Annotated in this window: 58 protein-coding genes (1 of these 58 only partly in view); 49 read left to right on the top strand and 9 right to left on the bottom strand. The window is 64.9% G+C overall.

The genetic code is table 11. The features are described from left to right. Window positions 1-768: the end of a glycoside hydrolase family 3 protein gene (locus tag HMPREF1136_RS06935; RefSeq protein ID WP_009648596.1), read on the top strand. The gene continues 1,692 nt to the left of window position 1, outside the view; only the last 768 of its 2,460 coding nucleotides appear in the window; the start codon falls outside the window, past its left edge; the stop codon is at window positions 766-768. A gap of 349 nt (window positions 769-1,117) precedes the next feature. Then, on the top strand, window positions 1,118-2,128 hold the full coding sequence (locus HMPREF1136_RS06930; protein ID WP_009648578.1) for a glycosyltransferase family 2 protein: 1,011 nt from the start codon (window positions 1,118-1,120) through the stop codon (window positions 2,126-2,128). 9 nt (window positions 2,129-2,137) lie between these two features. On the opposite strand, the gene HMPREF1136_RS06925 is transcribed toward HMPREF1136_RS06930, so the two are convergent. Further along, the gene (locus HMPREF1136_RS06925) at window positions 2,138-2,656 is read right to left on the bottom strand and encodes a GNAT family N-acetyltransferase (RefSeq protein ID WP_009648588.1); all 519 of its coding nucleotides are present in this window, start codon (window positions 2,654-2,656) and stop codon (window positions 2,138-2,140) included. A 348-nt stretch (window positions 2,657-3,004) separates the two neighbouring features. Between HMPREF1136_RS06925 and glf the strand changes: the two genes are divergently transcribed. The 5 genes from glf to HMPREF1136_RS06905 all read left to right on the top strand — a co-directional run bounded on the left by glf (window position 3,005) and on the right by HMPREF1136_RS06905 (window position 7,779). Next, a complete protein-coding gene (gene glf, locus HMPREF1136_RS06920; RefSeq protein ID WP_009648639.1) occupies window positions 3,005-4,147 on the top strand; it encodes a UDP-galactopyranose mutase in 1,143 nt (380 codons plus the stop codon). Window positions 4,148-4,163: 16 nt separating this feature from the next. Beyond that, window positions 4,164-5,102 carry an AEC family transporter gene (locus tag HMPREF1136_RS06915; RefSeq protein ID WP_009648616.1) on the top strand — a complete coding sequence of 313 codons (939 nt, stop codon included), beginning with the start codon at window positions 4,164-4,166 and terminating at the stop codon, window positions 5,100-5,102. Between the two features lie 175 nt (window positions 5,103-5,277). Next, complete coding sequence (locus HMPREF1136_RS06910) at window positions 5,278-6,864, top strand: sodium-dependent transporter (RefSeq protein WP_009648615.1); 1,587 nt, start codon at window positions 5,278-5,280, stop codon at window positions 6,862-6,864. Further along, the gene (locus HMPREF1136_RS10700) at window positions 6,861-7,022 is read left to right on the top strand and encodes a methionine/alanine import family NSS transporter small subunit (RefSeq protein ID WP_009648582.1); all 162 of its coding nucleotides are present in this window, start codon (window positions 6,861-6,863) and stop codon (window positions 7,020-7,022) included. The genes HMPREF1136_RS06910 and HMPREF1136_RS10700 overlap by 4 nt, the downstream gene beginning before the upstream one ends. Window positions 7,023-7,032: 10 nt before the next feature. Then, on the top strand, window positions 7,033-7,779 hold the full coding sequence (locus HMPREF1136_RS06905; protein ID WP_009648612.1) for an HAD-IIB family hydrolase: 747 nt from the start codon (window positions 7,033-7,035) through the stop codon (window positions 7,777-7,779). A gap of 86 nt (window positions 7,780-7,865) precedes the next feature. On the opposite strand, the gene HMPREF1136_RS06900 is transcribed toward HMPREF1136_RS06905, so the two are convergent. From HMPREF1136_RS06900 to HMPREF1136_RS06885, 4 genes are all read right to left on the bottom strand, one after another. Continuing rightward, window positions 7,866-8,735, bottom strand: a complete 870-nt coding sequence (locus HMPREF1136_RS06900; RefSeq protein WP_009648585.1) for a TrmH family RNA methyltransferase — start codon at window positions 8,733-8,735, stop codon at window positions 7,866-7,868. A gap of 8 nt (window positions 8,736-8,743) precedes the next feature. Further along, window positions 8,744-9,808, bottom strand: a complete 1,065-nt coding sequence (locus tag HMPREF1136_RS06895; protein ID WP_009648643.1) for a quinone-dependent dihydroorotate dehydrogenase — start codon at window positions 9,806-9,808, stop codon at window positions 8,744-8,746. Window positions 9,809-9,826: 18 nt separating this feature from the next. After that, entirely contained in the window at window positions 9,827-10,555 is a 729-nt protein-coding gene (locus HMPREF1136_RS06890) for a hypothetical protein (protein WP_009648618.1), read from the bottom strand. Window positions 10,556-10,748: 193 nt separating this feature from the next. Further along, window positions 10,749-11,369, bottom strand: a complete 621-nt coding sequence (locus HMPREF1136_RS06885; RefSeq protein WP_009648621.1) for a DUF3043 domain-containing protein — start codon at window positions 11,367-11,369, stop codon at window positions 10,749-10,751. A gap of 58 nt (window positions 11,370-11,427) precedes the next feature. On the opposite strand from HMPREF1136_RS06885, the gene HMPREF1136_RS06880 reads away from it, so the two are divergent. The 6 genes from HMPREF1136_RS06880 (at window position 11,428) to trpD (ending at window position 16,800) form a co-directional block, all read left to right on the top strand. Next, a complete protein-coding gene (locus HMPREF1136_RS06880; RefSeq protein WP_051023534.1) occupies window positions 11,428-12,801 on the top strand; it encodes a M20/M25/M40 family metallo-hydrolase in 1,374 nt (457 codons plus the stop codon). After that, entirely contained in the window at window positions 12,798-13,760 is a 963-nt protein-coding gene (locus HMPREF1136_RS06875) for a glycerate kinase (RefSeq protein ID WP_009648636.1), read from the top strand. Before HMPREF1136_RS06880 ends, HMPREF1136_RS06875 begins: the two co-directional genes overlap by 4 nt. A gap of 85 nt (window positions 13,761-13,845) precedes the next feature. Beyond that, entirely contained in the window at window positions 13,846-14,199 is a 354-nt protein-coding gene (gene erpA / locus HMPREF1136_RS06870) for an iron-sulfur cluster insertion protein ErpA (RefSeq protein ID WP_009648609.1), read from the top strand. A gap of 20 nt (window positions 14,200-14,219) precedes the next feature. After that, window positions 14,220-15,233 carry an FKBP-type peptidyl-prolyl cis-trans isomerase gene (locus tag HMPREF1136_RS06865; RefSeq protein WP_009648586.1) on the top strand — a complete coding sequence of 338 codons (1,014 nt, stop codon included), beginning with the start codon at window positions 14,220-14,222 and terminating at the stop codon, window positions 15,231-15,233. Between the two features lie 119 nt (window positions 15,234-15,352). After that, the gene (locus tag HMPREF1136_RS06860) at window positions 15,353-15,748 is read left to right on the top strand and encodes a response regulator transcription factor (protein WP_009648606.1); all 396 of its coding nucleotides are present in this window, start codon (window positions 15,353-15,355) and stop codon (window positions 15,746-15,748) included. Beyond that, a complete protein-coding gene (trpD, locus tag HMPREF1136_RS06855) occupies window positions 15,745-16,800 on the top strand; it encodes an anthranilate phosphoribosyltransferase (RefSeq protein WP_009648625.1) in 1,056 nt (351 codons plus the stop codon). Before HMPREF1136_RS06860 ends, trpD begins: the two co-directional genes overlap by 4 nt. A gap of 14 nt (window positions 16,801-16,814) precedes the next feature. Here trpD and HMPREF1136_RS06850 read toward each other — a convergent pair whose 3' ends face one another. Then, entirely contained in the window at window positions 16,815-18,548 is a 1,734-nt protein-coding gene (locus HMPREF1136_RS06850; RefSeq protein WP_083836264.1) for an exonuclease domain-containing protein, read from the bottom strand. Between the two features lie 58 nt (window positions 18,549-18,606). On the opposite strand from HMPREF1136_RS06850, the gene HMPREF1136_RS06845 reads away from it, so the two are divergent. From HMPREF1136_RS06845 to HMPREF1136_RS06835, 3 genes are all read left to right on the top strand, one after another. Continuing rightward, window positions 18,607-19,422 (top strand): lysophospholipid acyltransferase family protein, encoded by an 816-nt coding sequence (locus HMPREF1136_RS06845; protein WP_009648614.1) that lies wholly within the window; start codon window positions 18,607-18,609, stop codon window positions 19,420-19,422. Between the two features lie 201 nt (window positions 19,423-19,623). Next, entirely contained in the window at window positions 19,624-20,841 is a 1,218-nt protein-coding gene (locus tag HMPREF1136_RS06840) for a pyrophosphate--fructose-6-phosphate 1-phosphotransferase (protein WP_009648598.1), read from the top strand. 10 nt (window positions 20,842-20,851) lie between these two features. After that, window positions 20,852-22,291: a class II 3-deoxy-7-phosphoheptulonate synthase gene (locus HMPREF1136_RS06835; protein WP_009648607.1), complete on the top strand. Its 1,440-nt coding sequence runs from the start codon at window positions 20,852-20,854 to the stop codon at window positions 22,289-22,291. 131 nt (window positions 22,292-22,422) lie between these two features. On the opposite strand, the gene pknB is transcribed toward HMPREF1136_RS06835, so the two are convergent. After that, window positions 22,423-24,405, bottom strand: a complete 1,983-nt coding sequence (gene pknB / locus HMPREF1136_RS06830; protein ID WP_009648602.1) for a Stk1 family PASTA domain-containing Ser/Thr kinase — start codon at window positions 24,403-24,405, stop codon at window positions 22,423-22,425. An 83-nt stretch (window positions 24,406-24,488) separates the two neighbouring features. Between pknB and HMPREF1136_RS06825 the strand changes: the two genes are divergently transcribed. Continuing rightward, window positions 24,489-24,842, top strand: a complete 354-nt coding sequence (locus HMPREF1136_RS06825) for an Rv2175c family DNA-binding protein (protein WP_034505267.1) — start codon at window positions 24,489-24,491, stop codon at window positions 24,840-24,842. A gap of 20 nt (window positions 24,843-24,862) precedes the next feature. On the opposite strand, the gene HMPREF1136_RS06820 is transcribed toward HMPREF1136_RS06825, so the two are convergent. Continuing rightward, on the bottom strand, window positions 24,863-25,966 hold the full coding sequence (locus HMPREF1136_RS06820; RefSeq protein WP_034505265.1) for a polyprenyl synthetase family protein: 1,104 nt from the start codon (window positions 25,964-25,966) through the stop codon (window positions 24,863-24,865). 145 nt (window positions 25,967-26,111) lie between these two features. On the opposite strand from HMPREF1136_RS06820, the gene HMPREF1136_RS06815 reads away from it, so the two are divergent. The 17 genes from HMPREF1136_RS06815 (at window position 26,112) to HMPREF1136_RS06735 (ending at window position 41,700) form a co-directional block, all read left to right on the top strand. Beyond that, window positions 26,112-27,602 (top strand): RNA polymerase sigma factor, encoded by a 1,491-nt coding sequence (locus tag HMPREF1136_RS06815; protein WP_034505263.1) that lies wholly within the window; start codon window positions 26,112-26,114, stop codon window positions 27,600-27,602. 126 nt (window positions 27,603-27,728) lie between these two features. Further along, window positions 27,729-28,124, top strand: a complete 396-nt coding sequence (locus HMPREF1136_RS06810) for a hypothetical protein (RefSeq protein WP_009648577.1) — start codon at window positions 27,729-27,731, stop codon at window positions 28,122-28,124. 57 nt (window positions 28,125-28,181) lie between these two features. Further along, complete coding sequence (gene ftsY / locus HMPREF1136_RS06805) at window positions 28,182-29,411, top strand: signal recognition particle-docking protein FtsY (RefSeq protein ID WP_009648600.1); 1,230 nt, start codon at window positions 28,182-28,184, stop codon at window positions 29,409-29,411. 100 nt (window positions 29,412-29,511) lie between these two features. Continuing rightward, window positions 29,512-31,095: a signal recognition particle protein gene (gene ffh, locus HMPREF1136_RS06800; RefSeq protein ID WP_009648593.1), complete on the top strand. Its 1,584-nt coding sequence runs from the start codon at window positions 29,512-29,514 to the stop codon at window positions 31,093-31,095. A gap of 3 nt (window positions 31,096-31,098) precedes the next feature. Then, window positions 31,099-32,205 (top strand): amidohydrolase family protein, encoded by a 1,107-nt coding sequence (locus HMPREF1136_RS06795; protein ID WP_009648605.1) that lies wholly within the window; start codon window positions 31,099-31,101, stop codon window positions 32,203-32,205. Between the two features lie 224 nt (window positions 32,206-32,429). After that, entirely contained in the window at window positions 32,430-32,888 is a 459-nt protein-coding gene (gene rpsP, locus HMPREF1136_RS06790; RefSeq protein WP_009648590.1) for a 30S ribosomal protein S16, read from the top strand. Between the two features lie 2 nt (window positions 32,889-32,890). Beyond that, window positions 32,891-33,130, top strand: a complete 240-nt coding sequence (locus HMPREF1136_RS06785) for an RNA-binding protein (protein WP_003792828.1) — start codon at window positions 32,891-32,893, stop codon at window positions 33,128-33,130. Between the two features lie 89 nt (window positions 33,131-33,219). Continuing rightward, window positions 33,220-33,732 (top strand): ribosome maturation factor RimM, encoded by a 513-nt coding sequence (gene rimM / locus HMPREF1136_RS06780; protein WP_009648587.1) that lies wholly within the window; start codon window positions 33,220-33,222, stop codon window positions 33,730-33,732. Between the two features lies 1 nt (window position 33,733). Then, window positions 33,734-35,107 carry a tRNA (guanosine(37)-N1)-methyltransferase TrmD gene (trmD, locus tag HMPREF1136_RS06775; protein ID WP_009648595.1) on the top strand — a complete coding sequence of 458 codons (1,374 nt, stop codon included), beginning with the start codon at window positions 33,734-33,736 and terminating at the stop codon, window positions 35,105-35,107. Between the two features lie 154 nt (window positions 35,108-35,261). Then, entirely contained in the window at window positions 35,262-35,618 is a 357-nt protein-coding gene (gene rplS, locus HMPREF1136_RS06770) for a 50S ribosomal protein L19 (RefSeq protein ID WP_009648633.1), read from the top strand. A gap of 111 nt (window positions 35,619-35,729) precedes the next feature. Continuing rightward, window positions 35,730-36,476, top strand: coding sequence for a signal peptidase I (lepB, locus tag HMPREF1136_RS06765; protein WP_009648583.1), 747 nt, complete (start codon window positions 35,730-35,732; stop codon window positions 36,474-36,476). After that, the gene (locus tag HMPREF1136_RS06760) at window positions 36,473-37,144 is read left to right on the top strand and encodes a ribonuclease HII (RefSeq protein WP_034505261.1); all 672 of its coding nucleotides are present in this window, start codon (window positions 36,473-36,475) and stop codon (window positions 37,142-37,144) included. The genes lepB and HMPREF1136_RS06760 overlap by 4 nt, the downstream gene beginning before the upstream one ends. Window positions 37,145-37,199: 55 nt before the next feature. Further along, window positions 37,200-37,499: a DUF2469 domain-containing protein gene (locus HMPREF1136_RS06755; protein WP_021611788.1), complete on the top strand. Its 300-nt coding sequence runs from the start codon at window positions 37,200-37,202 to the stop codon at window positions 37,497-37,499. A 141-nt stretch (window positions 37,500-37,640) separates the two neighbouring features. After that, a complete protein-coding gene (locus tag HMPREF1136_RS06750) occupies window positions 37,641-38,081 on the top strand; it encodes a YraN family protein (RefSeq protein ID WP_034505259.1) in 441 nt (146 codons plus the stop codon). Then, window positions 38,078-39,625 carry a YifB family Mg chelatase-like AAA ATPase gene (locus HMPREF1136_RS06745; protein ID WP_009648592.1) on the top strand — a complete coding sequence of 516 codons (1,548 nt, stop codon included), beginning with the start codon at window positions 38,078-38,080 and terminating at the stop codon, window positions 39,623-39,625. The genes HMPREF1136_RS06750 and HMPREF1136_RS06745 overlap by 4 nt, the downstream gene beginning before the upstream one ends. Continuing rightward, window positions 39,615-40,784: a DNA-processing protein DprA gene (gene dprA, locus HMPREF1136_RS06740; RefSeq protein ID WP_009648631.1), complete on the top strand. Its 1,170-nt coding sequence runs from the start codon at window positions 39,615-39,617 to the stop codon at window positions 40,782-40,784. The genes HMPREF1136_RS06745 and dprA overlap by 11 nt, the downstream gene beginning before the upstream one ends. Window positions 40,785-40,788: 4 nt before the next feature. Continuing rightward, window positions 40,789-41,700 (top strand): tyrosine recombinase XerC, encoded by a 912-nt coding sequence (locus HMPREF1136_RS06735; protein ID WP_009648628.1) that lies wholly within the window; start codon window positions 40,789-40,791, stop codon window positions 41,698-41,700. Between the two features lie 185 nt (window positions 41,701-41,885). Here the strand turns inward: HMPREF1136_RS06735 and HMPREF1136_RS11245 are convergent, their stop codons facing one another. After that, window positions 41,886-42,326 (bottom strand): M23 family metallopeptidase, encoded by a 441-nt coding sequence (locus HMPREF1136_RS11245; protein WP_269528462.1) that lies wholly within the window; start codon window positions 42,324-42,326, stop codon window positions 41,886-41,888. A gap of 498 nt (window positions 42,327-42,824) precedes the next feature. Here HMPREF1136_RS11245 and rpsB point away from each other — a divergent pair, with 498 nt between their 5' ends. The 15 genes from rpsB (at window position 42,825) to def (ending at window position 56,539) form a co-directional block, all read left to right on the top strand. Beyond that, the gene (rpsB, locus tag HMPREF1136_RS06725; protein ID WP_009648601.1) at window positions 42,825-43,652 is read left to right on the top strand and encodes a 30S ribosomal protein S2; all 828 of its coding nucleotides are present in this window, start codon (window positions 42,825-42,827) and stop codon (window positions 43,650-43,652) included. Window positions 43,653-43,678: 26 nt separating this feature from the next. Beyond that, window positions 43,679-44,506 carry a translation elongation factor Ts gene (gene tsf, locus HMPREF1136_RS06720; protein WP_009648644.1) on the top strand — a complete coding sequence of 276 codons (828 nt, stop codon included), beginning with the start codon at window positions 43,679-43,681 and terminating at the stop codon, window positions 44,504-44,506. A gap of 130 nt (window positions 44,507-44,636) precedes the next feature. Then, window positions 44,637-45,347, top strand: coding sequence for a UMP kinase (gene pyrH / locus HMPREF1136_RS06715; protein WP_009648591.1), 711 nt, complete (start codon window positions 44,637-44,639; stop codon window positions 45,345-45,347). 38 nt (window positions 45,348-45,385) lie between these two features. Continuing rightward, the gene (frr, locus tag HMPREF1136_RS06710) at window positions 45,386-45,943 is read left to right on the top strand and encodes a ribosome recycling factor (protein WP_009648630.1); all 558 of its coding nucleotides are present in this window, start codon (window positions 45,386-45,388) and stop codon (window positions 45,941-45,943) included. After that, window positions 45,943-46,854 (top strand): phosphatidate cytidylyltransferase, encoded by a 912-nt coding sequence (locus tag HMPREF1136_RS06705; RefSeq protein WP_009648619.1) that lies wholly within the window; start codon window positions 45,943-45,945, stop codon window positions 46,852-46,854. Before frr ends, HMPREF1136_RS06705 begins: the two co-directional genes overlap by 1 nt. A gap of 53 nt (window positions 46,855-46,907) precedes the next feature. After that, window positions 46,908-48,131, top strand: coding sequence for a 23S rRNA (adenine(2503)-C(2))-methyltransferase RlmN (gene rlmN, locus HMPREF1136_RS06700; protein WP_009648579.1), 1,224 nt, complete (start codon window positions 46,908-46,910; stop codon window positions 48,129-48,131). Then, entirely contained in the window at window positions 48,128-48,748 is a 621-nt protein-coding gene (locus HMPREF1136_RS10695) for a hypothetical protein (protein WP_009648608.1), read from the top strand. Before rlmN ends, HMPREF1136_RS10695 begins: the two co-directional genes overlap by 4 nt. Next, complete coding sequence (locus HMPREF1136_RS06690) at window positions 48,748-49,296, top strand: DivIVA domain-containing protein (RefSeq protein ID WP_009648589.1); 549 nt, start codon at window positions 48,748-48,750, stop codon at window positions 49,294-49,296. The genes HMPREF1136_RS10695 and HMPREF1136_RS06690 overlap by 1 nt, the downstream gene beginning before the upstream one ends. Then, the gene (dxr, locus tag HMPREF1136_RS06685) at window positions 49,296-50,567 is read left to right on the top strand and encodes a 1-deoxy-D-xylulose-5-phosphate reductoisomerase (RefSeq protein ID WP_009648640.1); all 1,272 of its coding nucleotides are present in this window, start codon (window positions 49,296-49,298) and stop codon (window positions 50,565-50,567) included. Before HMPREF1136_RS06690 ends, dxr begins: the two co-directional genes overlap by 1 nt. 2 nt (window positions 50,568-50,569) lie before the next feature. Beyond that, window positions 50,570-51,811 carry a M50 family metallopeptidase gene (locus HMPREF1136_RS06680; RefSeq protein ID WP_009648584.1) on the top strand — a complete coding sequence of 414 codons (1,242 nt, stop codon included), beginning with the start codon at window positions 50,570-50,572 and terminating at the stop codon, window positions 51,809-51,811. A gap of 135 nt (window positions 51,812-51,946) precedes the next feature. Then, complete coding sequence (ispG, locus tag HMPREF1136_RS06675) at window positions 51,947-53,113, top strand: flavodoxin-dependent (E)-4-hydroxy-3-methylbut-2-enyl-diphosphate synthase (RefSeq protein ID WP_051023533.1); 1,167 nt, start codon at window positions 51,947-51,949, stop codon at window positions 53,111-53,113. 18 nt (window positions 53,114-53,131) lie between these two features. After that, entirely contained in the window at window positions 53,132-53,635 is a 504-nt protein-coding gene (locus tag HMPREF1136_RS06670; protein WP_009648641.1) for a hypothetical protein, read from the top strand. 109 nt (window positions 53,636-53,744) lie between these two features. Further along, a complete protein-coding gene (locus HMPREF1136_RS06665) occupies window positions 53,745-54,161 on the top strand; it encodes a hypothetical protein (protein WP_009648617.1) in 417 nt (138 codons plus the stop codon). Window positions 54,162-54,237: 76 nt separating this feature from the next. Continuing rightward, entirely contained in the window at window positions 54,238-56,046 is a 1,809-nt protein-coding gene (locus HMPREF1136_RS06660) for a proline--tRNA ligase (protein ID WP_009648610.1), read from the top strand. A 1-nt stretch (window position 56,047) separates the two neighbouring features. Then, window positions 56,048-56,539 carry a peptide deformylase gene (gene def, locus HMPREF1136_RS06655; protein WP_009648613.1) on the top strand — a complete coding sequence of 164 codons (492 nt, stop codon included), beginning with the start codon at window positions 56,048-56,050 and terminating at the stop codon, window positions 56,537-56,539. Window positions 56,540-56,571: the final 32 nt, after the last annotated feature.

Raw genomic sequence — 56,571 nt, 5'->3', positions numbered from 1 at the left:
TACTCCGATCTTGCTGTCGATCAGGATGGGGCGACCCTGACGGTCGCCAACACCTCAATGCGTGACGGTACCGAGGTCGTTCAGCTCTATGTAAGCGCCCCGGGCGGCGTCTTCGGCCCTGCGCGCGAACTTAAGGGGTTCACCAAGGTTGTCGTTCCAGCCGGTGAATCTGTGCGCGTCACCATCCCCTTTGATCGCTACACCTTCCGCCACTGGGAGACCTCACGTGGAGCGTGGGAGACCGAGGCTGGAACCTGGACGATCCATGTGGGGCGCAACGTGGAGGACACGCCGCTGAGCGCCACCCTTGAAGTCGAGGGGACCACGCCCTCGCCAATCGACCCGGCCCTCGGACACTACCTGAACGCCGACGTCGCGGGCATTACCAACGGAGAGTTCGCGGTCCTGCTGGGTCGCACCATTCCTACCGCTCACCCGAGGGAAGACATCACGGCGTTCGACCTGATGACGGATCTGATCCGTGCCAAGAGCTGGCTTGCCCGATTGGCGGGCCGCAAGCTACACGCCGACAAAGCGAAGGCTGACGCTAAGGGCATCCCGGACCTCAACGTTCACTTCGCGCTCAACATGCCGCTGAGGTCGCTCACCAAGTTTTCGAACGGTTCTGTGAGCACAGGCATGATCGACGCGGTCGTGGAGGTCATTAACGGCCACTTCTGGCGAGGTATCACGCGTCTAGCGATCCGTTATTGCGCCAACGCGCGTGCCAACAAGGCTACCCAGCGTGAACTTGACCAGACCCGATGACGAGGCCTCGGCCTCGGCCTCGTCCTTGTCAGGCAACGCCGTACAAGAATACTGATCCAGGCAGCGAAGCACTGATGGTGCGCCTGAAGGATTGCACACCGCGACCGCACAGGCCAGCACCTTCAATGCTCACCGTCAGGTCACCGTCACATCGAACTCCTTGGTCAGGAAGATAGCATTCTAGTACGCGAGTGCGTGCGTTTTGTCCACCATGCCCACCGCTGTAGCCATGTCCTTGTGGGGTGTTTTCTTACTCGTCACAGCGATTTTCGCACAGGAAGATCTCAAGGAGAGCGCGCAGGTGAATCAGGCACAGTAGACTACTGCCAGACCTGCGAGAGGAGAACCCATGAGCACGCCCCTTCTGACCGTGATCGTGCCCGCCTACAACTCCGAGGACTACATTGACCGGGCGTTAACCACGCTCGTCGGATACGGCGACGAACTCGAGGCGATCATCGTGAACGACGGCTCGAAGGACCGAACCGCACAGATCGCCGACGAGTGGGCCGCTCGTTACCCCTCCGTCAAGGTCATTCACCAGGAGAACAAGGGGCACGGCGGTGCCGTCAACGCCGGCCTCGCTGCCGCTACCGGCACGCACGTGCGCGTTGTCGACTCCGACGATTGGCTGGACCGTCGCGCCACGAACGCGGTGCTCGACCTCCTGCGCCAGGAGCGCGAAGCCGGGCGTCACCTCGACTTGCTCGTCACCAACTACGTCTACGACAAGCAGGGAAAGGCCCACAAGGCCGTCATCCGTTACCGCAACGTCCTGCCGCGCGGACGCACCTTCGGCTGGGCGGACCTGCGGCGGTGCCGCTACGACCAGTACCTGATGATGCACGCCTTGACCATGCGCACCGAAGTCGTGCGAGCCTCCGGCCTGGTCATGCCCGAACACACGTTCTACGTGGACTACCTCTACTCGTTCGTGCCACTGCCCTACATTTCCACGATCCGCTACCTGGACGTGGACCTCTACCACTACTTCATCGGGCGCGACGACCAGTCCGTCAACGAGAAGGTCATGATCACGCGCCTGGATCAGCTCGCGCGGGTGAACGAGGCCATGACCCGTGCGCTGCCTCCGCGCGCCGAGGTCGAGGATAAGCTGTGGCGCTACATGGTCCACTACCTGCGCATCAACGCCGTCGTCTGCTCCGTCATGGCTCAGCTGTCGGGCACACCTGAGCACCTGGCCCTCAAGGAACAGATCTGGGAGACCATGGACCAGATCAACCCCGAAGCCACGGAGCGTCTGCGCAAGGATCTGCTCGCCGGCCTCGTGCGCCACGCTTCCCCGATGGTCGTGCGCGGCGGCTACAAGGTCGCGGCTGCGGTCCTCGGCTTCAACTAACGAGCGCCGTCAGTGCGCGGCGAGCGCCAGCTCGGTGCAGTGGACGGTGAGGTGCTTACCGATGAGCGGGTATTCCACGCCCTCCTCGCGGCTTCGCCACGTAAAGCCGAGCTTTTCTGAGACGCGTCGCGACGCATCGTTTCCGTCGAAGTACTTCAAGATGATTGTCTCGACGCCCAGTTCCCTCGCGCGCTCGATGATGGCGCGCCCCGCCTCGCTCGCGTAGCCGTTACCCCAGTAGGGCGCGCCGATCCAGTATCCGATGTCAGCGACGGTCGCTTCGGGGGAGTCTGTGTCAATGCGCAGTGCGATTGAGCCGACCAGTTCACCGGTTGATGACAGCGTCACCGCGTAGCTGTCGGGTGCCGCCAGGAAAGTCGACAGTGCCTCGTGTGCATCGTCGATGCGCTCGTAGGGCTTCCATCCGCACAGCATCCCGATGCGGGGATCGCGGGCCAGCTCAAAGAGCGCGGGAGCGTCCGCGTCGCTCCAGGGGCGCAAGCACAGGCGCTGAGTGTGAATGATCATTGGTCGTTCTTTCCCGTTGACAGTGACGGCAGGTAGGAGACGATGACAGCAGGATCGTCGGAACCAATCAGTGGCGGGCGACATCCGGCCTCTCCAGGACTTCAACGTACACGCTCACATGACCCTCTGTCCCGCACCTCAACCCGCTTACCGGAACGTAGGCGGGGTCGCCCACGTCCTGGACAGCGGGTTAGCGTGCGGAGCCACCCGACATGTCAGCAGATGGAACAAGAATAGGTGAGCGTCACCTCTCTGTTTGAGCGTGTCCGCGCCCCGGCCTCGTCCCCGTTCCAGCACGCCCCGGCCTGGGCGGATACGATGGTGTTAATCAAGTGAAAGGGGAGCGGCGTGGATCTGCTCGTTGTTGGATCGGGCTTTTTCGGCCTGACGTTCGCCCGCGAGGCCGCGGAGCGATTCGGTATGAACGTGACGGTCATCGAGCGCCGCGACCACATCGGAGGCAACGCCTACTCGTCCATCGACGAGGCCACGGGCGTCGAGGTGCACCGCTACGGCACCCACTTGTTCCACACGTCGAACGAACGCGTGTGGTCCTACGTCAACCGCTTCACAGCATTCAACGACTACCGCCACCGCGTCTACGCCAACTACCGGGGCGTCGTCTACCCGCTGCCCATCAACCTGGGTACGATCAACCAGTTCTTCGGCGCCGCCTACTCGCCGACCGAGGCCCGCGCGCTCATCGAGCAGCAGGCCGCCGAAATCACGGGCGAACCCGACAACCTTGAGGAGAAAGCGATCAGCCTGATCGGTCGCCCGCTCTACGACGCATTCATCGCCGGATACACGGCCAAGCAGTGGCAGACCGACCCGCGCGAGCTGGCCGCCTCCATCATCACGCGCCTGCCCGTGCGTTTCACCTACGAGAATCGCTACTTCCAGGACCGCTACGAGGGTCTGCCCCTGAACGGTTACGGAGCGTGGATCGCGAACATGGTTGACCACCCGCGCATCAGCGTGCACACGGGCGTGGACTTCTTCGACGGCGCCTCGCCCTTCTCGAAGGCCGCGACGGTTGGCCAGGTGCCTGTCGTCTACACGGGCGCGATCGACCGCTACTTCGACTACGAGGCCGGCGAACTCGGCTGGCGCACTCTCGATTTTGAGACCGAGGTCGTGGACGTTCCCGACTACCAGGGTTGCTCGGTCATGAACTACTCGGACCGCGACGTCCCCTTCACGCGCATCCACGAGTTCGCCCACCTGCACCCCGAGAGGGATCGACGCGGTGCGACCAATACGATCATTCAGCGCGAGTACTCGCGATTCGCGCGCCCCGGCGACGAACCCTACTACCCGATCGCCTCGCCGTCGGATCGCTCGACGCTCGCGGCCTACCGGGAGATGAGCGCGGGGGAGAAGGACGTTCTCTTCGGCGGGCGCCTGGGCTCCTACCAGTACCTGGACATGCACATGGCGATCGCATCGGCCCTGACGAAGGTCGACGAGGCCGTGGCCGCCTGGCGCTGACGGGTTTCCCACTCGCATGGTATCGATCGTCTGGTCGGTCCTGGCGATCGCTCTCATCATCGGCGTCGGCTGGATCGCTCGCCGAGGGGGTGCACTCGGCCCTGATGCCGCTGGCTCCCTCGCATCGGCAACGTATTGGGTGGCCAGCCCAGCGATGCTGTTCCACGCGATTGTCTCGACCGGCACGTCCGGAGTTTTTGGCGCTCCGCTCGCTGTGGCCGCCGCGTCGGGCGTGGGCACCGCACTGCTCTTCGTGCTTGTCGCACGCCTGTTTCTGCGCCTGTCGCGCGGGGAAACCACCTTGGGGGCCATGGCCTCGTCCCTGAACAACGGGGCCTACATCGGCATCCCGATCGCCGTCTACGTCTTGAACGACGCCTCCGCTGTTGTTCCCATCCTGGTGTTTCAGCTGGGTTTCTTCACCCCGATGTTTTTCGTCCTGGCCGATCTAGTGGGGTCGGGGCAGCGCCCGTCGGTGCTCGGTGTTGCGAAGGTCGTGGCGCGCAATCCCATGGTCATTGCAGCGGCGTGTGGCTTCCTGTTCTCCGCCGCGGGGTGGCCGATGCCGACGCTCCTCGACGTATCGACCTCGATGCTGGGGTCAGCAGCGCCCCCGATGATCCTCTTATCCTTTGGGGCGTCCCTCGTGGATCGTCGTTCGGCGTCCGGGGATTCCGGTATTGCGGCGACCACCTGCGCTATCGCCTGCAAACTCGCCCTCCAGCCCGCTATCGCGTGCGGCGTCGGAGTGCTGCTTGGGCTGACCGGTCCGGCCCTCATGTCGGTGACCATCATGGCTGCCCTGCCAGCCGCGCAGAACGCCTACATCGCGGCCACTCGGGCGAAGGCGGGGGAGCGCATCGCGCAGGGAACCGTCCTCGTGACGACCTTCGCCTCCCTGCCCGTTGTCGTCGGTATTGCCGCGCTTTTCCACGGCCTCGGACTGGTGGCTTGACCCGCCCGACGGTGCCCGGCGCAATCCGGCGCTGACCCACAAACCAGCCATGGCCTCGTCAAAAAGAGGTCAAAAGCACGGTCTATATCGTGGACTGTAGCTGACATCCTCGTGTAACGGCCATAGTCTGACTGAGCATTATCCCAAAATCAAACGAATCCAAGGAACACGATTCATGTCATCCTCCGCATCCCGCCCCGCGCCCCGCGCGCGCGACTCGTGGAGCGGCCAGACAGGCTTCCTCCTGGCAGCCATCGGCTCGGCCATCGGCCTGGGCAACATCTGGCGTTTCCCCGGCGTCTCCTACTCCAACGGCGGCGGCGCCTTCCTGGTCCCGTACCTGGTTGCCCTGATCTTCGTCGGTATCCCCATGCTGTGGCTCGACTACGCGGTCGGCCACAAGTTCCGCGGTTCACCGCCGTGGGCACTGCGTAAGATCATTGGAGGCGGCGAGTTCATCGGCTGGTTCCAGACCTTCGTGTGCTTCGTCATCATGGTCTACTACGGCGCCGTCCTCGCGTGGGGCGTGCAGTACACGATCTACTCCGTGAACGAGGCCTGGGGTGCCGATCCGACGACGTTCTTCCTGGAGTCCTTCCTTGAGAAGGTTCCTGGCGACACCTTCTCGTGGGCCCCTGCATGGGCCGTCATGATCCCGCTTGCTCTCGTGTGGGTTCTCGTGCTCTTCGTCATCGGTCGCGGCCTGTCCAAGGGCGTCGAGGCTGCGAACAAGGTCTTCCTGCCGCTCCTCGTCATCCTCTTCCTTGCGCTCGTCGTTCGAGCAATCTTTCTGCCGGGCGCCATTGAAGGCCTCAACGCCTTCTTCACCCCGAACTGGGGCGCGCTGGCCGACCCCAACGTGTGGCTGGCCGCCTTCGCGCAGATCTTCTACTCGCTGTCCGTGGGCTTCGGCATCATGCTGACCTACGCCTCCTACCTCCAGCGTAAGTCGAACCTGACGGGCACCGCTCTGGTCGCTGGCTTTGCGAACTCCTCTTTCGAGATCCTCGCTGGCATTGGCGTCTTCAGCGCTATCGGCTTCATGGCACACCAGGGTGGCGTGAGCGTCTCCGAGGTTGAGGGCCTGACCGGCCCGATCCTCTCCTTCGTGACCTTCCCGAAGATCATTTCGATGATGCCCGGTGGGCCCCTCTTCGGCGTGCTCTTCTTCTCGTCCCTCGTTCTGGCCGGTGTCACCTCTCTGCTCTCCCTGCTTCAGGTCGTCTCCGGTGGCCTGCAGGACAAGTTCGGCTGGTCGCCCGCTCGCTCGGCTCTTGTTCTTGGCGTTCCCGCCACCGCCATCTCGCTGGTGCTCTTCGGCACCCGATCGGGCCTGAACAACCTCGACATCGTCGACAACTTCATCAACTCGGTTGGCGTCGTGTCCTCGGCGATCCTGTTCGCCGTGCTGTGCGCAGTCGCCGGCCCCCGCCTTGGGGTGCTCCGTGCACACCTCAATTCGGTGTCCAGCGTGAAGGTCCCCAAGCTCTGGGAGCCCCTCGTTGGCATCGTCATCCCGGTCGTCCTCTTTGTCATGATGGCGATGTCGATCGTGAAGGTCCTGAAGGATGGCTACGAGGGCTACCCCAGCAGCTACGTGCTGATCTTCGGCTGGGGTTCTGTGGCGGTCGCGGTCATCGCGTCTCTGATTTTCACCCTCATCCCGTGGAAGCACCGCCCGGTGGATACCCACGCGACGGTCGCTCAGATCCTCGCGGAAGACGCCGAGGAGACCGCTTCGACCGAAGGAGGCGCCAAGTGACCGCTCCCGCTATCGCCCTGATGATTCTGACGATCCTGCTCGTGTGGGGTGGCCTCGTCGCTTCCGTCGTCATGCTGCAGATCCTCCCCGTCCCCACGGACGAGGAAACTGAGGCTGCCCAGCGCGCTATCGATGCCGACCAGGCCGCCAGCCGGTAGGGTGTCAATCGTGAAGCTCGTTGCCTTTGATCTCGATGACACGCTGGCCCCCTCGAAGTCGCCGCTGCCCGCACGCATGGACGTCGCGCTGCGGTCCCTGCTGGACCATGTGGAGGTGTGCATCATCTCCGGTGGCCAGATGGGGCAGTTCCGTACGCAGGTACTCGACAACCTGAACGCCTCCGACGAGGAACTCTCGCGTCTGCACCTGATGCCGACCTGCGGCACTCGCTACTACCGCTTCGAGGGCGGGCAGTGGGTCGAGCGTTACGCGCACGACCTGGACCCTGAGGTGGCCGCCCGCGTCATCGAATCCCTGGAGCGCCATGCCCGCGAGCTTGGCCTGTGGGAGGAGAACCCATGGGGCAACATCATCGAGGACCGTGGCTCTCAGATCACCTTCTCGGCGCTCGGGCAGGAGGCACCCCTCGACGCGAAGCGCGCGTGGGACCCGGATGGGACCAAGAAGGCTGCTCTGCGTGATGCGGTGCAGCCCGATGTGCCGGAGCTGGATGTGCGCGGCGGTGGCTCGACTTCGGTCGACATTACGACGCGTGGCATCGACAAGGCCTACGGCATGGGCAAGCTCGTCGAGGAGACGGGGATTCCGGCCTCCGAGATGCTCTTCATCGGCGACCGCTTGGATCCCGAGGGCAACGACTACCCCGTCAAGGCCGCCGGCTACGCGACGCGCGGCGTGTCGGGTTGGGAAGAGTGCGTCGAGGTTATCCGCGAACTCGTTGACTCCCTGAGCTGACGCAGAGACGACTACGGTACGAGGCCGGGGCTGGGTATCCAGCTCCGGCCTCGTTTCGTTGTACGTCGCTCAGCGAGTGCGGTTGCCTAGGCTCCGATCCCGCGAGTCGCCCAGAAGACGACGGCGGAGGCAGCCGCGACGTTGAGGGAGTCGACCCCGTGGTCCATGGGGATCTTGACGGTGTAGTCGGAGGCGGCGATAGTGCGCCTGCCGAGGCCGTCGCCCTCGGTTCCCATGACCATCGCAAGGCGCGCGCCCGGCCTTTGGAGGGCGGGCAGCGCTGCGAAGTCGTCGAGAGAGACGGAATCATCCGACAGAGCGAGGGACGCGACGGTGAAGCCAGCCTCTTGCAGCGCCTTGATATCGCCGGGCCAGGATTCCAGGCGAGTCCACGGCACCTGGAAAACGGTGCCCATCGAGACGCGCACGGATCGCCGATAGAGCGGGTCCGCGCACTGCGGGGTCACGAGGACTGCGTCCACGCCGAGCGCCGCTGCGCTGCGGAAGGCTGCGCCCACGTTCGTGTGGTCGACTAGGTTTTCCAGGACGACGACGCGCCGTGCGGGCGCGCCGTCTCGGGCGGTGGCCAGCAGCTCGCCAAGGGAGGGCAGGAGGGGGCGTTGCATGGCGGCCAGAGCGCCGCGGTGCAGATGGAAGCCCGTCATGTGCTCCAGCACGTCCTCCTCGGCCACAAAGACCGGGACGTCAGCGCCGTCGCCGGATCCCGTGGCGCGCTTAATGAGTGGCGTCAGGGATTCCAGCCACCGTGCCGACATCAGGAAGGATCGGGGCCGGTGCCCCGCCCGGATGGCCCGTTCGATGACGTTGGCGGATTCGGCCATGTACAGTCCGCGTTCCGGCTCGATCTTCGACCGTAGCTTGACGTCTTTGAGGCGCGTGTAGTCGTCCAGGTGTGGATCCGCAGACAGATCGGCGCTGGTCAGTTCGATGATCACGTTATTCCTCAGGCGCGCTGGAGGGCGCGAGAGACCTCGCCCGGCCAGGACGGACCCTCGAAGATGAAGGCGGAGAAGGCCTCGACCAGGTCGGCACCCGCGCCGATCATGCGCAGCGCGTCCTCGGGGGAGGAGATGCCGCCCGTCCCGATGAGGATCTGTTCGTCGTCGAGGTGGCGTGCCACCAGGGACACCACTTCGAGCGCGCGGGGCAGCAGGGGAGCGCCGGAGACACCGCCCTCACCCAGGTCGTGGTTGATCGTCGTGTTCGTGGCCACAACGCCCGCCAAGCCCAGTTCCTTTGTCAGCTCGACGACGGCGACGATGTCCTCGTCGGCCAGATCGGGCGCGATCTTGACGAAGAGGGGCATGACGCGGTCCGGTGCGCCGGCCTCGCAGCCGCGTCGTGCGGCCTGGAGAATCGGGCGCAGGTGGTCGACCGACTGCAGGTCACGCAGGCCGGGAGTGTTGGGGGAAGAGACGTTGACGACGACGAAGTCGACCCAGTGGGCGAGCGTCTTCGCGCAGTATTCGTAGTCGGCGGGGGCCTCGGCCTCGGGGGTCACTTTGTTCTTGCCGATGTTCGCACCCACGATGGCGGCGCGGCCCGCGTGGGTGGAGCGCAGCTCGCGCAACTTCTCGGCGGCCGCGTCCGCGCCCGCGTTGTTGAATCCCATGCGGTTGCGCAGGCCTCGGTCCTCCATGAGGCGCCATAGGCGTGGCGCCTCGTTGCCCGGCTGCGGGCGCGGTGTCACGGTGCCGATCTCGACGAAGGCGTAGCCCAGGGCGCTCATACCCAGGACTGCTTCGGCGTCCTTGTCCATGCCGGCGGCGAGGCCGAGGCGCGAGGGCAGCTCGCGGTGACCCAGCATGAGCGGGACCTCGACACCGCCGACGATGCGGGTCGGTCGACGCAGGGGATCCATGTAGCCCAGGGTGGCCCGCATGAGTCCCCGCGTGAGAGCGCAGCGCCCTGCGAGGGAGATCGCACCCAGGCCCAGGTGGTGTGCCTGCTCCGGGTCAGAACGCGAAATGAAGTGTCGGAAGGTCCAGTTGTACGCGCGTCGGATCATAGCTCCAAGGGTAGTTGATTAGTCCCACCATGCCCACCACCAGCGCGCGGATGATGCGTCTCGCACGAGGAATCGCATCTCGTCGGGAGGGACGGCGTCTGCTCCCAGCCCGAGGACCTGAGCGAGGGTCAGCCAGTGTTCGTACGACGGACAGGAGGCGTCGTCAATGGGGCGTCCGGTGTGTGCGATGATCGCGGACTCGGGGACGCATACGGTGTCGATGCTGACGCGCTCGTCCCAGCGGGGAGCGCGGATGACATATCCTTCGAGCGTGAGACCGTCAATTCGGGTGGCAGCACGCAGCAGGTCGGAGATACGCGGCGCGTTGTTCTGTCGGTCATCGCGTGCGAGCGGAGGCAGGAGCGTGCGCAGCCTGCGCGCCTCTTCGCCCGACAGATCAGCGAAGCGCGCGTAGTCGCCCGTGTCCCATCCTTCGCAGATGTAGGGAGCGAGCAACGCCGTCACGTGGCGGTCGTCGAGCCAGTGCATGGGTCCGTACATACCCTCGCGCACCGGCCCCTCCTCGGTGGGGTCCTCATACGGAGATTCGACGCCGGGTTCCGTTTGCGCCGAGGCTGTGGTGTCCTGCGTGGAGTCGGGGACCCAATCGGTCGGGTTGTCTGCGGGGATGGGAACGGTCGAGGCCGTGGTGGCCTCGCCGGTGGGGGTGGCACGGAGCGTCACCGATGTGTCCTCGTCATCGATGTGGACCTGTGAGGTGGCGGTGAGCGTGAGTGAGACGCGCATGGCGGTGTCCTTCCGGTAGGGGCGGCGTTGGTGCCGCATGTATGTCAGGATCGCGCCCTGGACTCGCTCAACTCCAGCCGCGTGCGCCACCCTGTGGATAGCGGGGCAACACGAGGCAGGCCTGTGGAAACAACAGCCGCGGCCCCACACCCTGTGGATGGGTGCGGGGCCGTGAGTGAGAATGCCGTGGGGGTTACTTGGGGAACTCTCCGCGTGCTACCTGGGGGCGCGGGGAGCGCCAGCGGCGCGGCATGATCATGCGCGAGAAGGTGTAGTAGCCGGTGCCGCGCGGGATCTCGTCGCGGGGGTGTTCCTGCGTGAAGGCGTTCTTGATCCTACGCCACACGAGCACGGCCTCGACGCCGGTGGCGATGAAGGCACCGTACATGAGGATCGTGGAGGCGTAGAGGATGTAGACCTGCGTCTGCTCGGGGATCTTGTTGCCAAAGAGCGAGAGGATCATGATGAGGATGATGGAGGCCATCATGACGAGGAGAACCCACTCGGAGAACGAGTGGCGGGCATCGACGTAGTCGCGCACGAAGCGGCGTGCGCTTCCCTTGTCGCGCGCGGGCAGATGCTTCTCATCGCCCGTTACCAGGGCACGCTGTTCGGCTTCCCAGCGGGCGTTGCGCGCCGCCCTCGCTGCCCGCTTTGCTTCCTTGCGGTCCGCGGGTACGAGGGGGTGAAGGCGGGCGGCCTCGGCCTGCTTGCGCTTCGGCGTGGGGCGACCTTTTTTGCCGCCGGGCGTGGTCGAGACAGGCTCGACGGTCGTTGAGGTCTCGTCGCTGTTGTTTTTGTTTCGTCCAAACACGCTCCAAGGCTAGCCGATAGGCCCCCCGCCGTGCACTGTCATGGTCTACCCTGTGCGTATGGCTGAAACTTCACATGAATTGTCGACGTCCGTTTTAAGGGAGCGCCTCGAGGCTGCTTTCCCGTCTCTCCTGGAGGAGCTCACGCAGCTGGTCGCTATTCCGTCGGTGTCGTCGGACCCGGCTCACGCGGCTGACCTGGAGCGCAGTGCCGAGCATCTGAGGGAGCGTTTTGAGGCTCTGGGCCTGGCTGCGAAGGTCCTGCGAGAGACGGCCGAGGATGGCACGGAGGGCAAGCCCGCCGTTGTCGCCCACACGCCCCATATTGAGGGTGTACCGACCGTCCTCCTGTACGCCCACCACGACGTGCAGCCGGTGGGTGAGCTGAGCCGTTGGAGCATGGATCCCTACAAGGCTGAGGTGCGCGGCGACCGTATTTACGGGCGTGGCTCCTCTGACGACGGCGCTGGCGTGACCGTCCACTTGGGTTCGCTGTCCATCCTGGGCGCGGACCTGCCTGTCAACGTTGTCGTCTTCATCGAAGGTGAGGAGGAGATCGGCTCTCCGTCCTTCACTGCCTTCCTGGATGCTCACAAGGATGAGCTCGCCGCTGACGTCATCGTCGTGACGGACTCGTCGAATTGGAAGCCGGGCGAACCCGCCGTCACGTCGACGCTGCGTGGTAACGCTATCGTGACGGTTGACGTCACGGTCGCGGATCACGCGGTTCACTCGGGTGCCTTTGGCGGCCCCCTGCTCGATTCGGTCGCGATTTCCTCGATGCTGATTGCGTCTCTCTTTGATGACAAGGGCGACGTCGCGGTGCCGGGTCTGGGTGGCTCGGATCACGCGGACGTTGATTGGCCGGAGGAGGAACTGCGCGAGGCAGCAGGAATGGTTGAGGGCCTGCAGCTGGCCGGTTCCGGTGATATCGCGGCTCGCATGTGGACGAAGCCGTCGATCTCCGTCATCGGTTTCGATGCCCGCCCCGTCTCTAACGCCTCAAATACGATCGCCCCGCATACGCGCTTCCGTCTGTCGATGCGCACGGTGCCGGGTGTGGATCCCGCGCAGGCGCAGGCCAAGCTGGCTGACTTCCTGCTCTCCCATGTTCCCTTCGGCGCGCGTGTCGAGGTCACGTGCGAGGACGCAGGTGCCGGCTACCAGGCTGACATGGACTCTCCGGTCACGAAGACTCTGCACGAGTGCCTGACCGAGGCATGGGGCGTGCCCTCCGTCAACATTGGCGTGGGCGGTTCGATCCCGTTCATTTCGGACTTCCAGCGTATCTTCCCGGGCGCGCAGGTCGTCGTCACGGGCGTTGAGGATCCGCTGACGAACGCGCACTCCGAGGACGAGTCGCAGTCGATCCCGGATCTGAAGGCCGCGATCCTCGCCGAGGCGCTGCTGCTGACCCGCCTGGCCTCCCTGTGAGGCGAGTCGTCGTAGCCGGTCGGTGGGATGGGGCACGTCCCCTCCTGCCGACCGGCGTCGCGTTGGGGGAGATCAGCCAGGGCGTTCTCGCCGGCTGCGCGGACGCGGAGCCGGTGCTCCTGCCGTTCGGGGCTGGCCCCACCTTCGACGAGGCCGTGGCCGCCTCGCGCTCCCAGGCCTCGTTCGTGCGCGTCCCCACGGACGTGGCCTCGACTCGTGAGGCTGGTGAACGTGTGGCGATGGCGCTGGGGGAGTCCAGGGTCGTCGTCGAAGGCGGCCACAACGCCTCTCCTGACTGCGGACTTGGCTTCCTGGCGGGCCTGCTCGGCGTGGCCAACTCCGAGGTGAGCGGCGACGCACTGCCCGCTGCCCTGACGCGCGCCGAGGAACTGGTCGCGGCCAGTGGCACCGACCTCGTGTGCGCCGCCTCAACGCCTCGGCCCCTGCTGGGCCTCGATTCGGTGCTCGCGGTCGCCCCCGACCTCACCCCCATTGAGGAACAGAACACAGCGCTCACGGGGTTGCTGACGCAGGCCTTCGCGCACCGGCCGCTGGGGCGTCGCCAGTTAATTGAGAGTTCCTTCGGTCATCCTGCGCGCGGCTATGGATCCGGAGCGGGGGGCGGCGTGGGCGCGATCATCGCTGCCAGCGGAGGGCGCATCGTTCCCACAGGAGTGCTGCTCGATGACCTCCTCATCCTCGATAAAGCGCTAGAGTCCGCCGATCTGGTGATCGTGGCAGAACCGGAGTTGGCCTCGCCGCTGCTGGCTACGTCCACGCTCGACTCACTGACGAAAGCTGCTGGAGCGCACGCACTTCCGGTCGTCGGCTGCACCGTCCGTTCCAGCCTGTCCCATGTGGAGCGAGCCGAGTGGGGACTTCACGGCGTCTTCGAGACGGAGGCGCGCGTCACCCTTCGCGAGGCCGGGAGACGCATCGCGCGCACGTGGTTACGCTAAGCGCGCATCCCACCTCTCGCGCGGGGCGCAGCCGGGGGAGTACTGTGTCAAGCGCATACGTCTATTCAGCACGATAAGGAGCACCATGTCCGAGTCCACAACTCAGGCTCCCACCCACGAGGTCACCCTCACCGACGTCGCTGCCGCGAAGGTGAAGAGCCTCCTCGAGCAGGAGGGTCGCGACGACCTGCGCCTGCGTATCGCCGTGCAGCCCGGTGGCTGCTCGGGCCTGATCTACCAGCTCTACTTCGATGACCGCATGCTCGACGGGGACGCTATCCGTTCCTTCGACGGCGTCGAGGTCGTCGTCGACCGCATGAGCGTGCCCTACCTGAGTGGTGCCACGATTGACTTCGCTGACACCATCGAGCGTCAGGGCTTCACGATCGACAACCCGAACGCCCAGAACACCTGTGCCTGCGGCGAATCCTTCCACTGAGCCGAAAGAGACTCCCACCCATGATGTCCTCCCTGCGCCGCTTCGGCGCCCTCGCTGGCGCTGTTGCCCTCGCACTTGGCCTCTCCGCCTGCACCGACCTGACCTCCTCGTCCAACACGACGTCGTCCGCGTCTCCCGCCGTCTCGGCAAGCGAGATCGACTACTCCGCGTGTGCGACCGACGATTCCGCGGACCAGCAGAAGTTCGTTGACCGCTCCGGAAAGGGGTCTTTCCCCGGTGTCACGGGTGACGACACCCCCGTCATCGCCGCGGGAACGGGTTCTGAACCCACCGACAAGGTCCTGGTGAAGACCCTCAAGCAGGGTGACGGCGCGCTCGTGTGCCCCGGTGCGACGGTGAAGGTCAACTACGTTGGCGCGCTGTGGAACGGCACCGTCTTCGATTCCTCCTACACGAAGGGCCAGCCGATCGAGTTCCCCCTCAGTAAGGTCGTCAAGGGATGGGGTTACGGTCTGGCCCACACGCACGTCGGTGATCGCGTCGAGCTGGTTATTCCTTCCTCGCTCGGCTACGGGTCCCAGGCAAACGCCTCGATCCCGGCGAACTCCACGCTGGTGTTCGTGGTTGACATCCTGGCAGCGAGCACTCAGAAGATCGCCGATGCATCTGTCCTGACCGGCGCGACTGCGACCGGCGAGGAACTGCCCGCCGGTATCACCGTGTCCGGTGACGCTGGCGTCGAACCGACTCTGGCGATCGACGAGTCTCAGAGCGTCCCGACCGAACGCAAGATCTACACGGTCTACAAGGGAAGCGGCGAGGAGCTGGCGAACGGCCAGACGTTCCTGTACAAGGCGGTCGCCGGTGGATTCGGAGCGCAGGGACAGACTGAGTCGACCTGGGCGCAGGCAGTTGAAGAAGCTCCCGTGACCGATGCCGGTCTGGCCGGGTACACGGTTGGTTCCCGTCTCCTCTTGGTCACCCCGATTCCTGGCGCAGGCGGGCAGTCGGGCGCTTCGGCTCAGGCGAGCGTCATGATCGTCGATATCGTCGGCGTGTCCTCGATGGAGTAATTGACTCCGACTTGATTCCAGTCAACGGTTGCGGGCGGCTCCCAGTGGGGGAGCTGCCCGCAACCCGTTAGAATGTGGCCAACGCGTCTATTTACGCCACACACGCAAGGAGAGTTTCCATGAGCGACGAAACCGTTCGAATCCTGGTTTTCAGCGACGATAAGGACAAGCGCGCCGCCGTCATCAACGGCATCGGTCTGCGCGCGTCTAAGGACACGCCCCGCATTGAATGGGTGGAGGCCGCCACCGGCTTCGGCGTGCGCGACGCCTTCGACCAGCAGGATTTCGCGTTGCTCGTCCTCGACGCCGAGTCAAAGAAGGAGGGCGGCATGTCCGTCGCCCAGGATCTCCAGGAGACCCGCGACGGCGTTCCCCCGATCATTTTCCTGACGGCGCGCCCCCAGGACGAGTGGCTGGCCACCTGGGCCGGTGCCACCGCCACGGTTTCCGACCCGATTGACCCGATCATCCTTCAGGAAACTGTCGCCGAGGTCTTGCGCGGGGCAGCCCGATGAGTCGGCGCGAATGGGGTCCGATCATCGCTTCTCTCATCGCCGGTGAGTCGCTGGACTACGACCAGTCCTACTGGCTCATGGACCAGGTGATGAGCGGCGAGCTGGGTGAAGCCCGCCTCGCCTCCTTCCTGACTGCCATGGCGGTCAAGGGAGCCACAGTCGAGGAGATCCATGGCCTCGCTGATGGCATGCAGGATCACGCGCAGCGCGTGGACCTGCCCAGCCGCGCCCTCGACATCGTCGGCACGGGCGGGGACGGCTACAAGACCGTCAACATTTCGACCATGTCCGCGATCGTGCTGGCCGCGATGGGCATTCCTCTCGTTAAGCACGGTAACCGGGCGTCCACGTCGAAGTCCGGTTCTGCCGACGTGATCGAGGCGCTGGGCGTCAACCTGGACGTCGAGGTTGATCAGCTGCGCTCCATTTTCGATGAGGTCGGCATCGCGTTCCTTTTCGCTAACAAAATGCACCCGTCGATGCGCTTTGCCGCCCCGGTGCGCCGCGCGCTCGGCTTCCCGACGGCCTTCAACGTGCTTGGTCCGCTGACGAACCCCGCGAAGGTGCAAGCCTGCGCAATCGGTGCGGCCAAGGAAGAAAACGCGCGCCTCATGGCGGGGGTCTATGCGTCGCGCGGGCTGTCCGCCCTTGTTTTCCGCGGCGCGACCACGGGACTTGACGAGCTGACGACAACTGATACGAACCAGGTGTGGATCGTGAACGGTGGTCACGTCAGCGAGGTTGCTTTCGACGCTCGTGACTCTCTCGGCATGGCGTCGGCGACCATCGAAGACCTGGCCGGTGGCGAAGCCGTTGAGAATGCTGCCGTGGCCCGCGAGGTCCTCTCGGGTGGTGGAGCAGATGCCGTGCGCGACGCCGTCGCCCTCAACGTTGGTGCGGGCATCCTGGCCTGGGAGGGCCTGGACAACCCGGTCAGTCCCGCCGACTTCGAGGAGCGCATGCGCGTCGCGGTTGATCGCGGCCTTGCTGCTCTCGCGGACGGTGTCGGAGCACGCCTGGTTGAACGCTGGGTGGCCGCGTCCAACGCCTAACAGCCTGTTCGCGCCTACGCGCGCGAGCGTTCGTGCGGATGGGCGGTTGCGTGAGCGAGGAGTTCACGCAGCCGCCCGTCGCGTAGGGGGCTGAGCATCGGTGCCGCCCATGGCAGGGGAGACTCCCACGCGATGAGGCGCGTGCCCGGCTCGCTCAGCTGGGCGCAGATGAGCGCGCTCTCCGACCATGATGCTGCCTGTGCCGCGAGTCCATCGACCTCGAGCACAGGCGTCGATGTCAGGACCTCGATCCACGCAGTGGGATCGGTTCGGGGCGGCACCACGACCGAATTGATGTAGCGCCCATAGGACGCCACATGCATGACCCATCCGGGTTCGCCCGCGTCTCGGCGCGCGCCCCACACAATGCGCGGTGCCGCGAGGATCGGGCGCATCGTCGCGCGTTCAACGCCCGCCATGTAGGCACCGAGCTCGTCGCGCGCGCGGGCTGCCGACTCGAAGAGGCTCTGGGCGCCAAGGCGCGTCATGACCGCGGTGAGGGCCTCGGGAACGGCGAGCGATGAAGCGGCCACGGCCTCGTCGATGAAGGAGGGGGCCTGCGCGTCTTCGCTCTCCGAAAGCGCCCGCATAATCGCGTTCGCTGCCCGCGTGGCGTGTGCACGCGTGCCGAAGGGGCCGAGCGCCCGGGGCAGGTCAGAGAGACCGACGCGGGGGACCACGATGGCACGATCTGCTTCGCGCACGACCCAGTGCTGATTGGCTTGCCTGCGCGACGCTGAGTTGTATGGCGGTGCCAGCGCCGCGATGTCGCGCAGCTCCCGCACACGCGCCTCCAGCACGGAGGCAGTGGGAAAAGAGCGCACCCCGGCCGCCAGAGACACCATGCGCTGGACCTTCGGGCGCTTCTCCGCGCGCGTGTAGTAACTGCCCACGCGTGAGCGCAGGGACGAGGCCGACCCGACGTAGAGCGCATCCCCCGAGACGTCGACGAAATGATAGACACCCGGAGCGCTCGGCAGCTCGGCGACGAAGGACGGCGTGGCGGGGCGGCGGGAGGGAGCTGCATCGCTGAGGACCAGCAGGTCCTCTACGTCGGTGACGCCCGCCGAGGCCAGGAGGTCTACGAAGCCGAGCAATACCTCGGCCGTCGCGCGCGCATCCCCGAGCGCGCGGTGCTCCGGGACTGTCGCGGTTCCAAAGTACGAGGCGATGGTTCCGAGCTTGTGGTTACGCACGAGCGGACGGGGCAGTGCTAAGCGCGCCAAACCGAGCGTGTCCACAACCTGGACCTTCGGCCAGGGACGCCCCGACGCGCGCGCCGCTCGGCGCAGGAACCCGACGTCGAAGGACGCGTTGTGAGCGACGAGCACAGGCGCATCCTCACCCTCCAGCCCCGACCACTCAAGAAAGCGTTCCAACACCGGTCCGATAGGATCCGCATCGGCGACCATCGCGGGAGTGAGGCCCGTCAGGGAGGTAATGAACGGGGGAATTGGCGCGCAGGGACGCGCGAGTGAGGAGAACTCGTCGGCAAGGCGCCCGCCTCGCACGCGCACCGCGCCGATTTCTGTGATCTCTGCTCCGACGCCCAGACCCGTCGTCTCCAGGTCGACGACCACCCAGTGCCCGTCCGAGGCCGGGGTGCCCACAGCGTCGAGGCTCAGCTGAACCTCCGGTCTCGCACTACGAGACAATGTGTCAGAAACAAGCTCGCGAGCATAGCGTTTGTCCGACCCCACGGGCGCGATGCTTCCTGAACAATTGCGCACGTGAGTCTCTTTCGTCATAGAGTTGATACTAATTCGAACGCGCGCCCGCGCGCCCGCTGACAATTGAGGAGTCACAGTGGCGTTCTACCAGGCACTCAAAGCGACCGGCAGTCCCGTTCTGAAGGCTGCGTATCACCCGTGGATTCGAGGCAAGGAAAACGTCCCCGCCGAGGGGCCCGCCATCCTGGCCTCCAACCACAATGCCGTGTGGGACTCCGTGTTCTTGCCCATGATGCTTGACCGCGAAGTCGTCTTCATGGGCAAGGCCGACTACTTCACCGGCACCGGTGTGAAGGGCTGGATGACCAAGGAGTTCATGCGTGCGGTCGGCACCATCCCCGTGGATCGCACCGGCGGACGCGCCTCCGAGGCTGCGCTCAACGCCGGACTCAAGCGCCTGCGCTCGGGTGAGCTTTTCGGTATCTACCCCGAGGGTACGCGTAGCCCCGACGGTCGCCTCTACCGAGGCAAGACCGGCGTCGCCCGCCTGGCCCTCCTGTCTGGCGCGCCCGTCATCCCCGTTGCCATGATCGGCACGCACGCTGCCCAGCCGATCGGCCAGAAGATCCCCTCGCGCACCAACATTGGAATGGTCATCGGTGAGCCCCTCGATTTCTCGCGCTACAAGGGTCTGCACAAGGACCGCTACGTGCTGCGCGCCATCACCGATGAGATCATGTACAACCTGATGCTGCTGTCCGGTCAGGAGTACGTCGACCTGTACGCCGCGGATGTCAAGGCCCAGCTGGCAGCCGAGGGCGCGTTCGAGGGGCCGGTTCCCTCCAACGGCCGCACCGCCCCGGGCGGACGCACGGCTCCCGACGTGCCCGTGCCGACCGCTCCCGAAGAAGAAACGTCGGAGGAAGAGAACAAGGAGGATTCCTCCAAGTAATCGCCTCTTGCGGGACGATGCTTCGGCATCGTTCCGTGGGACGGGCGTCCTTGGCGAAACGTGACACGGGCCGGGTAGAATGGACTGTGCCCTGCTCACGCGCGGGTCCATGCACTAGGCAGCCCCATCGGGCAGCCCGGGTGTCGCGGCTCGCCTATCTGCGCGGGGCCGTACCTAACCAACCTGAGAAAGGTGACATTCATGTCGGTCCGTCGTGTTGCCCTGCTGACCGCAGGTGGCTTCGCCCCGTGCCTGTCCTCCGCTGTCGGTGGACTCATCGAGCGCTACAACGAAATTGATCCCTCCGTCGAGATCATCGCTTACCAGAATGGCTACCACGGCCTGCTCACCGGCAACTACGTGCTGGTGGACGAGGAGGCTCGTAAGCACGCTGCCGTCCTCCACCGTTACGGCGGATCCCCGATCGGTAACTCCCGCGTCAAGCTGACGAACAAGAAAAACCTGGTCGAGCGCGGCCTCGTCGCCGAGGATGAGGATCCGCTGCAGAAGGCTGCCGAGCAGCTGCGCACCGACGGCGTTGATGTCCTGCACACCATCGGTGGCGACGACACCAATACGACGGCCGCCGACCTTGCTGCCTACCTGGAGGAGCACGACTACCACCTGACCGTCGTGGGCCTGCCCAAGACCATCGACAACGACGTGGTGCCGATCCGTCAGTCCCTCGGCGCTTGGACCGCCGCCGAAGAGGTGTCGGAGTACTCCCAGAACGTTATCGGCGAGCATCGCTCCAACCCCCGCATGCTCATCATCCACGAGATCATGGGCCGCCACTGCGGGTGGCTGACCGCTGCGGGTTCGCACCGCTACCACGAGTGGCTCAAGACCCAGGAGTGGGTGCCCTCGATCGGCCTGTCGAAGGAACGTTGGGACATCCACGCCATCTTCGTGCCCGAGATGAAGATCGATCTGGACGCCGAGGCCAAGCGCCTCAAGGCGATCATGGACGAGCAGGGCAACGTCAACATCTTCCTGTCTGAGGGCGCTGGCGTCCCCGAGATCATCGCGGAGATCGAGGCTGCCGGTGGCGAGGTCCAGCGCGACCCCTTCGGCCACGTCAAGCTCGACACGATCAACCCCGGCCAGTGGTTCGCTAAGCAGTTCGCCGAGAAGATCGACGCTGAGAAGGTCATGGTTCAGAAGTCCGGCTACTTCTCGCGTTCCTCGCGCGCCAACGCCGACGACCTTCGCCTGATCAAGTCGATGACCGACCTGGCCGTCGAGTGCGCGTTCAAGGGCGAGTCCGGCGTCATCGGTCACGACGAAGAGGACAACGATCGTCTGAAGGCTATCCCGTTCCCGCGCATCGCGGGTGGCAAGCCTTTCGACATCTCGGCTCCGTGGTTCCTCGAGATGATGGCCGAGATCGGCCAGAGCGTCGAGCCGGCTGGCGAGTGAGTCGCTTCGCGTGATTCCTTCCATCACTCCCGGACGCGGCGGGGAGCCTGTGCGTAAGCCTCGCACCCGCCGCGTCCCCGAGCGTCTGTGGTCGCCCGAGTCCGGGGAGCGCGCTCCCTGGGATACGTGGCGCGGCCTGGACGCGGCCCAACAGCCCTCGTACGCGGATGCCGAGTCCGTGTCCGAGGTGACGGCTCAGCTGCGCCGTCAGCCGCCCCTCGTGTTTGCGGGCGAGGTCGATGACCTGCGCACGTGGATGGGTGCGGCGTCCCGCGGCGAGGCCTTTGTGCTGATGGGCGGAGACTGTGCCGAAACCTTTGCGGAGGCGACCGCCGATCACGTGCGTTTGAAGATCCAGACGCTGCTGCAGATGGCTGTCGTCCTGACGTACGGCGCGTCGCTGCCGGTCATCAAGGTCGGTCGTATCGCGGGGCAGTACGCTAAGCCTCGTTCCTCCGACCTGGAGACGCGCGACGGCGTGACGCTGCCGAGCTATCGCGGCGACGCGGTCAACTCGTTCGAGTTCACTCCCGAGGCGCGCGAGCCCGACCCGCAGCGCCTCCTGTCCCTGTATAACCATGCGGCCTCGACGCTGAACCTGATCCGCGCCTTCACGAAGGGCGGCTATGCGGATCTGCGGCAGGTACACCGTTGGAATCAGGGCTTCATGTCGAATCCGGCGTATGCGCGCTACGAGTCGCTGGCCGCCGACATTCACCGCGCGATCAAGTTCATGGGAGCAGCGGGCGTTGATTTTGAGACGCTGCGTGACGTGGACCTGTATTCCTCGCATGAGGCTCTGCTCCTGGAGTATGAGTCGGCGATGACGCGCATTGATTCGCGTACGGGCGAGCCCTACAACACGTCTGCCCACTTCCTGTGGGTGGGGGAGCGGACGCGCGAGGAGGAGGGAGCTCATATCGAGCTGCTGTCGCGCGTGCGTAACCCGATTGGGGTCAAGCTTGGTCCGTCCACGACACGCGATCAGATGCTCTCGCTCATCGACCGTCTCAACCCGGATGGCGAGGAGGGACGCCTGTCCTTCATCACGCGCATGGGTGCGCAACGCATCCGTGAGGTGCTGCCTCCGCTGCTTGAGGCGGCGCGCGAGGATGGCCGACCGATCACGTGGATGACGGATCCGATGCACGGCAACACGATCACGTCGTCGACCGGATATAAGACACGTCGTTTTGAGACGGTCATGGACGAGGTCCGTGGCTTCTTCGAGGCGCACGAGGCAGCGGGCACTGTGCCGGGCGGCCTGCATGTCGAGCTCACCGGTGACGACGTCACCGAGGTGATTGGCGGCTCCGAGCATATCGACGACGAGTCGCTGCGTGATCGTTACGAGACGCTCGTCGATCCTCGTTTGAATCATCAGCAGAGCTTGGAGATGGCATTCCAGGTCGCTCAGTATCTGGCGAAGGGTTCCTCCCACGAGGAGTGAGCTATCGCGGAGAGAGGATCCCCGGCCTCGTTCATTCATTCATGTGGACGAGGCCGGGGATCTTTCTGTGCTCGAGGCTCCCCCGCGTGCGGTGAGTTCGGCGAGCGGCGGATAGTTGCCGCGCCGTGGCGTCACACGATGGAGATCGTCACGGTCGACCCCTTCTTGACCTTGCTGCCGCCGGCGGGGTCGGACGAGCGCACGGTGTTGAAGAAGCCTCCGAGGATCAGGTCTTCCTGGACGGTGAACCCGGCTCCTTCGAGCTTGTCGTGTGCTTCCTGACGCTGAAGGCCGACGACGTCAGGAACGGTGACCATCTCGGGTCCCTTGGATACGGTGTAGGAGACGGAGTCGCCACGGTACACGGTGGAACCCTCGCGGGTCTGCTGGGAGATCACCTGTCCCTCGGGGACTGTGTCGGAGTAGGCCTCGGTGGGTGAGGCAACGAGGCCGAGGGCCTCGATCGAACTCTTGGCGGCGGAAGCACCCTTGCCGGTCAGGGTGGGCACGGTCCGGGGTTCGCGGCCCTTGGAGAGGACGACGTCGACCGTGGAGTCGTGGGCCAGGGAGGTGCCCGCTGCGACGGACTGGGAGATGACCTGACCTGGGGGAACTTCTTCGGAGTAGGCATCAGTGACAGCGCCCAAGGCCAATCCGGCGTCTGCCAGGGTACGCGAGGCCTCGTCCTGTCCCTTTCCGACGACGTTTGGAACGTCCTTCATGTCGATGCCCTTGGAGACGTACAGCTGGACGTTCGTGCTCTTATGCACGGAGCTGCCGCCGTCCGGGTCGGAGTGGGTGACAATGCCGGATTGGACGTCGTCAGAGAACTCCTCTTCAACGGAAGAAGCCAGTCCTATGGCACCCAGGTCTGCCTGCACGTCTGCCAGGTCCCGTCCCGTTGTGGTGGGCATCGTCAGGTAAGAGCCGGGACCATACTCGGTCCACCACCAGCTCCCGCCGAAGCTGGCGGCGACGATGAGCAGAAAGGCGATGACAGCCAGGAGTATCGCTCGCGTGGACATCTTCGCAGGAAGTTCGCCCGCGGAAGGGGTCTCGGTCGAGGTGGAGGTATGCACGGTGGTGACGGCGGTCGCGGCGGGGAGAGCAGTCGCGGTGGTGACGGCGGTCGCGGCGGGCACGGGCATCGCTTGCGTGAGCTGGGTGGGCATGACCTCCGTGTTCAAGGCGGTTGTCTCGGAACCGCTTCGGCTGTCCTCGCGTGCTACCTCGGCGCGGCGGTTGGCGATGTCAAAGGGGATGGACGCTGCGGCCCGCGCCACCAGGTCGAGGGCATCGGACGCGTCGGCGCATCGGTTCGCGGGGTTGCGCGCGGTGAGCGCGGCGACGAGGTCGTCGATCTCGCGGGGGATCCACGGAAGGGTGGCCGAGGGGCTCGGAACGTCCTCCGAGACGTGGTGAGAGGCGATCTGCAGGGGTGATTCGTCAGCCCACGGCACGGCACCGGTGAGCATCTCGTAGAGCATGATGCCGACGGAGTACAGGTCGGAGCGTGCGTTAGCTTCGGTGGTCAGAACGATCTCGGGCGCGATGTAGGCGACTGTTCCCAGCATGTTGCCCGTGGCGGACGTCGACCCTTCCGAGACCGCGCGAGCCAGGCCGAAGTCGGCGACCTTCGCGGGGCCATCGGTGGGAACAAGAATGTTCTCGGGCTTGATGTCGCGGTGAATGACACCCATGCGGTGGGCTGCGCGCAGAGCTTCGAGGATGTCGGTCGTGTAGCGCAGTGCCTGCGGAATCGTGAACGCGCCCTGGGCATTCAGGAGTGCGCGCAGGTTGGTCCCATCGATGAGCTCCATGACGAGGAAGCCCTGGCCCGAGACGACTCCCTGGTCGAAGACGGAGACGACGCCCGGGTGGACAATGCGGGCGGCGGCGCGCGCCTCTCGGTGGAAGCGCTCGACGAAGTCATCGGATTCAGCGAGGTGGGGGTGCATGACCTTTAGGGCCACGGGTCGCTCCAGGCGTTCGTCCTGGGCGACGTATACGGTCGCCATGCCGCCGCGCGCCAGTCTGCGCGTGACCCGGTATCGCTGATCAATCAGGCGGCCGATCAGTGGGTCGGTTTGGTCGTATGTCTTCTCGTCGCTCACTTTGTTGATTCTATGGGAGTTTTCGGCAAATCATTGGAGGTGTAGACACCGGTGCGGCGCAGCGATGCGGTAGTGTTGCGGTCATGACCAGTGCTGATATGACCCTGTTATCCACCGACGAGGTGTGCCGTCTGCTCGGTATTGAGGAACGCCGCCTCAAACAGCTAATTCGTGACCGCGTCCTGATCGAGGCGCGCTCCGCGTCCGGCGAACGCGGGGTACCCCGCGACATCATCGTGAAGGGTGAGAACGGCTGGGAACCGCTGCCCTTCCTGCAGGGGACGCTGACCCTCCTGGCCGATGACGGCTTCACGCCCGAGGAGTCCCTGGCTTGGTTGTACACCGTGCAGGACGAGCTGGGTGAACGCCCCATCGACGCGCTCACCTCGGGTCGTCACCACCGCGTCAATCGCATCGCCTCAACCTTGGCGTTCTGATGCCCCTCGCCCCCCGGTGTCTAGGCGCGCCGGGCGGTGAGGATGTCACAGAGTTCACGCAGCATGGCGGATGCTTCGTCGCCGAAGGCTGACGCGTCAAGTGCGCGGTGGCCTTGTGCGACGAGGTTCGCAATTTCAGCCTCGTGCGCGCTGCGTCCGTTGCGCTCGATGATCTGTGTCGCGACCGCGATTTCGTCGGCCGAGGCCTCAGCAACCCCGAGTACGTTCGCGAGAGCTGTGCGCTCGGCGGGGGAGGAGGCCGCCCAGGTCAGGGCAAGCAGGACGGTTCGCTTACCCTCGCGCAGGTCGTCCCCGGCTGGCTTGCCGGTGACTGTTGGGTCTCCGAAGACGCCGAGGTCGTCGTCGCGCAGCTGGAAGGCCAGCCCCCAAGGCGTCAGGATTGCATCGAGGGCGTCGGTCAGTTCGTCGATGATGTGTGTCGAGTTGGCTCCGCAGATCGCGCCGAGCTGGGCGGGACGCACGACGGAATAGTGCGCGGACTTGTGCAGGGCGACATCGAGGGAATCGGCTGCGCTCAGCGCGTCGGCGCGCCGGGGATCCAGCGGACTTTGTTCAGCCATGATGTCGAGGTACTGGCCCAGTGCAACCTCAGCATGCATGTCGGCGAAGCTGTGGGCGAAAGCGCGCGCATTCGCCTCGGGCAGGTTCAACGCCTGTTCGTCGGCCTCGGCGCTCGCTGCCGAGAAGAGGAAGTCTCCCACGAGAATCGCGGCGTTGCGGCCAAAAGTCCCTGACGACCCGATCCATCCCGCGCCCCGGTGGAGGTCTGCGAGGCGGCGGTGAGGCGTCGGTGCACCGCGCCGCTCATCCGCATGATCGATGATGTCGTCGTGGACGAGGGCGCTGGCCTGGTAGAGCTCGAGTGCGGCTGCCAGGTGGGGCAGGCGCGCCTCCGACAGGGGTCTGCCCGAACTCAGTGACCAGCCGACGTGGGCCATGAGAGCGCGGAAGCGTTTGCCTCCTTCCGCCGAGGAAACTACGGCCTCGGAGAATGCGGACGAGCGCGGTGTCGCGCCCGCGCGGGCAAGGAGGCGTGCCAGGGCGGTCGCGGTCGCCTCGTCGATGTGGGGACGCAGCACGGAGAAACTCTCGCTCAGACTCATGTGGTCACTGTAACTGACGGGCGAGGGTATGCGCGGGCCTTAGGCAGGGAAGCGTCACACCTACCGTCAGGAAAACTATCGAGTAACGCACTAAACTGGTGATGGTATGCCGATTTGCAATCGGCGCTGTTTTGCATACCCATCAATGAAAGGGACCCGTGTGAGTGCATCGCGCGCTTCGGCAAAGGACTCCGCGACGACTGAGGACGCCCCGGAGGTGAAAGCCCTCGCGCAGAAGACGACGCGCACCAGGAAGGCCGCGTCGACTGCGAAGGCTGAGGCAGCCTCGGGCACCGAGGAGAAGAAGCCTGCCGCCAAGAAGTCCGCCGCGAAGAAGGCTCCCGCGAAGAAGGCTGCTCCCAAGAAGACCACGAAGCGGGCGGCGGAGGGTGCCGAGGAGAAGAAGCCCGCCGCCAAGAAACCTCGCGGCCGCAAGAAGAAGGATGCGGAGGTTATCGAGGAGGTGACGCCGGATCTCGAGGTCGCGGAAGAAGAAGACTTTGATCCCACGGGTGAAGACCTTGAGGATCCGGACCTGGAGACCGATACCGACGACGAGGATGTGACCGAGGGCGAAGAGGAGCCTGAGGAAGAAGAGACGAAGGCAGCCGAGGGTGCCGCGCTGCGCGAACGCACGAACTCCGGCATTCACGTCAAGGGTGGATTCGTCGTCTCCGACTCTGACGAGACCGACGAGCCCGTTCAGCAGGTGACGGTCGCTGGCGCGACCGCCGACCCTGTGAAGGACTACCTCAAGCAGATCGGCAAGGTCTCCCTGTTGAACGCCGAGCAGGAAGTCGACCTGGCCCGCCGTATCGAGGCTGGCCTGTACGCCGAGTACAAGCTGAAGAACCAGGCCGACGAGATGACCAGCCGCGAGCGTCGCGAGCTGCACTTCCTGGCCCAGGATGGTCAGCAGGCGAAGAACCACCTGCTCGAGGCCAACCTGCGTCTGGTCGTGTCGCTGGCTAAGCGCTACACCGGTCGCGGCATGCAGTTCCTGGACCTCATTCAGGAGGGCAACCTCGGTCTTATTCGCGCGGTCGAAAAGTTTGACTACACGAAGGGGTACAAGTTCTCGACCTACGCCACGTGGTGGATTCGTCAGGCGATCACCCGAGCGATGGCTGACCAGGCTCGCACGATCCGCATCCCCGTGCACATGGTCGAGGTCATTAACAAGCTTGCCCGTGTCCAGCGCCAGATGCTGCAGGACCTGGGTCGTGAACCCACCCCCGAGGAACTGGCGAAGGAACTCGACATGACTGCCGAGAAGGTCGTCGAGGTCCAGAAGTATGGCCGTGAACCCATCTCGCTGCACACGCCGCTGGGCGAGGACGGCGATTCGGAGTTCGGTGATCTCATTGAGGATTCCGAGGCTATCGTGCCTGCCGACGCCGTATCCTTCACCCTGCTCCAGGAACAGCTCCACCACGTCCTCGACACGCTGTCGGAGCGTGAGGCCGGTGTCGTCTCCATGCGTTTCGGCCTGGGTGATGGCCAGCCTAAGACGCTCGATGAGATCGGCAAGGTTTACGGCGTCACGCGTGAGCGCATCCGCCAGATTGAATCCAAGACGATGTCGAAGCTGCGTCACCCCTCGCGTTCGCAGGTTCTGCGCGACTACCTCGACTGACGTACACCGTACGTACATGGGGGCCAGGAACATACGTTCCTGGCCCCCATGACAACATCGTCACAATGCGGTTAGCTTCGGGTGGCCTCGTCGCACTGAATGGGGTTGGTAGGGCAGGATGAAGACATGCTTGAGGGTACGCTGATTCTCGTTGTGACTGTCATTCTGGTTATCGTCGTCGCGGCCGGTGTTGTGGCCGTCCTCGCGCTGTCGCGACGCAGCGCCGACGACTGGAAGGGTGTCATCAAGCGTGAGCGCGAGGAAATCACGCAGGATGTGCGCACGCATTCCTTACCTAGGCGTGCCTCGTCGTCTTCCGATGGGCCTGTCGTTCCGCGTACGGCGTCACTGGATGCTCTCTTGAGCACTGCTGACTCTTCTAACGCGTACTTCGATGCTGATCGGCTGCCCGGCGTTGATCGCCTCGAAAATGTCACCGGGCGTGTCAGTGGTCGGTTCGACCGCAACGGTAAGGAAAACAAGCGCGGTGGCGGCTCGCGAGGCAAGGCGCAGGGTCAGTAACGCACCCGGCGTGACTCACGCTTTCATCCGGATGCGTCCATGGGGGATAATGGCCCCATGGACGCATTTGTTTCATTCCTTCAAACGCCGTGGGCAGTCGTCGTCGGCCTGGTGCTCGCCGTGCTGGTCGGCCTGGTCATCCGCCTGGTCGTCAGCTCGCGTCAGCGCCCGTCCGAGGACGTTTCGGTCCCGGCCCAGCCCCAGGTGCCCGCCACCGGCGAGAGCACAACGCCGACGCAAGCCGATGGGGAAAGCCCAGAGCGGCCTCGCGCCGGTCCCGAGGCATCGGAAGAGTCCGCCGCCCCGGCTGAAGCGGAGATCACCGCCGAGCCGGCCGTCGAACGGCCCGAACCCGTGCGCGGGCGCATGGAGCGCCTGCGTGAACGTCTCGCTTCCTCCGGCGCACTTGGCCGCGCGATCCTCGGAGTTCTCAGTCGAGGCCAGCTCAGTGCCGCAGACTGGGAAGAGATCGAGGAATCCCTGCTCATCGCGGACCTTGGCTTGGAGGCGACCGACTCCCTCATGGAGGCGCTCAAGCGCCGCGTCGCCGTCGAGTCCACGACTGACGAGGCTCGCATCCGTGAGATCCTGCGCGAGGAACTCCTGGCCCTCGTCGGCCCCGACATGGACCGCTCTCTTGATCTGACCCGCCCGGAGGCGGACGGAACATCCAAGCCAGCCGTCGTCCTCATGGTTGGTGTGAACGGTACCGGCAAGACGACGACCGTCGGTAAGCTTGCGCGCATCCTTGTCGCGGAAGACAAGTCCGTCCTCCTGGGCGCTGCCGATACCTTCCGCGCCGCCGCCGCCGACCAGCTCGCCACGTGGGGCGAGCGCGTGGGCGTCGACGTTGTGCGAAGCGACCGAGAAGGTGCCGACCCGGCATCCGTTGCCTTCGAGACTGTGCGCGAGGGCATTGCGCGCGATGTCGACGTCGTCCTCGTCGACACGGCGGGCCGTCTGCAGAACAAGTCCACACTCATGGATGAGCTTGGCAAGATCAAGCGCGTCATGGAAAAGCAGGCCCCCGTCTCCGAGGTCCTCCTGGTCCTGGACGCCACCACCGGTCAGAACGGTATGAAGCAGGCGGAGGTGTTCGCGCAAGCGACCGGAGTGACCGGCATTGTGCTGACCAAGCTTGACGGATCCGCGAAGGGCGGCATCGTTGTCTCGGTCCAGCGGGCCCTGGGCGTTCCCGTGAAGTTCGTCGGCCTCGGCGAAGGTGCGGACGATCTGGCACCCTTCGACCCGCAGGGTTTCGTCGACGCGATCGTGGGCCGCGCCTAAGCACCCACTTGCCACGCCACTATCCTCGGCCCTGGTCACACGACCGGGGCCGAGGTGCGCTAACCTGACCTAGTACTGTAGCCATCTTGGGAGAACACACGTGTTTGGAAACCTGTCAGATCGCCTGACCCAATCCTTCCGCACCCTGCGCAGTCGCGGGGTCCTGACCGAGTCCGACGTCGATCAGGCGATTTCCGATATCCGCCGCGCCCTCATCGAGGCGGATGTCGCCCTTCCCGTCGTCCGTCAGTTCACCTCCCAGGTTCGCGAGAAGGCCTACGGTGCGGCCCGCTCCAAGGCTCTCAACCCCGGCCAGCAGGTCGTCTCCATCGTCCACGACGAACTCGTTGAGATCCTGGGCGGTGCCACCCGCGAACTGACTTTCGCGGAGTCCGGTCCCACCGTCTTTATGCTCGCCGGCCTTCAGGGTGCCGGTAAGACCACCCTGGCCGGAAAGCTCGGCAAGTGGCTGCGTGAGGAAGGCAAGACCGTCCTCCTCGTGGCGTCCGACCTCCAGCGCCCTAACGCCGTCCAACAGCTTCAGGTCGTCGGCGAGCGCGCCGGCGTCAAGGTGTGGGCTCCCGAACCCGGCAACGGTGTGGGCAACCCCGTCGAGGTCGCACGCAGCGGTGTTGAGTTCGCCCGCCAGAGCGGCATCAACGTCGTCATCGTCGATACCGCCGGTCGCCTCGGCGTCGACCAAGAGATGATGGACCAGGCGATCGCGATTCGCGACGCCGTCAACCCGCACGAGATCATGTTCGTCCTGGACGCCATGGTTGGTCAGGACGCGGTGTCCACGTCGACGGCATTCCGTGATGGCGTCGGATTTACCGGAGTGGTCCTGTCCAAGCTGGACGGCGACGCGCGAGGCGGTGCCGCCCTGTCTGTGCGCGGCGTGACCGGCGCTCCGATTCTCTTCGCTTCCACGGGCGAGGGACTCGATGACTTCGAGCGCTTCCACCCGGATCGTATGGCCGGGCGCATCCTCGACATGGGTGACATCCTCACCCTCATCGAGCAGGCCGAGAAGAAGATGGACGCCGAGGAGGCCGAAAAGGTCGCCTCCAAGGCCCTGGCCGGCCAGCTGACCCTCGCCGATTTCCTCAGTCAGCTCCAGCAGATTAAGAAGCTGGGGTCCATGAAGAAGATGCTCGGCATGATCCCGGGTGCTGCCCAGCTGCGCGAGCAGATCGACAACTTCGACGAGCGCGAGGTCGACCGCGTCGAGGCTATCGTCCGTTCGATGACGCCCGCCGAGCGTGAGGATGTCTCGATCCTCAACGGCTCGCGCCGCGCGCGTATCGCCCGCGGTTCGGGCACGACGGTGAAAGAGGTTAACCAGCTTGTCCAGCGCTTTGAGGCTGCCCGCGAAATGATGGGCCAAATGGGCCAGATGGGTGGGGGAGTGCCCGGCATGGGTGCTCTGCCGGGACGCGGCGGCAAGGCCAAGCAGAAGGTGAATGCCCGTAAGGCACAGGCCCAGCGCGCTCGCGTGAAGAAGAAGGCTCGCTCCGGTAATCCCGCGAAGCGCCGCCAGCAGGAACTCGAGGCCATGCTGCCCCCATCGGAGCGCAGCGCCCCCCAGGGATCCTCCTTTGGTGGTGCCGCTCAGGCACCCGCCGCGCGTCCGACGATTGACGATCTGCCGGACGACGTCAAGCGTATGCTCGGACAGCTCTGAGCCGTGCTCGTCACCGGCGTCGGCCTGTGGGCCGAGGATGCGCTCGCTCGCCCGCAGTGGGTGAGTGGTACGTGGTCTGTGTCCGACGGACTCATTCGTCGCGTCGGTGACGAATTGGCGAATCGCGCCGAGCGCTGCGGCTTTATCGTGCCGGGCATGGTGGACGCGCACTGCCACATTGGTTATTCCTCGTCCGGCCCGGTGTCGCCCGAGGAGATGATCCGGCAGTCGGCGCTCACGCTTGCCAGTGGCGTGACGCTCGTGCGTGATTGTGGCGTGCCCGTCGATAACTCGTGCGTGAACGACCTTGTTGGTCCGCGCCTGATCCGCTGTGGCCGCCACGTTGCGCGGCCCAAGCGCTACATGCGTGACCTGCCGCTGGATGTCGAGGATCAGCGTGAGCTGCCCCGCGTCCTGGCCAACATGGCGGGGCGCTGCGACGGCTGGGTCAAGATCGTCGGTGACTGGATCGACCGCAGCGGCGGCGCGGACGCTGACCTCATGCTGCTGTGGGATCCCTCCGTCCTGCGCGAGGCGGTCGCCGCCGTGCACGAGGCCGGGGCACGCATCGCTGTCCACGCTTTCTCTCACCGCGTCATTGATTCGCTCATTGAAGCGGGTGTCGATGACATTGAGCATGGCAGCGGCATCGACGCGGACCAGGCCAGTGAGATCGCAGCGCGCGGCATCGCCGTAACGCCGACCCTGCGCCAGGTTGAGCTTTTCGCGGACTTCGCCGCGCAGGCGGGGACTAAGTACCCCGTCTACGCGGCCACCATGCAGCGCATGTATGACACGCGTGTCGAACACTTCCAGATGCTTCTGGACGCAGGCATCCTCCTCCTGCAGGGAACCGATGCTGGTGGATACCAGGAGCACGGTTCCATCGCGGGCGAGCTTGACCTGTGGTCGCGCTGGGGTGCCTCGTCCCAGGCCGTCATCGACGCGTCCACCTGGGTCAGTCTCCGATACCTGGGCCGCCCCGGCCTCGTCGAAGGATCGGACGCTGATCTGCTGATACTTGACGATGATCCGCGCGCCGACCCGCTCGCCCTCGCGAGGCCGACCTCCGTATATATCGGGGGAGAGTGTGCGTGGGAGCGTCCCTAGACACTCCACGTATGTGTAGTGATGGATCTAACCGCGCTGCAGTGTCAAGCATGGCGTTCCCCTGTGGGATTCAGGCTCGAATTATGGCATAATCGCTAGCTGTACCCGGCGGAACGTAGACCCTCTCACTGCGTGTCGTCGTGTCCCGGTCCGATGCGACCCCTGTGTTTCCCACCTCGGGACGCAAAGGTCCACACCAATTCTGAAATGGAGAGACCACTCAAGTGGCAGTTCGAATTCGCCTGAAGCGCATGGGCAAGATCCATGCCGCCCAGTACCGCGTTGTCGTCGTCGATTCCCGCAAGAAGCGTGACGGCCGCGTCATCGAAGAGGTCGGCTACTACGATCCTCAGCCGAACCCGTCGATCATCCGCATCGACTCTGAGCGTGCCCAGTACTGGCTCGGTGTTGGCGCTCAGCCCTCCGACCAGGTCCGCAACCTGCTGGTCCTGACCGGTGACATTGCTAAGCACAACGGCAAGGCCGACGCGGTTTCCCGCGTCATCGTCTCCGAGGCCGACAAGGCCGCCCAGGCCGAGCAGGCCATCAAGGACGCCGAGGCTGCGGCCGAGAAGTCCAAGGCTGCTGCCTCCGCCAAGAAGGCCGAGGAAGAAGCTGCTGCTGCCGCGGCTGCCGCCGAGGCCGAGCAGGCTTCTGACGAAGCCGCTGGAGAGGATGCCTGAGCATGCTCGCCGACGCGCTGGAGCACCTGGTCAGCGGCATCGTTGACCACCCCGAAGATGTCGAGGTGACCCCTCGCTCGATGCGACGCGGTCAGCTCCTTGAGGTTCGCGTGAACCCCGAGGACCTGGGACGAGTCATCGGTCGTGGCGGTCGGACGGCTCGCGCTCTGCGCACCGTCATGGGTGCGCTGTCTACGCGCGGCACCGTCCGAGTCGACGTTGTTGACACGGATCGCGAGTAAGACTCGCACACGTCACGAAGGGGTCCGGCACCGCCGGACCCCTTCGTTGTATCCTTCGGACAGATTCCCGTTCATGATGAGGAGAACCCATGCAGCTCACAGCCGCTATCGTCGGCCCCGCTCACGGCCTGCGCGGTGAGGTCATTCTCGACGTTCGCAGCGACGATCCGGAGGTGTTGACACCGGGCGCGCGCCTGGACGTCGCGGGACGCGGCACTGCGGTGACGGTCCGATCCATCCGCGTCCATAAGGACCGTGTCCTGGCCTCCTTCGAGGAGTGCGTGTCGCGCGAGGATGCCGAAGCGCTGCGCGGTGCTCGACTGCTTGTCGAGGAGCACGAGGAAGAGGACGCCTGGTATCCGCATCAGCTCAAGGGTCTTGCGGCCCGCACGCGAAGTGGCGAGGTACTCGGCACCGTCAGCGGCTTGACCCCCGGTGCCGCCCAGGACCTGCTGCTCGTCAAGACTCAGGCAGGTACCGTCATGGTTCCCTTCGTCACTCAGCTCGTCCCCACCGTTGACGTGGAGGGCGGTTTCGTCGTCATCGACGCGCCCCCAGGCCTGTTCGACGATCAGGCCGTTTCTGAGCGGGACGGCAAGTAGCGTGCGTTTCGACCTTATTTCGATCTTTCCCGATTATTTCGCGCCCCTGACGCTCTCCCTCATGGGCAAGGCAGAGGATGCCGGCCTCGTCTCGGTTGAAGCCCATGACCTGCGCGAGTGGGCCACCGGCAAGCACCGCAGCGTCGACGACACTCCCTACGGTGGCGGTGCCGGCATGGTCATGCGCGCAGACGTGTGGGCGCGCGCCCTCGATGAGGTGCTCGCCATCCCGCTGCGCACCGGTGACGAGGATGGGACCCTGGCCTCGTCGCGGCGTATCCTCGCGATCCCGACACCGTCGGGTACCCCGCTGACCCAGCCCCTTGTTGAAGACCTGGCGTGCGCCGATCAGATTATCGTCGCGTGTGGGCGTTACGAGGGGATCGATGCGCGCGTGGCCCAGCACTACCGGGGAGTGGGCGTCGAGGTGTTGGAGTTCTCCATCGGTGACTACGTCCTCAACGGTGGCGAGGTCGCGGCGATGGTGCTCACCGAGGCAGTCGCGCGCCTCCTGGACGGCTTCATGGGCAATCCCGACTCGCTCGTCGAAGAGTCGCACTCGGGCGCGGGTCTCCTCGAATACCCTGTTTTCACCAAACCCCGTGAGTTCCGTTCCTTGCAGATTCCCGAGGTTCTGCTGGGAGGCAACCACGCGGCCATCGAGCGCTGGCGACGCGACCGTGCGATCGAAAAGACCGCTGCGGTGCGTCCCGACATTGCCCTGTCGTTACGCGCCGACTCGCTTGGCCGTGAGGATCGCGCGGCTTTGGCCGCCTGCGGTGTCGCGTACCCGCGTGAGGGGGCGGCTCGCCCCGTCGACATTCGTCGCGCCGAGGTCGGGGATGCGCACGCGCTCAGTGCCCTGGCCGCGCGTACCTTCCCCGAGGCATGCCCTCCCGATTTACCCCGCGAGGCCATTGACGCGTTCATTGCGGCCGAGTTAAGCCCCGACATGTTCGAGGCCGTGGCCAGTCAGCCAGAGCGGTACCGAATACTGGTCGCCGAAGTTGATGGTGCCCTCGTCGGATACACGCTGACGGTCGTCGGCAAGGGAGCGATCCCCGACGAATGCGTGCGCCCCGGAAAGGTTGAAGCCGACGCTGCGTACCTGTCCAAGTGCTACGTCGACGCGCCGTGGAGGGGCAGTGGCATCGCCGATACGCTCGTCGAGCGTGCGCTCGCCGATGCGGCGCAGTGCGGGCACACATCCGTGGCTCTGGGCACCAACCGCGCCAACAAGCATGCGCAGGCCTTCTACAAACGCCATGGGTTCCGTCGTCGTTCCACCCGCATCTTCGATGTTGGCGGCGTCCTTAACCACGACGTTGTGATGGTGCGTCATCTCACGGGCGCTGACGGCAGGCAACTCGCCTAAACGTGCCCGATGTATGGGATACTAGCCAGGATTGTGCGTGGTTCATCCTGCCGCAGGGGGACACCGAGGCGCACAATCAGACGAACGAATGAGCGGGCACGGACCCGCCCAACCAGGCGCCCCCGACCTGCGGCAGAGGCGTCAAGGAGAAAAAATGCAGAAGCTGGACGCTGTTGACGCGCCTTCGCTGCGCGATGATATCCCGCCGTTCCGCGCGGGCGACACCCTCAAGGTGCACGTCAAGGTTATCGAAGGCAACCGCTCCCGTATCCAGGTCTTCCAGGGCGTTGTGATCGCTCGCCGCGGTCACGGCGTGTCCTCCACGTTCACGATCCGCAAGGTTTCCTTCGGTGTGGGCGTCGAGCGTACCTTCCCGGTTCACGCCCCCACGATCGACCACATCGAGGTCGTCACCAAGGGCGACGTGCGCCGCGCCAAGCTCTACTACCTGCGTGAGCGTCACGGCAAGGCCGCGAAGATCAAGGAACACCGCTCCGGCAAGGCCGAGTGAGGCTAGCCGGGCCACGTGCCTTGGCATTTTTCACGGAAAGGCCCGACACCGCGCGCTGGTGTCGGGCCTCGCCGTATTCTTGGATGGTCCACGAGGAATAAAGGAGAATGCATGATCTCGACTGCAAGCCCTGAACTCGGACCGGCTCACGCGCCGTCGCTCCGGGATCGCGAGCGCGCGGAAGCACGGGCACGGCGTAACCCCTTGGTGTGGTTGCGCGAGATCATCGTTATCATCGTCGTTGCACTCCTCATCTCCTCACTGCTGCGTGCCTTCATCATCCAGGTCTTCTGGATCCCGTCTCCCTCGATGCGTAACACGCTGGTGGAGGACGACCGTATCGCGGTCTCCCGTGTCGATGCGCTTCGATCAAACATTCACCGTGGTGATGTCGTCGTCTTCGACGATACGCTCGGATGGCTTGGACCTACGGAGATCACGTCTCCCTCCGCGATCCGCAAGATCGGAGAGTTCACAGGCTTCGTCCCTGCCGGTGGCGAGCAGACTCTCGTGAAGCGTGTTATCGGTGTCGGTGGCGATCACGTGACGTGTCAGAGCACCACAGGCAAGGTCAGCGTCAACGGTGTTGAGATCGACGAACCCTACATCGCGAACGGGCAGGTGCCCTGCGGTGAGCGTACGTTCGATATCACCGTTCCCGAGGGACATCTGTGGGTCATGGGAGATAACCGTTCCAACTCCGCCGACTCGCGCTATCACATGGGTGAGGGCCAGTCTCCCTACGTCCCTGTCTCCTCGGTCGTTGGTACGGTTCAGGCCGTCATTTGGCCGACGTCTCACTGGAGTACGGATGTGGGCCGCCCCGAAGCCTTCGCATCCGTCCCCAAGTCCTCATGAGCACAGCCTCGCGTGACCTCGAGATGTCCCTCGCGACGCGCTGGGGGATCGTCGCCGGCATGGACGAGGTCGGTCGCGGTGCTCTCGCCGGCCCTGTCGCCGTCGGCGTCGCCCTCATCGGGGCGGACGCTCCGCCCGTCCCCGCCGGACTCACCGACTCCAAGGCGCTCACCCCGCGCCGTCGAGATGCTCTCGTCGAGCCTATTCAGTCCTGGGTCCAAGACTGTGCCGTCGGATACGCCTCGCCTCAGGAAATCGACCGGTGGGGGATCATTGTCGCGCTGCGCCTGGCTGGGCGTCGTGCCCTCGCCGAGGTCGCGAGCCGAGGCCTCGTCCCCGGCGGCGTCCTCTTGGACGGCTCCCATGACTGGCTGTCCGAACCCGACGACCTGTTCGGGGGCATCGACGGACCCGAGGATCCGTTCGGCGTCGCCCTTCCCGTTCGTATGCAGGTCAAAGCCGACCTATCCTGCGCGGTCGTGGCCGCCGCGTCCGTCCTGGCCAAGGTCGCGCGCGACCGCCTCATGACAGAGACCGAGGATCCCGGATACGGCTGGGCCTCGAATAAGGGATACGGCTCTGCCGCGCATGCGCGCGCTATCGCTGAGCTGGGTGTAAGCGATTTTCATCGGCGTTCATGGAAGATGCCGACGAAGCCCACAAAGTAGGGCGCGCCGGGGTGGCAGGGTGACCCATGTGGTCTTCCCCGGCATGATGGGGTCCGTGAGCGAAGAAATCGAAGGTTATGAGAACAACCTGGAGCTGGAGCTTTTCAAGGAATACCGCGACGTCATTGGCTTGTTTAAGTTTGTCGTGGAGACTGAGAGGCGTTTCTACCTGTGCAATCACGTCGATGTCCAGGCGCGTCCCGTCGGCGGCGACGTGTTTTTTGAGCTGACGCTGACCGACGCGTGGGTCTGGGACATCTATCGATCATCGCGTTTCGTACGATCAGTTCGCGTCATCACTTACAAGGACGTGAATGTCGAGGAGCTGTCGAAGCCAGAACTCGACATCCCGTAGCGTTCTCCATCCACAGACCCCTCGCCGTGTCGCAGCGTATCCACAGGGCCTCGCGCGTGCCGCCTCCTATCCACAGGGGGCGGTTTTCACGTTGAAAGCGGCGTGTCCTGGGGAGCAGTGTGGTCGTGGAGGTGAGCTCACATGGATTGCTCAACACGACCCGACCGGCGGGTCCTAGGTGTGGCGGGGGAATACACGGCGCGCCTGATCATCGAAGAGGCGGGCCTGCGTGTCCTGGAATGCAACTGGCGCGACGGCAGGCGCGGAGAGCTCGACATCATCGCTCGCGACGACACTGATCCGGGAAGCCCGTGGACTGTCGTCATTGAAGTTCGCACTCGGGTGGGCAGACAACGGGGGAGCGCTCTCGCGTCGGTAGATGCTCGCAAAGTCGCTCGGCTGCGCGCGCTCACGGGCGCGTGGTGTCGACAACGAGGCCGACTGGGGTCTCGCGTCCGCATCGATGTTGTGGCATTGACCCTGGATGCGCAGGCTTTGCGTCACTGGCCGGTCGTGACGTGCACTGATGTGGATCTGCGCCCGCTTGGCGCGCAGGTGGTCTGGCTGCGAGGTGTGCAATGAGCGGGCCGGGTCTTGCGCGTACCTACTCGATGAGTGTTGTCGGCATTGAGGGGCACTTGGTCGATGTTGAGACTTACGCGGGGGCTGGCCTCGTGGCCTTCACGCTCGTCGGACTGCTGGACACATCGGTTCGCGAGGCGCGCGACCGTGTGCGCGCCGCCTTCGAGTCCTGCGGATTGGACGTGCTGGATCAGCGCATCACCGTCAATCTTTCCCCAGCAGGCATCCCAAAGTCGGGGTCCGTCTTTGACCTAGCCATCGCCTCGTCCATTGCGCTGGCGACCGGCCTGGTGTTGCCCAGAGCCTTCGAGGACAGCGTCATCGTCGGAGAACTGGCCCTCGACGGGAGCATTCAACCCGTGCGAGGGGTACTGCCCGCCGTGCTGTCTGCTCGTTCGCTCGGGGTGCGCCGCGTCATCGTCCCCTCCGCCTGCGCGCGCGAGGCGCAGCTGGTCTCAGGGATCGAGGTCATTGCCTTCGAACACCTCGCGGATATGATCGCATGGGCTGGGGGAGAGGCAATCAAAGCGCCCTTTCATGGGCACCTGGGCGTGCGCCGCCGGGATTGTTCCGCGGAGGATGTCTCGATCCTCGACATGGCGGATGTTCGCGGCCAGCCCGATGCCGTTGCAGCCATGGAAGTCGCCGCTGCGGGAGGACACCACGTGTTTCTGCTGGGCGAGCCAGGCTCTGGCAAGACAATGCTCGCCTCGCGCCTTCCCACAATTTTGCCCGACCTGGACCCGGACACCGCCCTGGTCACCACGTCCCTGCACTCTGTCGCCGGCCTCGTCCCGACGGGCACGGCTCTCGTCACGCGTCCTCCGTTCCAGGCACCCCACCACTCGGTGACGATGGCTGCGCTCATCGGTGGCGGCTCTCGAACCCTCACGCCGGGCGCGGCATCGCTGGCCCACGGTGGGATTCTGTTCCTGGATGAGGCTGCCGAGTTTGCGCCTTCCGTTCTCGACTCCCTGCGTGAACCCATGGAATCGGGTGCTGTCAACCTGCACCGCTCGGGTATCCACGCGCGCTATCCAGCCTCGTTTCAGCTGGTCATGGCATCCAACCCGTGCCCGTGCGGAGGGAGGAGTGGTGGACGTCGCTGCACCTGCTCGTCTATCGCGCGGCGTCGCTACATGGCTCGCCTGTCCGGACCGTTGCTGGACCGCATGGACATTCGCATCGACGTGCACACCCCGACCCGCGCGGACATGGCGATAGGGGACTCGCGTGACTCGGCGACCATCCGGGAGCGGGTGGTGGTCGCGCGTGAACGAGCACGACACCGACTGGCCGACACGCCGTGGCACTGCAACGCGCAACTGCCCGGGGCATGGATCAGGCGGAACTCCGGCATCGACGCCGACCTGGTGGCTCAGCTCGACCGACTCGTCGACGCTGGGGCGTCGTCAATGCGAGGCATCGACCGAATGCTTCGGCTGGCATGGACGCTCGCTGATCTGGACGGTGCCCCTCACCCGACAATTGACCACATCGTTGCAGCGCAGCAGCTGCGGAACGGACACGATCATGACAACTGATGATGACATCTGGGAGGGTGCCTGGTGGTCCGCCATCTCCGAACCCGCCGACCCCGCAGCGCGCGTTGTGCGATCAGTCCTCGGGGATCGAGCGGGTCGCGAATGGCTCCAAGGGTCCTGGGCGGGCGTGCCCTCACTGCTTGCCGCCCATGCGAGAACGGACTGGTTCACGCAGTGGAATCGGTGGCAAGCGCGCGTGCACGAGGTTGATGTCGATCAGGACCTTGCCCGCGTTGAGCGGGCTGGAGGGGGTTTTGTGTCGCCGTCGGATCCTCGGTGGCCCTCGCAGCTCTCCTGCCTGGGTGACGATGAACCGCTCGGCCTGTGGTACCTCGGGACTCTGCCCAGTGATTCCAGCAGTGATGGGTGCGTGTCGATCATCGGAGCTCGTGCATCGACCGGAGCTGGCGGCAGGTGTGCCCGAAACATGGCCTATCACCTAGCGCGCTCGGGGTATACCGTCGTGTCGGGCGGTGCCATCGGCATCGACATCGAAGCGCACAGAGGCGCGATGGCGGGTGGTGGGGCGACGGTCGCCATCCTGGCGGGTGGCGTTCTCAACCCCTACCCGGCGTGTCACATCCCCGACTTCCGAGCAATGACGGCTGGGGGCGGTGTACTCATTTCAGAGGTGTCTCCCACCGCCCGGCCTGCGAAATGGCGTTTCCTCACCCGCAACCGGCTGATCGCCGCGTGGAGCGCCGCAACCATCGTCGTCGAGGCAGGGGCGCGCTCGGGAGCACTGGCGACGGCCCGGTGGGCGATGAGCTGCGGTCGGGAACTCGGTGCCGTGCCCGGCGCGGTCGATGCCCCCATGTCGGTGGGATGCCTCGAGCTGGCGCGCAACGGCGCGACAATCATTCGAGACGGGCGCGATGCTGCCGAGCTGGCCGGTCCCCTCGACGTCGACGCTGAGGCGACGCTGTTCGGAATGCCAGTTGAGGAAGACCACGGCATCGATGCACTGCCACCTATCGCCCGCCGCGTGTGGGAGGCGCTTCCACGCAGCGCTCCCGCTGGCGTACCCGCGATCTGCGCATCCGCTGGACTTGGACGAGACGAAGTGAATCGTGCCCTCATGGACTTAACAGTCGCTGGCCTCGTCACTAGCTCGACGCGCGGGTGGTCCCGCAGGCGGGGGAGCGACACCGTAGGATGAACGCATGAGTGAGAGCGTGGGGGACCAGTGGGGTGAATACCTGCGTGTGGGCAGGCGGATGAGCGAGCACACCGTAGACGCCTACCTGGGTGACCTGCGTGCTCTCCTGGACTACCTAGGAATCGGTTGGGATGCACCCGCCGGCGAGTTCGCGCATGCCCTCACGCAGCGCCGTATCCGTTCATGGCTCGCCGACACGCTGGTACACGGGGGAGCGCGCTCGACGATCGCTCGTCATACGGCAGCCGTTCGTAACTTCACCGCATGGGCCGTGCGAGAAGAAATACTGCCGAGCGACCCGGCAGCCGCTCTCTCCGGCCCTCGTGCCGATCAACGTCTACCCACGCCCCTCGACGAGTCCGACGCGCGTACCCTCATTAACCTCGCCAAGTCTGAGGCGCTGACCGGCGGCCCCTCGCAGATGCGCGCATGGGCGATCCTCGAACTCACATACGCGTGTGGGCTGCGTGTCTCAGAGGTGTGCGCGCTCGACGTGTCCTCACTCAATCGAGAGGCACTGACCGTCCGCGTCCTTGGTAAAGGCAACAAGGAGCGCGTCGTTCCCTACGGTCCGCCTGCCGAGGACGCCCTCGATCACTGGCTCGTACGAGGCCGACCTCAGTTGGCTGGGGAGACCAGCGGCAGCGCGCTCTTCCTCGGAGACCGAGGCGGGCGCATTGATCCGCGTGTTGTTCGCTCCATGGTCCATCGAATGGCCGCGAAGGCCGGAGTACATGACATTGCGCCCCACGGACTGCGCCACTCGACGGCCACCCACCTCCTCCAGGGCGGAGCCGACCTGCGCGCCGTCCAGGAAATGCTGGGCCACGCCTCCCTGGTGACGACCCAGCGCTACACCCACGTCGATACAGCCAGGCTCAGCGCCATCTACCAGCGTGCCCACCCCCGTGCCTGACACACGCACCCACGAGCCTGGCGCTTCCAACCCCCGCGTTGTGGGCGGCGCGGGGCCTGCCCGCCCGCTCACAACCGCGCAGAGAGCGGCGCTTGGCACGTCGTCAGATGCACGGCCAGGCCCTACAAGCCCCGCGCTGCCCCGCTCGAGTCACCGTCGCGCCCATGGGACGCGACGGGTTCTTGTCAGCTCCCATCCCAGGGCAGGAGCCGCGGCCTGTCGACCGTCAACCGGATCGGATCAACGTACGTTTTCGGTCCTGTCTTCGCTCCCCAGTGCAGGGTCTGCGATCCTTCCTCGACAGCGCCGATCTGCGCGCCCATCGTGACTGTATCTCCGACGCTCACGCTCGGCGTCACCGGTAGATAGGTCGACCAGATGGTGTGCCCGCGCGTCTCGTGCTGGATCGAGATAACCCCGCGCCCGCCGACCTGGCCCGCGAACGTCACCGTTCCGGAGGCGCACGCGTACACGGGTGATCCGCCCGGATACGTCAGGGTGACACCGCGCCTTCCAGGCAGCCAATCGTGGACGGGCGGTGCGAACGAAGAGGCGACGGGAACGGGGGAAAGCGTTGGCCACTGCCAACGCTCACGATGCTGCGCAGACCCAGCGGGTGCGCACATGACAAGTAGAAGACAGTACGACAGAGAGACGAGGAGAACGGCGCGCAGCAGACGGCGGCAACAGCGTAACGAGTTCATCTCTCCACCCTGCGCTCACCGAACCGACAGGACCACTCAGAACGGCGAGCCTGTGGACAGGCCGCGACACGTTCGGACCCCTGTGGATAACGACCCGCACCCACCGCCGACTGTGCGCGATCGACCAAGCTGACCCAGGCCTCGTCTATCCGTATGAAAGTCAGCACACTCACACCCCTCCTGTCACAGGAGAGTGTGCGGCGGTGAGGTAAGATGGCCGGGCACTTGTTTCGTGCAGGTGACTTCGCGTGCCATTTATCGCACGTCCACGGGCAACCAAAGGGCGGCGAGACGCGGTGGCTTCGGTCCCTACGGGGATGGTCGCCGGTCATGGCACCAGGGTGCGCACTGCGCACAGCAAACCGATAACCCGGGGGAAACCCCACTGATCACTCGCGACTTGCGGGGAAAGGACGAACCATGGCAGTCGTTACCATGCGTCAGCTCCTCGAGTCCGGTGTCCACTTCGGCCACCAGACTCGCCGTTGGAACCCGAAGATGAAGCGCTTCATCCTCACCGAGCGCAACGGCATCTACATCATCGACCTGCAGCAGACCATTGCTGACATCGATATCGCTTTCGACTTCGTGAAGCAGACCGTTGCCCACGGCGGCACCCTGCTCTTCGTCGGCACCAAGAAGCAGGCCCAGGAAGCCGTGGCCGAGCAGGCCCAGCGCGTCGGCATGCCCTACGTGAACCACCGCTGGCTCGGCGGCATGCTCACCAACTTCTCCACCGTTGCCACCCGTCTGCAGCGCCTGAAGGAACTCGAGCAGATCGACTTCGATGACGTGGCCTCCTCCGGTCACACCAAGAAGGAACTGCTCATGATGCGCCGCGAGAAGGACAAGCTCTCGCGTACCCTGGGCGGCATCCGCGACATGACCAAGGTTCCCTCGGCCGTGTGGATCGTCGACCCCAAGAAGGAGCACCTCGCGGTCTCCGAGGCTCGCAAGCTGCGCATCCCGATCGTCGCCATCCTGGACACCAACGCTGATCCGGACGAGGTCGACTACCGTATCCCCGGCAACGACGACGCTATCCGCGCCGTCGCGCTGCTCACCCGCGTGATCGCCGACGCCGTCGCTGAGGGCCTGATCGCCCGTTCCGACGTCCGCAAGGGCAAGGGCGAAGAGAGCGCTGCTGAGCCGCTGGCTGAGTGGGAGCGCGAGCTCCTCGAGGGCGAGGTCAAGGCTGACGAAGCCGCCGCCGAGGTTGCCGAAGAGTCGGCCACCAAGCAGGACTGAACGTTTTAACTGAGAGGAATCATCCGATGGCGAATTTCACCGCTGCAGATGTGAAGGCGCTGCGTGAGCAGACCGGCGCCGGCATGATGGATGTCAAGAAGGCTCTGACCGAGGCCAACGGCGACGCCGAGAAGGCCCTCGAGATCATCCGCCTGAAGGGCCTGAAGTCCCTGTCCAAGCGCGAGGGCCGCCAGGCCTCCGCCGGCCTGCTGGCCGCTCAGACCGACGGCACCGTCGGCGTGCTGGTCGAGGTCAACTCGGAGACCGACTTCGTCGCCAAGAACCAGAAGTTCATCGACTTCTCCAACGAGGTCCTGGCCGCCGCCGTCGCCTCCAAGGCTGCCGACCTGGACGCACTGCTCGCCGCCCCCATGGGCGAGGGCACCGTCAAGGATCGCCTGGACGCCTTCGCCGCCATCATCGGCGAGAAGCTCCAGGTTGGCCGCATCGTGCGCGTTGAGGGCGAGAACGTTGACCTCTACCTGCACCAGACGAACCCCGACCTGCCCCCGCAGGTTGGCGTCTTCGTCGTTACCGATGCCGCTGGCAAGTCCGTTGCCCACGACATCGCGATGCACGTTGCCGCTTACATGCCCGCCTACCTTGATCGCGATTCGGTTCCCGCCGACGTGCTCGACAAGGAGCGCGCTACCCTCGAAAAGATCACGCTCGAGGAAGGTAAGCCCGCCAACATCGTTCCCAAGATTGTTGAGGGCCGCCTGAACGCCTTCTTCAAGGACAACTGCCTTGTTGACCAGGCCTTCGCCCGTGACCCCTCGAAGTCCGTCGGCCAGGTCCTCAAGGAGGCCGGTGCCACGGTCACCAACTTCGTGCGCGTGCACGTGGGTGCCTGATCTGGTGACGTCGTCAGCTTGCTGACAGTTGGAAGCGGCTCCGCCCACCGGCGGGGCCGCTTCACTTTTACCAGGTAGTATGGTTACTAACCGTTCCGCCCACCCAGGGCCGTTAAAAAGGAGAAGCGTCATGTCGACGAAGCGCCGCGTTTTGCTCAAGCTTTCCGGAGAGGCATTCGGAGGTGGATCGATCGGCTTGGATCCCAAGGTCGTTCGCAACATCGCTGAGCAGGTGGCCACGGCCGTACGTGAGGGCGTCCAGGTTGCAATCGTTGTCGGCGGCGGTAACTTCTTCCGCGGTGCTCAGCTTGCCCGCGAGGGTCTGGAGCGTTCGCGCGCGGACTACATGGGGATGCTCGGTACCGTCATGAACGCCCTCGCCCTGCAGGATTTCATCGACCAGACCGGCGTGCCCGCTCGCGTCCAGACGGCGATCACGATGGCCCAGGTTGCCGAACCCTACCTGCCGCTGCGCGCGATTCGTCACCTGGAGAAGGGGCGCGTCGTTGTCTTCGGCGCTGGTGCTGGTCTGCCGTACTTCTCGACTGATACTGTCTCTGCCCAGCGTGCCCTGGAGATTCACTGTGATGAGCTGCTCGTCGCTAAGAACGGCGTGGACGGCGTCTACGACGATGACCCGAATAAGAATCCCGATGCGCGCCGCTTTGACACGTTGACCTACTCGGAGGCCCTGCGCCGTGACCTGAAGGTGATCGATGGCTCGGCGCTGGCGCTGTGCCGCGAGAATGGTCTGACGACTCGTATTTTCGGCATGGGCGAAGACGGGGCTGTTACCCGCGCGCTGATGGGCGATGAAATCGGTACCCTAGTGACGGCGTGATATAACCTTCACAGACCACTGACGTTAAGGAGCACATAGTGATCGACGATATCCTCCTCGAAGCTGAGGAAAAGATGGACAAGGCCGTCGAGGCGGCCCGCCACGAGTTCACGAACATCCGCACGGGACGCGCGACGTCTTCGATGTTCGAGCAGCTGCTGGTGGACTACTACGGCGCACCCACGCCGATGCAGCAGCTTGCGAGCTTCCAGATTCCCGAGGCTCGCACGGTCCTCATCTCGCCCTTCGACCGTACGGCGACCCAGGAGATCATCCGCACGCTGCGCGAGTCCGACCTGGGTGTGAACCCGACCGACGACGGCAACGTTGTGCGCGTCGTTCTGCCCGCTCTGACCGAGGAGCGCCGTAAGGAGTACGTGAAGCAGGCTAAGAGCAAGGCCGAGGACGGCCGCGTGTCCGTGCGCGGTGTGCGTCGTAAGGCCAAGGATCAGCTTGATCGCCTCAAGAAGGACGGCGAGGCTTCCGAGGACGACGTCGAGCGCGCAGAGAAGCACCTTGACTCGACGACTAAGGCCCACACTGAGCAGATCGACAAGATGCTCGCGACGAAGGAAAGCGAACTGCTGACGATCTGATGGCGTCAACGGATCCTTCACTGCTGGCTCGTATCTTTTCCCCTGGTCCCACGCGCGATAATCATCCCGCGAGTGGGGCCACGGGGAAGGCGGGTCGTAATCTTGCGCAGGCAATCACGACGGCGGTCGTTCTGATCGCCGCTGTCGCGGTTCCCCTGTTTACGTCGCTGCCCGCATTCGTAGGTGTTATTGCATTCGTGTGTCTGGTGGGCATTTGGGAGTTGGCTGGCGCGTTTGTGCGCATGGGCATCACCCTGGCTGTGACACCGCTGTACGTGGGTGCGATCGGCATGGTGACGTGCGCGTGGTGGCTCGGCAGCGAGGGAATGCTCTTCGCTCTCTACATCACGGTGTTCGTGTGCGCTGCGTGGCGTCTGCTGGATCGGCGTCAGGAATCGAGGATGAGTGATGTCGTCTCGACGACGTTCACGGCGGCGTATGTGCCGTTCCTGGCCTCGTTCGTGGTGCTTATGCTCGCCGCGTGGCGTAACCCGTGGGTGTTCGTGGTTTTCGAGTTGATGGTGATCGCCAATGATACGGGCGGCTGGGCTGCCGGTGTTCTGTTCGGTAAGCACCCGATGGCACCTGCGCTTTCTCCGAAGAAGTCGTGGGAGGGTTTTGCCGGTTCGGCGCTGACTGCGGTCGGCGTGGGAACGGTTGGCCTGTGGTGGTTGGGTGCCGCCTGGTGGTGGGGAATCATCGCCGGCATCTCGATTGCGTTTGTGGGCACGATGGGTGATCTCACGGAGTCGCTCATTAAGCGTGAGGCGGGCCTGAAAGACATGTCGAAGATTCTGCCCGGGCACGGTGGTGTTCTCGACCGAGTGGACGCGCTGCTCATGAGCGCGCCGGTCGCCTACTTCATTTTTGCGTGGGCGCTGCCGGGTATTTCTTGGGAGTCCAAGCATTGAGTCAATCGACGAAGGGTCGTTCCGGGTCCGATAGGCGTGAGAGGGACGAGGCCGTGGCTGCGTCCCCGATTCGCCGTAGTCCGCGGCGCGAGGTGCGTCCGACGGATCAACCTCCGGAGGGTGCGACGCACAAGGATGCGAAGCCTGTCTTGTCGTTTACTGCGAAGCGCAGGGGCAAGGCTCCGTCGCATCTGGCGGATCTCGACGCCGCAGGACGCAAGCAGGTCCTGAAGGATCTGGGCCTGCCCGCATTCCGTGCCGACCAGTTGTCGCGTCATTACTTCACGCACTTCGAGGCGGATCCGGAGCGCATGAGTGATATTCCGGCAGGTATGCGCGCGCAGGTGCGTGAGGCGCTTCTGCCGACTCTCGTGTCGAAGGTTGTCTCGTTGGAGGCGGATGGCGGTCGCACGATCAAGGATCTGTGGCGTCTCTATGACGGCGCGCAGGTCGAGTCGGTCCTTATGCGTTATCCGCAGCGTACGACTCTGTGCGTGTCGTCGCAGGCGGGGTGCGGTATGGCGTGCCCGTTCTGCGCGACAGGCCAGATGGGTCTGACCCGTAATCTGTCGACGGCCGAGATCGTCGATCAGGTTCGCTACGCGCAGGCCGCGTGCCGCGACGGCGCGTTGGCGGGTGGCCCGACGACTCTGTCGAACATCGTGTTCATGGGGATGGGGGAGCCGTTGGCCAACTACAAGACGGTCATCGGTGCGTTGCATCGCCTCATTGATCCGGCACCTGAGGGCTTTGGTATGAGCGCTCGCAACATCACTGTCTCTACGGTTGGCTTGGTTCCGGCGATCCGCAAGCTGGCGGGGGAGGGGATGCCGGTGACGCTGGCCGTGTCCCTGCATGCTCCCGATGATGACCTGCGCGATGAGCTGATTCCGATCAACTCGCGGTGGAAGGTGGGTGAACTCCTCGATGCGGCCCGCGCCTACTTCCTGGCGACCGGTCGCCGCGTCTCGATCGAGTACGCGCTCATTAAGGACATGAACGATCAGGAGTGGCGTGCGCAGCTCCTGGCCGATGAACTCAATAGACGAGGCCATGGCTGGGTTCACGTGAATCCGATTCCCTTGAACCCGACGCCCGGTTCCATTTGGACGGCATCGACGAGGCACGCCCAAGACGCTTTCGTGAGTCGGCTGCGTGACAATGGCATTGCCACATCGATCCGTGACACACGCGGCTCGGATATCGATGGAGCGTGCGGTCAGCTCGCGACCGCGGTCGCCGAAGGTAAGCGCGGGCCTGGGAAGGAGAACGCATGATTAGGAAAGATTTTTCGCGCAGCTTTTTGCGTATGGGATACGACGCGAGTGAAGTTCTGAGCTTCCTCGTTGACATCGAGCGCACCATCACGGGCGAGGAAACCGATCCTGAGAAGGTCATTACCGCTCAGAAGGCGGAGGACCAGGAGTTTTCCGTGAAGTGGCGTGGCTTCAATGATGAAGAGGTCGACATGGAGATTGATCGGCTGATTCAGGTGTTGCGAGGCCTTGATCGCCAGCGCGAGCAGGCGGCGCAGAACGCCGAGCAGACTGAGACGGCTGCTGTTCCGGCCCAGCCTGCCGCGGCCTCGGCGCCGGTGGCTGCACCTGCGCAGCCCGCGCCGATTGCCGCCGTTGCGCAGATGCCCCAGGTAGCCGCTGGTGGCGCAGGCGTTGCGGGTGCCGCGTTGCCAGAGGGGACCGCGACGGAAAGCTCAGCTGTGCCGCTCGCGCGCGTGTCCGCTACGCTGCCTACGACTGACGATTTCATCTCGGCACCGCCTGTGGCGATTCCTGATGCCGAGCCGATGGCTCTGCCCGCCGAGTATGCCGATTTCGGCACGCAGAAGGCCGTTGATGACATTCTTCGTTCCATGACTCAGAGTAAGGAGCAATGATGGCTGAGTTCCCGAGGGTCGGTTTCTTCTCGAAGGGATACGACTGCGGACAGGTGGATGCGTTCTTTGAGGATGCGCGACGCGCGTATGAGGGCGGTGTGCCTCCGGAGCAGTTTAGTGCGGAGCAGGTGCGCCTGGCGACGTTCGAGCTGAAGAATCGTGGCTACCAGATCGAGGCCGTGGACGGTGCGATGAACCGCCTCGAGGCGGCGTTTATCAACCGCGACCGCGCCGACTCCGTGGCGGCTGAGGGTGAGGCTGCGTGGTATAACCGCGTCGCTGATCGTGCGACCACCCTGTACCCGCGTCTGCAGCGCCCGCGCGGTGAGCGTTTCTCGAATCCGACGAGTGGACGCGGCTACAGCTGCGAGGAGGTCGACGATCTGCTTGATCGCATCGCCGCTTACTTCGACGAGGCCGAAGAGTTGACTGCGAACGAGATTCGCACGGCGACGTTCCGGCCTAAGCGCGGCAAGAAGGCGTACGCGGAGGGGCCGGTGGATGCCTACTTGGCTCGCGCGATCGAGATCCTGCTCGCGGTCGACTGATGGAGGCTCGCGAGACGACCCTGATGGGTCCTGCCCCCGTTGTTTTGTTGGGCTCGACCGGTTCGATTGGTACTCAGGCGCGAGAGGTCATTGAGGCGCACAGGGGTCGTTTCGATGTGCTGGGTCTGAGTGCGGGCGGCTCGTCGATCACCGAGTTGGCTGCGCAGATCGTGGCCCTGACACCCGCGTACGTGGGTGTGGCGCGGGACGTGCGCGAGGAGTTGGCGGCTGCTGTCGAGTCGATGGGCGGCACGTGCCCCGAGGTGTTTGTGGGTGAGAATGCCTCCGTTGAGGTCGTGTGTGCCTCGGTCGAATTGGCGGCGCAGCTGTATCCTTGCGAGACGCCGGTGGTCCTCAATGGCATTACGGGTGGCGTCGGTTTGTCCTCGACGCTCGCGGCCCTCAACTGCGGGGCACGCCTGGCGCTGGCGAATAAGGAATCCCTGGTCGTGGGCGGCGCGTTGGTCAAGAACGCGATGCGTTTCCCGGGCCAGATCGTGCCGGTCGATTCGGAGCACTCGGCGATTGCCCAGGCGTTGGCCTCGGGCGTGCATGAGCGTGGTCTGACCTCGCCGGTCGTTTCTGGCCGTTCGGAGGTGGCCGATCTGGTGCTGACAGCCTCAGGCGGTCCTTTCCGCGGGCGTACTCGCGATCAACTGCGTGGGGTGCGTGCGGCGCAGGCGCTCGCACACCCGACCTGGAATATGGGTCCGGTCGTGACGATTAACTCCTCGACGCTGATTAACAAGGGCCTGGAACTCATCGAGGCACACCTGCTGTTTGATGTGGAGCCGGAGCATATTGTGGCGACGGTTCATCCTCAGTCGATCGTCCATTCGATGGTGACGTGGCGCGACGGGGCGACGACGCTGCAGGCGTCGCCTCCGGACATGCGGCTGCCGATTGCGTTGGGTCTGACGTGGCCTGAGCGCTTGGATGACGTGGAGGCACCTCTCACGTGGGGCAGTCCGTCGCAGTGGACTTTTGAGCCGGTCGATAACGAGACGTTCCCGGCGATTAACTTGGCCCGTTTTGCTGTGGGTGCGTCGGCCACTCACCCCGCGGTGCTCAACGCCGCGAACGAGGTCATGGTGGATGCCTTTATCGACGGTGTTGTGCCGTGGCTGGCGATTGTCGACACGGTGTCGGCTGTCGTTCATGAGCATGAGGGCGTCGCCGATCCGACGCTGGAGGATATTCTGGCCGCGCAGAGTTGGGCCGATCAGCGCGCACGCGAATATATCGGTGCCGGCCAGTGGAAGGATCAGTGAGCGTGGGTTCGATTACGGGTATCGTCGTCATCATCATCGGTATTTTGGCGTCGGTGGCTCTCCATGAGGTGGGGCATATGCTGCCCGCGAAGAAGTTCGGCGTCTTGGTGCCGGATTACGCGGTGGGCTTCGGCCCTGCCCTGTGGAAGAAGAAGATCGGCGATACCACGTACGCTTTGCGCGCGATCCTGGTTGGCGGCTACGTCAAGATCGTCGGTATGTATGCTCCGGCTCGCCCGGGCACGCGCCTCGTGGGGCGGCGCGGAAAGGTGACGCTCGCGCAGGAAGCCAGGGAGGCCTCGGCCGAGGAGATCCCGCAGGGCCAGGAGCATCGCGCGTTTTACCTGCTGAGCGCACCGAAGAAGATCACGGTTATGCTCTGCGGTCCGCTCATGAACCTGCTGATCTGTTTTGTACTCAGCGCTGTGACCATGGTGGGCATTGGCGCGCCCGCTGCGTCTCGCACGATTGCTTCGGTGTCCGCAACGATCCAGACATCGGAGGGGGAGATCGCCTCTCCGGCGTACGAGGCCGGGGTTCGTCCCGGGGACACGGTCCTTGCGTGGAACGGAACGCCGATCGAGACCTTCGCACAGTTCCAGCGGGCGGTGGGTGCTACCCCGGAGGGTGAGTCTGCTGTGCTCACGGTCGGACGTGACGGGACGACCGTGGATCTGACGGTGACCCCGGTGACGGGCGCGCGGGGTGCCCGGTATGTGGGCGTGACGGCCGGGTACGAGTATGTGTCCGCGTCGCTGACGGATGTGCTGCAGGCCGACTGGCAGATGTTTACGGGAACTGCATCTGTCATCGTGCGCCTGCCCCAAGCCGTGTGGCAGGTCGGACGCTCCGTCGTGACCGACGAGCAGCGCGATGCGACCGGCGTCGTCTCGGTTGTGGGCGTGGGCCGCATGGCGGGTGAAGTGACGGGAGATTCGGCGGCGTTGGGCCTGCGTGACACTCGTCAGGTGGTGGGCGCGCTGCTCAGTCTGCTGGCCTCATTGAACATGGCGCTCTTTGTCTTCAACCTGATCCCGCTGCCGCCTCTGGATGGCGGACACATCCTGGGCGCGGTGTATGAGGGCGTGCGTCGTCAGGTTGCGAGCCTGCGCGGCAAGGAGGATCCCGGTCCGGCCGACACTGCGCGTCTGGTTCCTCTTACCTGGGCGGTTGGAGGGGTTCTCATCGTGATGAGTTTCATTCTTATCGTCGCCGACATCGTCAAGCCCATTTCGCTTAGCTGATCCCGGTGTGCCCAGCTCCTCGACAAAGAATGCGTGGAGGCGAGGAAAGCGAGCCTGACCACGTGGGCGGTGCCCGCGTGGGAAGGATGCGCCCGGGTAAGCGATAATGGGCGGGTGAGTGAAATCAATCTTGGTATGCCTTCAGTTGCCACGTCGCCGTTCCCGCGCAAGCCGACGCATCAGCTGATGGTCGGAAACGTTCCCGTGGGCGGCGGGGCACCGGTGTCCGTCCAGTCTATGACGACGACGAAGACGCACGACATCGGCGCGACGCTGCAGCAGATCGCCGAGCTGACGGCCGCAGGCTGCGACATCGTTCGAGTCGCCTGCCCGACGGATAAGGACGCGGAGGCGCTGCCGATCATCGCCCAGCAGTCGCGTATCCCTGTTATCGCCGACATCCACTTCAAGCCGAAGTACGTCTTCCAGGCGATTGAGGCCGGTTGCGGTGCTGTGCGCGTGAACCCGGGCAACATCCGCAAGTTCGACGACCAGGTCAAGGACATCTGCAAGGCCGCCTCCGATCACGGTGTGTCCCTGCGTATCGGCGTCAACGCCGGTTCGCTGGACCCGCGCCTGCTCAAAAAGTACGGTCGTGCCACGCCCGAGGCGCTGGTTGAATCCGCGATCTGGGAGGCCTCGCTCTTCGAGGAGAACGACTTCCACGACTTTAAGATCTCGGTCAAGCACCACGACGTGCTCACCATGGTCCAGGCGTATCGCATGCTCTCCGAGGCGGGCGACTGGCCGTTGCACCTGGGCGTGACCGAGGCCGGCCCTGCTTTCCAGGGCACCATCAAGTCCGTCTCTGCCTTCTCTATCCTGCTGGCCGAAGGCATCGGCGACACGATCCGTGTTTCTCTGTCGGCTCCTCCCGTCGAGGAAGTCAAGGTCGGCACGAAGATGCTGGAGTTCCTGGGCCTGCGTGAACGCACGCTCGAGATCGTGTCCTGCCCGTCGTGCGGTCGCGCCCAGGTGGACGTGTGGACACTGGCAGAGAACGTCACCGAAGGCCTCAAGGAACTGACCGTTCCGCTGCGCGTGGCCGTCATGGGCTGCGTCGTCAATGGCCCCGGTGAAGCCCGTGAGGCAGACCTGGGTGTCGCGTCGGGCAACGGCAAGGGCCAGATTTTCATCCGCGGCAAGGTCGTCGAGACCGTCCCCGAGGACCAGATCGTCGAAACCCTCATCCGCCGTGCGAACGCGCTGGCCGAGGAGATGGGCCTGGAGCCTGGTTCCGGTACCGTCGAGGTGAATCCGATTACCGCCCCGGAAGGCAAGCTTCCGGGCAGTGGATGTTGAGAGATAAAGAGGAACCCCATGCGTCTTCGTACCCTTGTCTGCCTGTCCCTCGTGGGCGGCGCGTGCGTCCTGGCCGCGACCGGCTTTCCGCGCCGCATTGGTCTAACCGCTTCCCAGGCGGATGTGTCCCTTCCCGGCGACCTGCTGCTGCCCGGCGCAAACGTAGTCGTGGACCGCGGTATCGCCATTGACGCCCCGGCTTCGGTCGTCTGGGACGTCCTGGGTCACGTGTTCGAACCCGCCGATGAGTCGACGATCATCGAGATCGCTGATGAGGACCACGTCCTGATGCACGTGGCCGCGCCTGCTGCGCCCGGGGATGCCCCGGCCTCGGGAACCTGCGTGATCGCCCTGCTTCCCCTGTCGCCGTCGCGCACCCTGCTGCACATTCGTGAACGTCATGAGGCGCACGGACGCGAACGCGCGCTCGTCTGGGCGGGCGTGGCAGCCGAGTCCCTGTCCTCCCTGTCGATGCTGCGTGACCTGCGTGATGCATGTCTGGCACACGCCGTCGACGCCTGAGTCACACGGATCCGCCCCTGTTTCGGGTGGCGCACTCATCCCCGCGGTGTTGTAGTATCGAGCTACACGCAACGCCGACGGGGATGTTGCGCTTTCTGAAGGGTGACCAATGCTCCTCAACGCCACCGCACTGCTTGCGGTCATCGGCCTGCTCATCGCACTTCTGTGGGCGTGGGTGTGGTCTGGCGTGTTCGCGAGTTCCCGACGCGTTGCGATGCGCATGGACATGCGCGGTGGCTCGGCCAGTGCGGAGCTGAACCGTGTTGTGTGGCCGCTGATGCCTCTGCTCTCCCTCGTTTGGTTTGTGACTGCCGACCTCGTGGGTCACGAGGCAGTCGGCGCAGACACCATGGGGTCGTGCGCGCTGCTCCTGGGCCTTTTCGGCGTGATGATCGCCGTCGCGATTCAGTCCCTGTACCTGGGGGGACTGCCCGAGTGGGCATACCCGGGGTGGATGGCACGTCGCTACTACGTGGCAAATCCGGGTGCTCGCGAGCGCGAGCTGGGCGCGGGCGCGGTGATCTAACGGGTTCATGCCCTGATGAGGGGTCACACGGCTGTGCCGGTGGCCTTAAAACCCGAGCGTGCCGTACTCTTGGAGCATGCTTCGAAATCTCTCGACTTTCTTCCTGCGAACTCTGCGTGAGGACCCGGCTGACGCCGAGGTCAATTCCCACAAGCTGCTGGTTCGCGCCGGTTACATTCGCCGCTGTGCCCCCGGCATCTACACGTGGCTGCCCCTCGGCCTGCGTACGCTGCGCAAGATCGAGGACATCGTCCGCGAGGAAATGGACGCGATGGGTGCACAGGAGGTGCACTTCCCGGGCCTGATCCCCGCTGACCCCTACAAGGCGACGAACCGCTGGGAAGAGTACGGCCCGACGCTGTTCAAGCTCAACGACCGTAAGGGCGGCGACTACCTGCTGGCCCCCACGCACGAGGAGATGTTCACGCTCCTCGTCAAGGACATGTACTCCTCGTACAAGGACCTGCCCGCCACCCTCTACCAGATTCAGACGAAGTATCGCGACGAGGCCCGCCCGCGCGCCGGCCTGATCCGCGGGCGTGAGTTCGTCATGAAGGACGCCTACTCCTTCGACATCGATGACGAGGGACTGGACGCCTCCTACCAGGCTGAGCGCGACACCTATGAGCGCATCTTCCAGCGTCTGGGCCTGCGCTACGTCATCGTGTCCGCGATGAGCGGCGCGATGGGCGGCTCGCGCTCCGAGGAGTTCCTGCACCCCTCGCCGATCGGTGAGGACACCTTCGTGGCGTCCCCGGGTGGCTACGCCGCCAACGCCGAGGCTGTGACCACCCCCGTCCCCGAGGCCGTCGACGCGTCGGGTGTTCCCGCGCCCGTCGAGGTTCCCACGCCCGACGCTCCGACGATTGAGGCGCTCGTGGATCTGCTCAACGAGCGCTACCCGCGTGAGGACCGCCCCTGGACCGCCGCCGACACGCTGAAGAATGTTGTCGTGACGCTCACCCACCCGGACGGTGAGCGCGAGCTGCTCGTCGTGGGTATCCCCGGCGACCGCGACGTCGACATGAAGCGCCTCGAGGCCGCCGTGGCTCCCGCCGAGGTCGACATGGCGTCGGATTCGGACTTCGAGCCGCACCCCGAACTGGTGCGCGGATACATCGGCCCCACGGTGCTGGGACCCAACTCGCCGCGGCGCGTCGTTGATGAGGAAGGCAACGCCTCCGGTTCTGTGCGCTACCTGGTGGATCCGCGCGTCGTCGAGGGCACCGCATGGGTCACGGGCGCGAACGCCGAGCAGCGTCACGTTCTGAACCTCGTCATGGGCCGCGACTTCACGGCCGATGGCACCATCGAGGCCGCCGAGGTGCGCGAGGGCGACCTGGCACCCGACGGCTCGGGTCCCCTCCACCTGGAGCGCGGCATCGAGATCGGCCACATCTTCCAGCTGGGCCGCAAGTACGCCAAGGCCTTGGGCCTGACCGTCCTCGATGAGAACGGCAAGGCCCAGGTCGTGACCATGGGCTCCTACGGCATCGGCGTCACCCGCGTCATGGCTGCCCTGGCTGAGGCGAACTGCGACGACAAGGGCCTGAGCTGGCCCGCGCAGATTGCCCCCTTCGACGTGCACGTCCTGGCCACCGGCAAGGGCGACGAGGTCTTCGAGACCGCTCAATCGCTGGGCGAGCAGCTTGACGCGGCCGGCCTGGACGTCCTCGTCGACGACCGCCGTAAGGTTAGTGCCGGCGTGAAGTTCAAGGACTACGAGCTGGTCGGCGTGCCCTTCGGTCTGGTTGTTGGTCGTTCGCTGGCCGACGGAGAGGTCGAGATCCGCGTGCGTGCCACAGGCGAGACCATCGTCGTGCCCGTCGAGGAAGCCGTCGCGCGTCTGCGCGAGCTGCATGCCGCAGCCCTGAAGGGGGAGTGACATGGCGATCCGTCCCATCCGCATCATCGGTGACCCCGTGCTGCGCACGGTGTGCGACCCGATCACGGAGATCACCCCGAATGTGAAGGCTCTCGTCGAGGACCTCCTCGAGGGCGTCGATATGGAGGGCCGCGCCGGCCTGGCCGCTAATCAGATCGGCGTCAGCCTGCGTGCCTTCTCCTGGAACATCGACGGGGAGATCGGCTACGTGCTCAACCCCCGTATCGTTGCCCTGAGCGAAGACGAGTATCAGGACGGCGACGAAGGCTGCCTGTCGGTTCCGGACCTGTGGTATCCGACCGAGCGTGCCTGGTATGCCCGCTGCGAGGGTACCGACCTGGACGGCAAGAAGGTTGTTGTCGAAGGTGAGGAACTCATGGCTCGTTGCATCCAGCACGAGTGCGATCACCTCGACGGACACATCTACATCGACCGCCTGGATCGACCGACCCGCAAGAAGGCGCTGCGCGACATTCGTAAGGCTGGATTCTGACCTGCCGGAAGTTGATCAAAGTGCGAAACGCG

The sequence above is a fragment of the Actinomyces sp. ICM47 genome (assembly GCF_000278725.1).
Taxonomy (GTDB): domain Bacteria; phylum Actinomycetota; class Actinomycetes; order Actinomycetales; family Actinomycetaceae; genus Pauljensenia.
The sequence above is the reverse complement of the archived record's forward strand: the minus strand, read 5'-3'. Positions and strand labels throughout refer to the sequence as shown.

Coding starts and splice junctions, on each gene's coding strand:
- HMPREF1136_RS06750 (WP_034505259.1), top strand. CDS start 37,641: ATGGATTGCTCAACACGACCCGACCGGCGGGTCCTAGGTGTGGCGGGG.
- HMPREF1136_RS06820 (WP_034505265.1), bottom strand. CDS start 25,966: ATGAGTCTGAGCGAGAGTTTCTCCGTGCTGCGTCCCCACATCGACGAG.
- tsf (WP_009648644.1), top strand. CDS start 43,679: ATGGCGAATTTCACCGCTGCAGATGTGAAGGCGCTGCGTGAGCAGACC.
- ftsY (WP_009648600.1), top strand. CDS start 28,182: ATGGACGCATTTGTTTCATTCCTTCAAACGCCGTGGGCAGTCGTCGTC.
- HMPREF1136_RS06865 (WP_009648586.1), top strand. CDS start 14,220: ATGATGTCCTCCCTGCGCCGCTTCGGCGCCCTCGCTGGCGCTGTTGCC.
- def (WP_009648613.1), top strand. CDS start 56,048: ATGGCGATCCGTCCCATCCGCATCATCGGTGACCCCGTGCTGCGCACG.
- lepB (WP_009648583.1), top strand. CDS start 35,730: ATGATCTCGACTGCAAGCCCTGAACTCGGACCGGCTCACGCGCCGTCG.
- HMPREF1136_RS06785 (WP_003792828.1), top strand. CDS start 32,891: ATGCTCGCCGACGCGCTGGAGCACCTGGTCAGCGGCATCGTTGACCAC.
- HMPREF1136_RS06815 (WP_034505263.1), top strand. CDS start 26,112: ATGAAAGGGACCCGTGTGAGTGCATCGCGCGCTTCGGCAAAGGACTCC.
- HMPREF1136_RS06880 (WP_051023534.1), top strand. CDS start 11,428: ATGGCTGAAACTTCACATGAATTGTCGACGTCCGTTTTAAGGGAGCGC.
- trpD (WP_009648625.1), top strand. CDS start 15,745: ATGAGTCGGCGCGAATGGGGTCCGATCATCGCTTCTCTCATCGCCGGT.
- HMPREF1136_RS06670 (WP_009648641.1), top strand. CDS start 53,132: ATGCGTCTTCGTACCCTTGTCTGCCTGTCCCTCGTGGGCGGCGCGTGC.
- dprA (WP_009648631.1), top strand. CDS start 39,615: ATGACAACTGATGATGACATCTGGGAGGGTGCCTGGTGGTCCGCCATC.
- erpA (WP_009648609.1), top strand. CDS start 13,846: ATGTCCGAGTCCACAACTCAGGCTCCCACCCACGAGGTCACCCTCACC.
- HMPREF1136_RS11245 (WP_269528462.1), bottom strand. CDS start 42,326: ATGTGCGCACCCGCTGGGTCTGCGCAGCATCGTGAGCGTTGGCAGTGG.
- HMPREF1136_RS06660 (WP_009648610.1), top strand. CDS start 54,238: ATGCTTCGAAATCTCTCGACTTTCTTCCTGCGAACTCTGCGTGAGGAC.
- HMPREF1136_RS06895 (WP_009648643.1), bottom strand. CDS start 9,808: ATGATCCGACGCGCGTACAACTGGACCTTCCGACACTTCATTTCGCGT.
- HMPREF1136_RS06745 (WP_009648592.1), top strand. CDS start 38,078: ATGAGCGGGCCGGGTCTTGCGCGTACCTACTCGATGAGTGTTGTCGGC.
- HMPREF1136_RS06850 (WP_083836264.1), bottom strand. CDS start 18,548: ATGACGAAAGAGACTCACGTGCGCAATTGTTCAGGAAGCATCGCGCCC.
- HMPREF1136_RS06910 (WP_009648615.1), top strand. CDS start 5,278: ATGTCATCCTCCGCATCCCGCCCCGCGCCCCGCGCGCGCGACTCGTGG.
- HMPREF1136_RS06890 (WP_009648618.1), bottom strand. CDS start 10,555: ATGCGCGTCTCACTCACGCTCACCGCCACCTCACAGGTCCACATCGAT.
- HMPREF1136_RS06665 (WP_009648617.1), top strand. CDS start 53,745: ATGCTCCTCAACGCCACCGCACTGCTTGCGGTCATCGGCCTGCTCATC.
- HMPREF1136_RS10695 (WP_009648608.1), top strand. CDS start 48,128: ATGATTAGGAAAGATTTTTCGCGCAGCTTTTTGCGTATGGGATACGAC.
- rplS (WP_009648633.1), top strand. CDS start 35,262: ATGCAGAAGCTGGACGCTGTTGACGCGCCTTCGCTGCGCGATGATATC.
- dxr (WP_009648640.1), top strand. CDS start 49,296: ATGGAGGCTCGCGAGACGACCCTGATGGGTCCTGCCCCCGTTGTTTTG.
- HMPREF1136_RS06915 (WP_009648616.1), top strand. CDS start 4,164: ATGGTATCGATCGTCTGGTCGGTCCTGGCGATCGCTCTCATCATCGGC.
- HMPREF1136_RS06860 (WP_009648606.1), top strand. CDS start 15,353: ATGAGCGACGAAACCGTTCGAATCCTGGTTTTCAGCGACGATAAGGAC.
- HMPREF1136_RS06735 (WP_009648628.1), top strand. CDS start 40,789: ATGAGTGAGAGCGTGGGGGACCAGTGGGGTGAATACCTGCGTGTGGGC.
- ispG (WP_051023533.1), top strand. CDS start 51,947: ATGCCTTCAGTTGCCACGTCGCCGTTCCCGCGCAAGCCGACGCATCAG.
- HMPREF1136_RS06760 (WP_034505261.1), top strand. CDS start 36,473: ATGAGCACAGCCTCGCGTGACCTCGAGATGTCCCTCGCGACGCGCTGG.
- HMPREF1136_RS06930 (WP_009648578.1), top strand. CDS start 1,118: ATGAGCACGCCCCTTCTGACCGTGATCGTGCCCGCCTACAACTCCGAG.
- HMPREF1136_RS06840 (WP_009648598.1), top strand. CDS start 19,624: ATGTCGGTCCGTCGTGTTGCCCTGCTGACCGCAGGTGGCTTCGCCCCG.
- HMPREF1136_RS06810 (WP_009648577.1), top strand. CDS start 27,729: ATGCTTGAGGGTACGCTGATTCTCGTTGTGACTGTCATTCTGGTTATC.
- HMPREF1136_RS06690 (WP_009648589.1), top strand. CDS start 48,748: ATGGCTGAGTTCCCGAGGGTCGGTTTCTTCTCGAAGGGATACGACTGC.
- pyrH (WP_009648591.1), top strand. CDS start 44,637: ATGTCGACGAAGCGCCGCGTTTTGCTCAAGCTTTCCGGAGAGGCATTC.
- rimM (WP_009648587.1), top strand. CDS start 33,220: ATGCAGCTCACAGCCGCTATCGTCGGCCCCGCTCACGGCCTGCGCGGT.
- HMPREF1136_RS06925 (WP_009648588.1), bottom strand. CDS start 2,656: ATGATCATTCACACTCAGCGCCTGTGCTTGCGCCCCTGGAGCGACGCG.
- rpsB (WP_009648601.1), top strand. CDS start 42,825: ATGGCAGTCGTTACCATGCGTCAGCTCCTCGAGTCCGGTGTCCACTTC.
- HMPREF1136_RS06705 (WP_009648619.1), top strand. CDS start 45,943: ATGGCGTCAACGGATCCTTCACTGCTGGCTCGTATCTTTTCCCCTGGT.
- HMPREF1136_RS06825 (WP_034505267.1), top strand. CDS start 24,489: ATGACCAGTGCTGATATGACCCTGTTATCCACCGACGAGGTGTGCCGT.